Origin of the sequence: Pseudoalteromonas sp. TB41 (assembly GCF_000497975.1) — a bacterium.
Lineage (GTDB): Bacteria > Pseudomonadota > Gammaproteobacteria > Enterobacterales > Alteromonadaceae > Pseudoalteromonas > Pseudoalteromonas tetraodonis.
Genome location: NZ_AUTH01000086.1, coordinates 1 through 54519, shown reverse-complemented (window position 1 = coordinate 54519; position 54519 = coordinate 1). Strand labels below are relative to the sequence as shown.

Genomic DNA, 54519 nt, shown 5'->3' with positions numbered 1-54519 from the left:
TAATGCCAGTCAGTTAAGAACTGACTGGCATTTTCTTTTATAGGGGTACTTATTCGGCTTCTTTCTTATCACCCTTGGATAATGCCTATCTGGTAATCTATCGGGTAAAATAAACAATCTAAGTGTTGTCAGTAACTCATCGTAATGAATAGGCAACTTACTTGCACTATGTATTGGCGTAAACATAAAGAAAGCGATAACCTGTCGCATAGATTGGCTAAAGCTTAGCTGTGTAGGCAAAATATCCTCATCTTTAGTTGCATCAAGCATGATGATACGTATTAAATTGTAAGCGAGTAATAACCCCCATAACTCTTGACGTACCATGTCTGGTTTCTTACTACGTAACGTGTGTTTGCTATGATTCAATCCCTGCTTTATTTCTCTAAACGCCAGCTCAATTTCCCAGCGTTGAGTATAAACCTCTGTTAATTCTTCATATGGAAATCGTAAAGGGTCAATGAGAGAGCTGAGTACACGATAGCTTTTTCCATCCACTTTATAGGTGGTTAATCTTGCCATCATGGTCTCTGGTAATGACTCAAATTTCTTTCTGGCTTGAGGACTTGTGGACAAAATCACTATTTTATCATTGTCATTTATACTATGTTCAACTTGATACTGTAAATCCTTCCTCGCGGGTAACATCCAGTGAGTGTTATCTCCTTGGTTTTGCCATTGATACAACAGTCCTAATGAGTAATAGCCGCGGTCAAACAAGGTAAGAGAATTATCTGGTACGGCTGGTAATAGTCGTTGAGCTAAGCTCATTTCACCTATGCGACGGGAGTCAAAGCTGCTATCTAACAGTAAATGGCTAGATACTTCCATAAGGCTACACATTCGTACTTGTGGGTAGCTTACTTCTCCATGTTGATTACTGTCACTGCCAAATGCTTCTCTGTTTTCTTGATTATCATGAGTTCGAAAACTAACGCCATCTACAGCGAGTAAATTAAGTCCGCACCATTGTTCAAAAGACTGGGTGGAAAAGGTTTTGTGTGCAAGTAATTGAAATGTATGTTGGACTGACTCATAGCCTAACCTTTGCCGACCTTGAACTAGCGCACTTGGCGCTACTAGTTTGTTTTTTCCGGGTAAAGAGATGTCGAGTCTATTAGCGATATCCCAAACGGTTTCGTTTCGGAATAAACTCATTCCAATTACAGACCACATAACAGCTTCTAGCGGTAATCGCCTTTTACGCACAGTAGCAACACCTGCATGTTTAAATGCTTGCTCAAGAATATCAGGGTCAAGAACCTGTTTAAGTTTATCTAGTGTATGTACATCATTTAAAAATGAAGACATGTTATCGAAGTGCTGAATGAGAGACATAAAAAAATCCGATATTATTTCTAATATCGGATTTTGAAGCCATGGAAAGATCAGTCAAGTGATCATAAAAATATTCTTAACTGATCTGCATTAAGCTTAGGCTGGGTTTTTTTATGGCTGCTTAATAGGTATTCATGGGATTTGGTTTTACTTTTTTCACTATTCATATTATTAATAATCGGTATAACTAGTTGCCTAACTGGATGGATTTTAATCTATGCACAAAAGCTTTATAATCGGCAGATAGAATACTATAAGTATTGGGTTATGGTGTGTTTAGTAAACACCACCGAATACTTTAACGTCACCAAGAGGGCAATACTGTGCTACAAGAATATCGTAAACACGTAGAAGAACGTGCCGCGTTAGGTATCGTACCAGCGCCATTAGATGCTCAGCAGACGGCTGATCTTATTGAGCTAATTAAAACGCCACCGGCAGGTGAAGAAGAGTTCATCCTAGAACTACTGATCAACCGCGTACCACCAGGTGTTGATGATGCAGCCTACATTAAAGCAGGATTTTTAGCGGCTGTTGCTAAAGGTGAAGCTGTTTCTCCGTTGATTTCTAAAGAAAAAGCAGCTGAGTTACTAGGTACTATGCTCGGTGGCTACAATATTGCGCCAATGGTTGAACTACTTGATGACGAAGCGTTAGCGCCAATTGTAGTAAAAGGCCTTTCGAACACATTATTAATGTTTGATGCGTTCTACGATGTAGAAGAAAAAGCAAAAGCAGGTAATGCATACGCCAAGCAAATTATAGAGTCTTGGGCTGCTGCAGAATGGTTTATCAATAAGCCAGCCGTTGCTGAAAAAATCTCTGTTACGGTATTTAAAGTCACTGGCGAGACAAACACAGATGATTTATCACCAGCACCAGATGCATGGTCACGTCCTGATATTCCACTTCATGCATTAGCTATGCTTAAAAATGAGCGTGATGGTATTAACCCTGACAAAGACGGTGAAGTAGGTCCAATCACTCAGCTTGAAGAATTAAAAACTAAAGGCTTACCACTTGCTTACGTAGGTGACGTTGTTGGTACAGGCTCTTCGCGTAAGTCTGCAACAAACTCTGTGCTTTGGTTTATGGGGGATGATATCCCATTCGTACCAAACAAGCGCGTGGGTGGTGTATGTTTAGGTAACAAGATTGCGCCTATTTTTTTCAATACAATGGAAGACTCGGGTGCGTTACCAATCGAATTAAATGTTGATGAATTCAACATGGGTGACCAAATCGACATCTACCCTTATGAAGGTGTTGTGAAACGTCATGGTACTGATGATGTGATCTCTACATTTGAACTTAAATCAGAGGTAATTTTAGACGAAGTTCGTGCTGGTGGTCGTATTCCATTGATCATTGGTCGTGGTCTTACAGACAAAGCACGTACATCATTAGGTTTAGGCGCAACTGACGTATTTAAAGTACCAGCAATGACTGAAGTATCAGACAAAGGCTTTACGCTTGCGCAAAAAATGGTTGGTAAAGCATGTAACGTTGCCGGTATTCGCCCAGGCCAATACTGTGAACCTAAAATGACCACGGTTGGCTCGCAAGATACAACAGGTCCTATGACGCGTGATGAGCTTAAAGACTTAGCCTGTTTAGGTTTCTCTGCAGATTTAACAATGCAGTCTTTTTGTCATACATCCGCTTACCCTAAGCCAATCGATGTAAACACGCACCATACGCTTCCTGATTTTATTATGAATCGTGGCGGTGTATCGCTTCGCCCTGGTGACGGTGTAATTCACTCATGGTTAAACCGTATGTTATTACCAGATACCGTAGGTACGGGTGGTGATTCACATACACGTTTCCCATTAGGTATTTCATTCCCAGCAGGTTCGGGGGCGGTAGCGTTCGCAGCTGCAACGGGTGTAATGCCACTAGATATGCCTGAATCAATTTTGGTTCGTTTTAAAGGTGAAATGCAACCGGGTATCACTTTACGTGACCTTGTACATGCTATCCCTTATTTTGGTATCAAAGAAGGCCTATTAACGGTTGAGAAGAAAGGTAAAATCAACGAATTCTCTGGTCGCATACTAGAAATTGAAGGGGTTGAGCACTTAACGGTTGAGCAAGCGTTTGAGCTATCCGATGCATCTGCAGAGCGTTCAGCTGCTGGCTGTACTGTTAAGCTTTCTAAAGAGTCTATCAGCGAATACCTTGAGTCTAATATTGTTATGCTTAAGTGGATGATTTCTGAAGGTTACGGCGATGTACGTACGATTGAACGTCGTGTTACTGCAATGCAAGACTGGTTAGCAAACCCAGAGCTAATGGAAGCTGATAAAGACGCAGAGTACAAACACGTACTTGAAATCGACCTTGCTGAGATTAAAGAGCCAGTACTGTGTGCGCCAAATGATCCTGATGATGCACGCCTACTTTCTGATGTGACAGGCGAGAAAATCGATGAAGTATTTATCGGTTCTTGTATGACTAATATTGGTCACTTCCGTGCTGCAGGTAAATTACTCGATGGCTTTAAAGGGCGTATTCCAACACAGCTTTGGGTTGCTCCACCAACGAAAATGGATAAAGACCAACTTACAGACGAAGGTTACTACGGTATTTTTGGTCGTGTTGGTGCACGTATTGAAACGCCAGGGTGTTCACTGTGTATGGGTAACCAAGCACGTGTTGCGGACAAAGCAACGGTTGTGTCTACTTCTACACGTAACTTCCCTAACCGTTTAGGTACAGGGGCAAACGTATTCTTAGCATCAGCAGAGCTGGCAGCAGTAGCAGCAATTTTAGGCAAATTACCTACACCTACTGAGTACCAAGAATACGCAGCGAAGATCAATGCAACGGCAGCAGATACCTACCGTTACTTGAACTTTCACCGTATGCCTCAGTACACTAAAAAGGCAGACAACGTAATTATTCAGCAAGCTGTATAATTTATAGAGTGTGTTTAAAAAACTCGCTTCGGCGGGTTTTTTATTGTCCAAATAAAATATTAGATAGATAATGCTTAATTCGCTGCATGATTGTATTAACTTTCGTTAAATATCGTCATTGATATGGTTAATAAAGCAAAAAATCCTCTCTACATGCATTAAAATCCTCGACAATATTATCATTATTATAAGCAGGATTTTATGACCGCATTAAACAACCAGAATTTACTGCAACTTCGTTTTATTAACCAAGCCAATATTGATTTGGTTAAGCCTTCTTTTGATAACTTACCTGCAAATCCTTATGCAGATGGTGCGTTTCGTAAACGCCGTTATTCAGTGGTTAAATTACAAAATGGTGAGCTTAATCTTCAAGCGACCAAAGCGTTTGTGCAAGACGATTCAATTAATACCTTTCAAGGTAATGTTGAGCGTACTTACGAAAACTTAGAGCAAAGCTTGCTTGAGTCTGAGGGTATGAAAAGCATTGTTAGCGAATTTGCAGCGATCACCGGCATTGACGCAGAGCGTGATATTGAAATTCACCAATTTAGAATGCTTGCCATTGATAGCGATACGCCAGCAGCTCCAGAAGGTGTGCATCAAGATGGGTTTGACCATGTGTGTGTATGTGGTGTTTCTCATGAAAATTTAGAAGGTGGTGAGCTATTGGTTTATGAAAACCAACAAGCTGAACCGTGTTTTAAAATGGAAATAAAAGACGGCATGTTTGCACTAATTAATGACCGTCAGGTATGGCATAACGCCACGCCAATGAACAAAATTGATGCTAACAAACCAGGTTACCTGGATTGCTTTGTACTAACTGCTTAAGAGAAATAAAATGAATTTAATGCAATTGCGCGCGCAATTTCCTGCTTTAATGCAAACTGTTGATGGCAAGTCACCGGTGTTTTTAGATGGGCCAGGTGGCTCACAAGTACCTCAGTCGGTACTCAATGCCATGACCGCTTATTTAGGGCATTACAATTCAAACTTGGGCGGTGCGTTTTTCTCAAGTGACAAAACGGTTGAGCTGATGGCGAATGCGCGTCAAGCGGCGGCTGATTTGTTAAATGCGCCCAGTGCACAAAATATTGTGTTTGGCCCTAATATGACTAGCCTAACATTTAGCTTTAGCCGAGCAATTTCACGCAATTGGCAAGCAGGTGATGAAATTATAGTGACCAATGCTGATCATTTTTCAAATGTATCGTCTTGGCAGCAAGCCGCTGAAGATAAAGGCGCAGTGGTTAACACAGCGCTAATTAACGAAGCCGATTGTAGTTTAGATATGGCGCATTTTGAAAGCTTATTAAACGCTAACACTAAATTGGTTGCGGTTACGTATGCATCAAATACCACTGGCTCTATTAACGATATTAAACGTATTATAGAGCTTGCTCATAATGTGGGTGCGTTGGTGTATGTTGATGCGGTGCATTATGCGCCACATGAACTGATTGATGTACAAGCGTTAGATTGCGACTTTTTAGCTTGTTCTGCATATAAGTTTTTTGGCCCGCACTTAGGCATGGTTTATGGTAAAACTGAGCACTTAGAAGGGTTTACACCTTATAAAGTAGAGCCAGCAAAAGATGTTGCACCAGGTCGCTGGGAAACCGGCACACAAAGTTTTGAGGCACTTGCAGGCTTTATTGCGGCGGTTGATTACATAGCGGCGATTAGCGAACTTGATGACAGTCACTCACGCCGAGAAAAATTACGTGTTGCGTTTGCTAAAACAAAACAACATGAAATGGCATTGAGTGAATACTTTTTAACGCGTCTAGTTAACTACCCAAAAATTAAGTTGTTTGGTATAGACGATTTAGAGCGTTTGAGTGAGCGTACCCCTACGTTCGCACTGACCTTTGAAGGGTTAGAGCCTCGCCAAATGTCTGAATTTTTGGGTAAACACCATGTATGTGTATGGGATGGTAATTTTTACGCCCAAGGTTTATGCAAACAACTGGGTGTGCTTGATAAGGGCGGCGTAGTACGCATTGGTTGTATGCACTACAACACCATTGAAGAGATGGACACTTTGTTTGACTTGTTTGATGAGCTGATTTGAAGCTGTCAGCTATAAGCCGTCAGCTTTCAGTTTAATGCAAATACTTGACAGTAGTCAGCAGTTAGTTAATTTCTGACCGCTGACCGCTGACCGCTGACCGCTGACCGCTTTAGCTTTGTGGCGTTCCATAAATTTGCTCTGCTCGATTAAACAAAACCCATGAGGTTAAAATATACTTATCGTTTGATACTGGCTTATTGCCTCTATGTGTATGGGTAAAGTAGCCTGGGGCAACCACCATACTGCCTTTTTTAGGGGCTATTTTACGATTTTGATAATAAAACTCGGTTTCTCCGCCTTCTTCAACATCATTTAAATAAAACATAAATAACAACACCCGATGCAGTGCTTCATTATGCTGTAGCTGCGGATACACCTCACTGTGCCAATACGGATAACCGCCTTTATTTACTTCGTATTTTTGCGCTTGAATATTACCGAGTCTAAAAATTTGCTGTACCAATAAGGGGAGTTGTGGTTTACCTACCTCGTCATAGTTGGCGTGAGTTAAATCAACCGGTTGTCCTGTTTTTGGGTGATATACCTTTAAACCAAATGCCCCAATCATCATAAAAATATGTTCTTCAATGTAGTTGAAAACATACTGTGCAGTGGTTTGTTGAATATGTTTTAATTGTTCTGCGTATTCAGGATGATTGTTTAAGTATAAGTCGTGGCTATCTTTTTTATTAAGATCAACACCGCCCGATGTCATCCCTTGTTTAATATGCGGGCTTTGAGAAAAGGTAGTGATAAAGTTATCGCAAAATTCATTACTGAGCGCGTTGTCATACACGCGGATAAAGTCCGTCATGAGTTACCTGTTTAATTATTATTGGATTATTATGTTTACTGAAAAAGTGATGCCGCGTTTTAGCGAAACGGATGCACTCGGACACATCAACAATACCGTACTCCCCGTATGGTTTGAAGCGGCCCGAGTACCTATTTTTAAATTTTTTACGCCAGATCTAAATCCACACAACTGGAAGTTAATCATTGCTAAAGTTGAAGTGTCGTTTGTTGGCGAACTATTTTATGCCCATGAGGTGACAATTAACACCAGCATAGAGCAAATTGGCAATAGTTCATTTGTGATCCGCCAAGAAGCATGGCAGCAAGATAAGTGCTGCGCCATTGGTAAAACGGTGATGGTACGTTATGACTTTGTTAGTAAAACAAAGCAACCACTTTCGACTGATGAAAAAGCCGCATTAACACAGCACCTTGTAGCAGTTAGTTAATCGCAGCTTAACTATGACAAGCTGGATGTTTAGTTAAATATTGCCCCAAGGCAATGACTTGTTTTTCTGAAAAGCGCAGCCCAAGCTTTGTTCGTCGCCAAAGTATATCTGCGCTGGTTCTTGCCCATTCATGGTTTACTAAGTAATCAACTTCTTGCGCATACAGACCATGACCAAAGTGATAACCTAAATCGCCGATTGCTTGGCTGTTCCCCAGTAATTGATAACTAAGCGTGCCATAGCTGCGAACCATACGTTTTAAGGTGTCGATTGCCAGCCAAGGGTAGCTACTTTCTAACTGAGCGATAAGGTATGTTTGGTTACTAAAGTCGCCGCCTGGTAAAGGGGCATCTTTCGTCCACGAGCCACTCATCTTTGGGTAAAAAGGCACTAATTTATTGACGGCATTTTCTGCAAGCTTTCGATAGGTAGTAATTTTACCGCCAAACACACTTAATAAAGCGGCATGATCGGTGTCGTTGCTTAATATCAGCTTGTAATCACGGGTCACCGCTTGAGCATCTGTTGATTTGTCATCTAATAGTGGCCGCACCCCACTAAAGCTGTGCACAATATCGGCCGCGCTTATTGTGTTTTTAAAGTAATGGTTAGTGATACTGATAAGATACTGTATTTCTTGCTCACTAATTTTTACATCAGCAATATCGCCGGTGTACTCTTCATCAGTGGTGCCAATCAGTGAGTAATCTTGCTCATAAGGAATGACAAATACAATGCGGTTATCTTCATTTTGTAAAATATAGGCAACTGGCTCATCGTGGAGTCGGGGCACTACAATATGACTGCCTTTCACAAGGCGAATAGTGTGCGGTGTGGGCTGGGTAAATACATCTTCAAATAATGACGCGACCCATGGGCCTGCGGCATTTACAACACTTTTTGCCTTTATATTTAGGTGCTGCTTGCTGGCTTGTTGCTCTAAAATCACATCCCAATAATCTGCGTTACGCGTTGCTTTAATGCAGCGCGTGCGTGTTGCAATGGTAGCGCCTAAATTATGAGCCGCTTGGGCGTTTAAAATCACTAAACGTGCGTCATCAACCCAGCCGTCTGCGTATTCAAAGCCTTGGGTAATGCTGCTGTTAAGAACGCTATCGCTGTTAAACTCAATCGCCTTTGAAGCGGGTAAAGTATTACGCTTGGCTAGGTGGTCGTAAATAAATAACCCCACACGAATCATCCATGGCGAACGTAAATGTGCTTGGTGCGGCAGTCGAAAAGACAGTGGCCACATAATATGCGGCGCTTTTTTTAATAGCACTTCACGTTCACGTAATGCCTCTCTTACCAATCTAAATTGATAATTCTCTAAATAGCGTAGCCCGCCATGAATAAGCTTACTGCTATTAGAGGAAGTGGCTGAGGCTAAATCGTTTTGCTCACACAATAATACTTTTAAACCGCGACCACTGGCATCGGCAGCAATGCCAGCGCCGTTAATACCGCCGCCAATAATGAGTAAGTCATATTCGTTGTCGTGTGCGCTCATAGATTTTACTCACTCTCGCCGTCATTGCTATTAGAAAGTCTAACTTGTGCAATGCAATGTAGCCACTTTGCGTATAAATCGTTGCGCTCTTCACTGCTCATGGTTGGTTCAAAGCGACGATCGCTTTTCCACATGCTGGCAAGCTGCGCAGTTGATTCATACACCCCAGTTTGCAAACCGGCTAAGTAAGCAACCCCTAACGAAGTGGTTTCGGTTAGAGTGGGGCGCTCAACGCTTGCGCCTAAAATATTGGCTAAAAACGCCATTGCCCAATTATTGTTTGCCATGCCGCCATCAACTCTTAGAATACTAGGTCGGAGTCCGTCACCTTCCATAGCTTTTTGTAAATCTTTGGTTTGATAACCCACCGACTGCAAGGCAGCTGCAACAATAGTGCTAATGCCTGAGTCTCGGGTTAGGCCCAAAATTGCGCCTCGGGCATTTGCATCCCAATAGGGCGCACCTAAGCCTGTAAACGAGGGAACCAAGAATACCCCATGATCCAAGGGAACATCTTTGACGAGGGCTTCACTTTCACCTGCGTTTTCTAATAACTTTAAGCCCTCTACTATCCACTGCATGGTGGCACCAGCCATAAAAATACTGCCTTCAATCGCATAGGTGGGTTTGCCGTTGAGCCGATACGCAAGAGTGGTTAATAAACGATTATTTGATTTTAGTGCTTTATCACCAGTGTTAAGCATTAAAAAGCAGCCCGTTCCGTAAGTACTTTTTGCCATTCCTTCTTCAAAACAAGCTTGACCAATTAAGGCGGCTTGTTGATCGCCTGCTATACCGCAAATTGGAATTTCACCACCAAATAGCTCGCTTGCAGTCACCCCAAAGTCAGCCGCTGAGTCCATTACCTCAGGTAGCATCGACGCTGGAATATTAAATAAAGCCAGTAACTCTTCATCCCAGCATTGCTGATGAATGTTAAACAGTAATGTACGAGAGGCATTGGTAGCATCGGTTTTGTGAGCTTTACCGTTAGTGAGTTGCCATAGCAAGTAGGTATCTATCGTACCAAATGCTAGTTCACCTGCGTGTGCTTGCTCTTTAGCGCCTTTGACGTTATCTAAAATCCAACGAATTTTGGTTGCAGAAAAGTAAGGATCGAGTACTAAACCGGTTTTATCATTCACCATTTGTGTATGCCCAGCATGACGTAAATTATCGCAATAGTCACTGGTACGTCGGTCTTGCCACACAATCGCATTGTAGATAGATTGCCCGGTTTTTTTATTCCACACTAAGGTGGTTTCTCGTTGGTTAGCAATGCCAATGGCAATAATGTCGGCGGCAGTGACTTGTTGCTGCGATAATACGTTTTTAACGCTGCTTAATACGGTTTGCCAAATATCTACAGGGTCATGTTCAACCCAACCATTTTTCACAAAGTGTTGAGGGAAGGTTTGTTGAGCCGTGTCAAAAACCTCGGCATCTTTAGTGTATAAAATAGCTCGAGAGCTTGTCGTTCCTTGGTCAATCGAGAGTATGTATTTAGACATAAAAAATAGTGTTGTTTAATTTAGATAAAGACAGCTTGTCTTTAAGCTAAACGAATAGCAATGCTTTTGCACCATAATGGTTAAAATTATAGATGAGCGAAAGGTAGGAGAGGGAGGTGAACACTCAATTCTGGCGCCTACAATTTAATAGGCGCCAAATAACAACAATTAATTAGCATCCGTTAATTGTTGATGTAGCCAATCTTTTAATACCATTCTGTCGTGTTTTAACTGCTGCATGGCTTCGTCATCTATGGGTGAGTCTTGTAGCTCAAGTACTCGAATTTCTTTATCGATTTCATTGTATTGTTTTGCTTTGGTTGCAAAGTTTTCATCGTTTGCATTAAGTTTTGCAATAGTTTGCGTGTAATCAGGAAAATCTTTAGTTAATGAATGGTCTTCGCCTAACATAGGTTACTCCTTAAATGGCTGTTGCATAATACACGTCACGTTATATAAAAATGATCAGTGACTTGGGGTGTCCCCATACAACAGAGCTTGGGCTGATCTAAAATAAATCAACCGTTATTGGTTGTTAGTGTGTCTATTTATGTTTGCTGGGCTGCAAAACACTGACACCTGCAAAGGCTTCAGTTAGAATATGCCTGCGACAGGCCCTAATTACTTTGAGTACTTTATTACATGCTTTTAATGATCGATAACTATGACTCGTTCACCTATAACTTGGTACAGTATTTTCAGCGCTTAGATCAAGACGTGTTGGTAAAACGTAACGACCAAATAACGCTGAGTGAGATCAAACAGTTAAACCCAGATCATATTGTGATTTCTCCAGGACCTAAAAACCCGACTGAAGCGGGAGTGTCGTTATCTGTGGTAGAGCAGTTTAAAGGAGTTTATCCTATATTAGGTATTTGTTTGGGGCACCAAACCATTGCTCAAGTGCTAGGTGGTAAAGTAGTGCGAGCTAAACAGGTTATGCATGGAAAAACATCGCCTATTTATCATCAGCACCAAGGCATGTTTAAAGGCCTACCTAATCCACTTACGGTGTGCCGCTACCATTCATTAATTGTTGAAGCGCACTCATTGCCAAAGGAGTTAGAAGTAACAGCATGGACTCAAAGCATCGCTGGGCAGCGTGATGAAATTATGGGATTATTACATAACGAGCTCGCACTTGAAGGTGTGCAATTTCACCCTGAAGCGATTTTGACCGAGCAGGGCTTAGCTTTACTTGATAACTTTTTAACGCGCTTCTAGGCTTATACCTGCAAGCTATTTACTTTTTGCCCTAAGATAGAGCTTATGACCGACATATTGCAGCAACAGCGTATTGTTAATGTGCTAAACCAACGAGCGCATGATTTGCTACTGGGTCATAGTTTTGCCAATCAGCAAATTGGCTTTATTCATACCTTAGATCTTAATGACGGCAAACCCGTTAAAAAACGCACCTTATTAGAAGTAGAAGTAGCTGCGCAGCAAAAGCGCCAACAAAAAAGCTCTTCACATCAAAAGTTACAGGCTAAAACCAGTCAAAAACTCCATACCGTTATTGAAAGCGTGATTGCTAAACGTCTTGAAGACATCGATTTTGTGATTAAAGACACCATTGGCATAGAAGATAACGTGTGCGCCATACTCGATATACTGGCTACTCGCGCCGCCTCGGTTGGCCGTCTAGAGCCGCTAATTAACGATTTAAGTTGGTTGGGGCGAGAGCTGGTTACCTTAGTTAATTTACCTTTTTATCGTAAGCAACGCAGTAAAGGCACCTCAGTCAAAGTAGATACCCCAGCGTTGGCATTACGTTATTTGGGCTTAGACAACCTGCAACTGGTAGTGCCTACTTTTGCAGTGCGTCATTGGATGCCACATAGCACAGAACCATTCACGTTATTAAAACGCAGGTTAAAAGACAACACCATGTCGTGTGCCATTGCAGCGCAAACGCTTGCCCAGCTTAACGGGGTAAACCCAATGCATGCGTTTACATTGGGCATGTTACTGAATGTAGGGCAAATTGCTTTAGTGCGCTTATACCTAAAAGTGTTTGATCAGGTATGGCAGCGCAAAGTACTGCGTGCTCGTGAAGAAGGTGATAAAAACCTACACACCGCGCTATTAGAGCTAAAACCAGATCCGTTATTTTTAACAACACTGCTACACGAAAAATCACTGCTTGTCAGCGCCAAGGTCATAGAAACCATGTCGTTCAAATATTTGCCCTTTAACAGTGTTATGCAGCAGTTAGTGAATGGGGTTGAAAAGGGCGATAGTTTATTGCCATTATCGCAAGTGATTTTAAAGGCTCGCTGTTATTCTCAATATTTAAATTTAAAAGAGCACCAGCTGATTGAAGACGATGAATTACAAAGCTGGTTTAGCTATTATCAGTTCACTAAAAAAGAGTTAGATACCCTAAAAACAGGTAATTTTACTAATTTGGCACTTCAAATTGATTAAATCTGTTAATTTTTTTGCGACTATTCATTCACTTTAATTCTACTTATTCATGTGCAGTTGATTTATAAGCGCCATGCTTTTTTCGTTGTAGAGGCGCTCACTAAGGTAAATGCACATCATAATTAGCTCTCAAATAGTTATTCACTATCTATGAAATAATATCTTAAGCCCTTTATTTTAAAGGGGTACATGAAAGTTTTTGAAGAGACATCCCCCTAAATTTCTGAAATAATGAGCGCCTGAAAATTGAACCACAACGTAGTTTCAGGCAAATATACAGTTATTAATTTTTGCCGGCACATTTGGTTATTAACAATAATCACACCCCTATTCTACTGCTTTGTGATGCACACAATTAAGAGGAAATAAAATGACAGTCAATCGCGAATTATTTGATCACGTAATGGTTCCTAACTACGCACCTTCAAGCGTAATTCCTGTTCGAGGCGAAGGCTCTCGTGTATGGGATCAACAAGGACGAGAGTTTATCGACTTTGCTGGTGGTATTGCCGTTAACTGTCTTGGCCATTGCCATCCTGCATTAGTGGGCGCATTAAAAGAGCAAGGCGAAAAAATTTGGCATTTATCAAATGTAATGACCAACGAGCCGGCACTTCGCTTAGCTAAAAAAATGGTTGATGCGACATTTGCTGAAAAAGTTTACTTTGCAAACTCAGGCGCAGAAGCAAACGAAGCGGCACTTAAGTTAGCGCGCCGTTTTGCGCTTGATAAATTTGGCGCAGAAAAATCGCAAATCATCGCCTTTAATAAAGGTTTCCATGGCCGTACATTCTTCACCGTTACTGTAGGCGGTCAAGCAGCCTATTCAGATGGTTTTGGTCCTAAGCCAGGCGACATTGTTCATTGTGATTACAATGACCTTGCCGCATTTGAAGCACTGATCAGCGATAACACCTGTGCGGTAATGATGGAGCCAATTCAAGGTGAAGGCGGTATCATTTCGCCAACTGACGAATTTGCACAGGGCGTTCGCGATTTATGTACTAAACACAACGCACTGCTTATTTTTGATGAAGTACAATCAGGTGTTGGCCGTACAGGTGAGCTATACGCATACCAAGGTTTAAACGTAGTGCCTGATATTTTAACCTCAGCAAAAGCTCTCGGTGGCGGTTTCCCAATTGGCGCTATGCTAACAACCACTGATATTGCACAGCATCTTAAAGTGGGTACACATGGTTCTACTTACGGTGGTAACCCATTAGCGTGTGCAGTTGCAGAAGCTGCATTTGATACTGTAAATAACCCAGAAGTTTTAGCGGGCGTTAAAGCAAAGTCGGCGTTATTTACTGAGCTATTAAATGCCATTAACGACAAGTACAACGTATTTAGTGAAATTCGTGGCCAAGGTTTATTAATTGGTGCTGTGGTAAACGAGCAATACAAAGGCCGTGCAAAAGAGTTTTTAGTTGCCGGTACTGAGCATGGCTTAATGTCATTGGTTGCTGGTGCTGATGTGGTTCGTTTCACACCTTCTTTAGTAATACCAGAAGCGGATATTCGCGAAGGTATGGCACGCTTTGAAAAAGCAGTAGCCCACGTTGTAAATGCGTAATTGCTAATTCAACTTCTTTAGGGGCAAACGTAGTTTGCCTTGCAGTTCCTATTTACCGTTATATATAAGGGAGTAAGCGGATTCATGATGATCCTTCGCCCAATCCAAAAAAGTGATTATGCAGCTTTAGTAACCATCGCCGACGAGTCGGGACATGGCTTTACTTCTTTGCCTAATAATGAAGAGTTATTACAAAAGAAGATAGCGCATTCAGTTAACTCATTTACAAAAACGACATCACAACCAGGTGATGAGGGTTACTTATTTGTTCTTGAAGATACTGAAACTGGTGAAGTAGTCGGTACTTCAGGTATTGAAGCCGCAGTTGGCTTAGATGACGCATTTTATCATTATCATTTGAGTAAAGTGATTCACTCTTCGCGCACGCTAGATGTGTATAAAGCGGTAGATATTCTCACCCTTTGTAATGACTACACTGGGGCGACAGAGCTGTGCACACTGTTTTTAAAAAACGGCTATCGTAAAAATTGTAACGGTAAGCTGCTTTCAAAAGCACGTTTTATGTTTATAAAACAGCATCAACAACGCTTTGCACAAACCGTTATTGCAGAAATGCGCGGTGTATCTGACGAAAACGGTAGTAGCCCATTTTGGCAGTGGCTTGAAGAGCACTTTTTCTCTATGGACTTCCCAACGGCAGATTATCTGACGGGAATAGGGCAAAAAGTATTTATTGCTGAGCTTATGCCTAAATACCCAATTTACGTCAACTTATTGAGTAAAGACGCGCAAGCGGTTATAGGTCAAGTGCATGACAATACGCGCCCTGCAATTCAACTATTAAAAAGTGAAGGTTTTACTTTTAATGGTTACGTTGACATTTTTGATGCGGGCCCAACCGTTGAAGCAAAAGTAGATAACATTGCGACAATTCGTAATGCACAAAACTTTAGTGTTGAAATTGGCGAAATGACAGGCGATACCATGGTGTTGTTAGCCAATGACAAGCTTGAAGACTTTAGAGCAACCGTTGTTCCTATGACATTTGATTCGCGATCAAACAGCCTAGTGCTTACGCAAGAACTTGCTGATGCATTACATTTGAAATCGGGCGATTTTGTTACGGCTACCCCAGTTTAATTTAGGAGAAAGTATATGACTCATCCTGCACAATTTATTAATGGTCAATGGTCACCAGGCCAAGGCACCGAATTTAACTCAGTTAACCCTGCAAATAACGATGTTATATGGCAGGCATCAGCTGCAAGCGCTGAGCAAGTAGATAGCGCCGTAGCCTCTGCACGTGAAGCATTTTATAGCTGGGCTGATAAAAGCTTTGCGCAGCGCTTAGAAATTGTAAAAACCTTTGCTGCAACGTTAAAAGAGCATAGCGAAGAGTTGGCTGTGGCAATAGCTCAAGAAACAGGTAAGCCACTTTGGGAAACGCGTACTGAAGCGGGTGCCATGGTCGGAAAAATTGCCATTGCTGAAAAAGCATTTTTAGAGCGTACCGGCGACGTTGAAAACGCGATGCCGCAAGGCCGTGCGATGATCCGCCATAAGCCACACGGTGTTGTTGCTGTATTTGGTCCTTATAACTTCCCTGGGCATTTACCAAATGGCCACATTGTACCTGCACTTTTAGCTGGTAATACCGTGGTATTTAAACCCTCTGAACTAACACCTATGGTGGCTGAGCTAACCCTTAAACTATGGGAAAAAGCCGGTTTACCAGCAGGGGTTATTAACCTTGTACAAGGTGAAGTTGAAACAGGTAAAGCACTGGCGTCACACAAAGGCATTGATGGTTTATTCTTTACTGGGTCTTCTCGTACGGGTCATATTTTACATGAGCAGTTCGCAGGTCAACCAGGTAAGATTTTAGCGCTTGAAATGGGTGGTAATAATCCGCTAATCGTTAAAGATGCAGAAGATACGCTTGCTGTTGTGCACGATATTGTGCAATCTGCGTTTATCTCAAGCGGCCAACGCTGTACGTGTGCGCGTAAATTGTTTTTACCAACAGGTGCTAAAGGCGATGAAATTTTAGCACGCCTAATTACAGCCACTAAAGCAATCAAAGTTGGTAATTATGACGATGCTGACCAACCATTTATGGGCTCTATGATTTCAACGGCCGCTGCCGCTGGAATGGTTAAAGCACAAGATGAGTTAAAGGCCATGGGTGGCGAAGTGCTGGTTGAACTTGAGCACACAGCAAACACTGGTTTTGTTACACCGGGTATTATTGAGTGTACAAATATCAATGACTTCCCAGATGAAGAGCATTTTGGTCCGCTTCTAAAAGTATTCCGTTTTGATGACTTTGACCAAGCAATTGATAAAGCAAACGACACGAGCTTTGGTTTATCAGCAGGCTTACTCAGTGATAACCAAGCCGATTACGATCATTTCTTACGTCGTATCCGTGCGGGTATTGTTAACTGGAACCGTCCTATTACCGGTGCATCAAGTGCAGCGCCGTTTGGCGGTATTGGTGCCTCAGGTAACCACAGAGCAAGCGCTTATTATGCCGCTGACTACTGTGCATACCCTGTTGCGTCTGTGGAACTTGAAAAAGTAACCATGCCAGCAACACTAAGCCCAGGTTTAAAAATCGATTAATCGATTTTTTAAACTAGTAATAAATCACTAAAAAAGCAGCTTCGGCTGCTTTTTTTGTACTGCAATCTCACAAAGCTAGCAATTATCAGTGCTTTCTGCTTAAATTAAGCAACCAGTATTTTTGAGGTAAGTAGACAATGGTTTTAAACAGGCAAGGGTACGATGACTTAATAATGTACCTAACTCAGAACTTAGCGTTGTTTGAAAAACCAGGTGAAATAAAGCCAGGTGCACCAACGGTTATTGAGTTAATTGAAGATGTAATTGCCGAAAATGTCATACGCATTTGTCAACAACACCCCGATCTATCTACAGAGCAGCGTAGTCAAATTGTACGCGAAGTTGATGGCATTGTTTACGACTTACAAGAAGTACTCAGCAGTGTGACTTCTCACACCGTCACAGTCGAACAGCATGCTTTTATTGATGAGTTTGCAGGGCTAGTCAAAAACTTATTTGATAACGCTATTAGTTAATATTTCCCCCTTTAAAACCACGCTTTATTCGCTATTTAATTTTAAATGCGCGCGAGTGTCTGCGTGTAATGAATATAAATTATTGAGATAAAACAATGCAAGCAAATGTAAAATGGGTTGAAGGTAATACTTACATCGGTCGCTCTAACAGCAATCATAATGTCGTGTTTGATGCGGGCAGTGACGGAGCCGCACCTAGCCCAATGGAAATGGTATTGATGTCGGTTGGTGGTTGTTCATCGGTTGATGTGGTGAGTATTTTAAAAAAAACTAAGCAAGAGTTCTCATCAGTAGATGTGCAGTTAACCGCTGAACGAGCAGAAACAGCCCCGCGCGTGTTCACCAAAATTAATTTACACTTTGTTGTAACCGGTAATAATGTGTCTGAAAAGCACCTAGAAAGAGCGGTTTCGCTTTCGGCAGAAAAGTATTGTTCAGTTGCATTAATGCTTGATAAAACAGTAGAAATTACCCACAGCCATGAAGTTGTTCAAGATCAGGGAAAATAACGCTTTTTCCGTGAGTAAAATTCGTATAAAATCCGCGAACTTTTCATTCTGCAGGTGCAGATTTCACTAATTTATAGGTTGGTTTATATGAACAAACCCTTCGATAAACTTAAACTTCATGGCTTTAATAATTTAACTAAAAGCCTAAGCTTTAGTATTTACGATATTTGCTATGCAAAAACAGAGCAACAACGTAAAGAATATATAGAATATATCGATGAGCAGTATAGTGCAGATAGACTAACCGACATTTTAGGTGATGTGGTTGATATTATTGGTGCCAATATTTTAAATATTGCACGTCAAGATTACGAGCCACAAGGTGCCAGCGTAACTATTTTAGTTTCAGAAGAGCCGGTAGAAGAGCAGCAAAATTATGATGCTGACGAAGCACCAGGGCCGTTACCTGACTCAGTGGTTGCACACCTTGATAAAAGCCACATTTGTGTTCACACGTACCCTGAAGCACACCCTGATGATGGTATTTGTACTTTCCGTGCTGATATTGAAGTATCAACCTGTGGCATTATTTCGCCACTTAAAGCGTTAAACTTCTTAATCCATAGCCTTGAGTCAGATGTAGTTACAATTGACTACCGTGTACGTGGCTTTACCCGCGATATTAACGGCGTTAAACATTACATTGACCATGCAATTAACTCGATTCAAAACTTCATGACAGAAGATACTAAAGAAGCGTACCAAATGATGGACGTGAACGTGTATCAAGAAAATCTGTTCCATACCAAAATGATGTTAAAAGAAACCGACTTAAATACGTATTTATTTGGTTTATCTACTGATGATTTGTCAGATGACGAAGAAGAAGAGATTCGCTCAAAACTAACACGTGAAATGCAAGAAATATTCTATGGTCGTAATCTGCCAGATACAGAATAATAACAACGCATTAAATAAAAAATGGCGCTCATTGAGCGCCATTTTTGTATGTCTGAGAAAGCTCAAGTAAATGAGCTGGGCTTTTGTAATAAATACTTACTTAGCTAAGCATGCTGTACAGTAACGCACACACGGCTAACGAACCGACCGCCAGTACAAATAAGGTACTTAAACGGTTACGGTATTTTTGTAAGCTAGGTACTTTGTAAACCGCAATCATTGGCATAATGAATAAAATCATCGCAATGATTGGGCCCGATAACTGATCCATCATATCTAGTATGCTTGGGTTTTTAACCGCGCAGAACCAAATAGCAAAAAACATCAGTACCGCACCCACTTTGTCAGCCACTTTAGGGCTCATGCTTGAGTGTTTAGTTACTAATCCGGTAAAGCTTTCGCGCGCCCCTAAAAAGTGACCTAAAAACGACGACATAATAGCAATAAAGGCAACCAAAGGTCCCAGCGTTGCAATGAATGAGTTTTCTGTAATATTAGCTAAGTAAGACAAAACAGAAACGTTTGCCGCTTTAGCTTCTGCCATTTGTTCACCGGTAAGTGATAGCACACATGAGAACACAAATAACAAAACAAAGGTGATCAGTAATAAGCTAGTACGTTTTAGAATCGCCTCTGACTTAGACGTTGCTAGGTCACCGTAGTGGCTGCGTTGTTTATTAACAAAGCTTGAAATAGCCGCTGCATGGCTAAACGAAAATACAATAATAGGAATTGATAACCAAAGTGTTTTACTAAAGCTACCAAGTTCAGGCAAGCTTGTATCCGGCATTTGCCAGCTTGGGATTAAATACAGCGATAAAAAGAATAATATACCCACTAACGGATACACTAAAATAGCAAAGGCGCGCAGCATTAAGCGCTCACCGCCCATCATTAAGCCAATCATAACAGCCACCAATACACCCGAAAGCACAACGCGAGAGGGCGACTCCATCCCTAGCTGATTGACCATAAAGCTGTCTACCGTGTTGGTTAAACCCACACCATAAATAAGCAAAATAGGAAAAATTGATAAAAAGTATAACAAAGAGATCAGTCGACCCGCGTTTACGCCAAAGTGCTCTTCTACCACATCGGTAAAATCAGCCTCTTTATTTTTCGACGATAATACAAACCGCGCCAAGCCACGGTGCGCTAAAAAGGTCATCGGAAAGGCTAAACACGCCATAATAATCAACGGCCAAAAACCACCAATACCAATGTTAATCGGTAAAAATAAAATACCCGCACCCACTGCGGTGCCAAAAAGACTGAGTGTCCACTGCGTATCATGCAGATTCCATTTTGATTTAGACGTGTGTGCGTCTTGTGTTGGTGCATTTGAAAGCGTTGCACCTTGAGATGTTGTCATGTGTGTGTATCCATTATTTATCATAATAATTGCGCCGAAGAATATAGTTTTTAGGCACTCATTTCATGTGTTTTTATGTCTTGGATATAAATTTGTTGTAGCGTATTAGTTACTGACTGTCACGAATATGAAACAGTGTTTAAAAGCTGCGCAATTAGTGCAGGATTATGCTGCGAAATGCGTGAATAACACGCAATAATGATCATGAATTGGAATGAGTTATTTAGTACAGTGCATTGCAAAGAAAATTTTTCTTACAATGCACTATGTCTAACTCCAGCAGCTACTCTACTGCAGACAGTGCTTTTTGAGCTATTTTATTGACCATTTGTAATGTTTTCTCAAATACCCATTTAATAAACTCAGCTGATAACTCCTTTATCTTTGTTCGTGCATATCCTGCAAATGCAAGCATGCATGCAAGCAAACCATTTATTGGGCCTGTTAAGTCTACGGTGTGAAAATTGTTGTTTGCTAAGATCATCGCAATTTTGTCGTATAAGCTTAAGCCGTTTGAAACCCCAGACTGCAGCGCATTCAGCGCTCCAAGCTTTGCTTGGCGTAATAGAGTCATTAAAGCCTCACTTAAACGGTTCATCCAATAAATAGAAGGTTGGACTTGGCTTGCGTGGGTAATGTCTAAGGTAACACGTTTAAATGGGTTAAATGTTACCCTCTTATTGATGCTATCCCAAGACTGCTTTTGTGAATTTCGGGTGTAGTACCTCATCAAGTGGTGCCAAGGCACAATTATTTGGTTGTTGTCCATTTTGTATTCAGGAGCGTTGTATGGAGCTTGCATGAATGGCCAAAAAGGGACCATTGGTACTACATCGCCACCATTTACACAGCGGAATATATTTTTTGGTTCAAGAGTATTAGTCGTACTTAATGCGAAATTAGTTAAGCCTACCTTTGGAGCTCCAAAAGTATATAACTTAACGTCTGAACTAAAACGTCGTTTTGCCCAATCAGCTACTAATGAGGCAACTGCGCCGCCCAGACTATGACCAACACAGTGAACTGTAGCATTAGGCTTTAATTCACGTAATAGAGGGGCTAATTGTAATTTCAAAGTTTCAAACAAAGTGTTAAACCCTGCGTGTACACTATGCCCTCCATCACACACACTTATATTAGCTCTACAGTCAGTAGATGCATCGTATATTGATGCAGTTCCGCGTATGGCAAGTACTAAATCGTTTTTAAATGGGTTCATGCGACCAGCTGGAGAGGTGCCTTTGCCAACTAATACAAAACCCGTCTGATGACCTGTTGCATGGGCCATTGCTCCGCCTGAAACTCCTTTTATCGGACCGTTGGATAAATCAAAGGAAAAAATATTTTCTAAATAGTTTGATGCAATAACTGTGTATCGACCTCTTCGGTCTGGTTTTTTTATATCATAAGAAATTTTAGCAAGTTCAGCGCATAAAATGGGTGATAATGTTGCCACGGTAAATCCTTTTAATCTTGTTTTTCCCAACGAGCAATACTTTTAATGAAGTGCTCATCCAATGAATCTTCAGGGTTTATAAGGTGATGTTTGGTTTCATCATTTGTTAAATCGGCATTTAAATTTTTAAGAAGTCTTTTAAATTCTTTAGGTGTTTTTAGTCCATGCTGAAACCCAATCCACAGATTAAAAATCTTGCCATCTTTTTCTAAGTCTATAATTATTCTAACTACAGGCTCATGAAAAATACTACCAGGTTTGCGAGAGGTTAAAGATTTTTCTGGGAAAGAGAAATAGCCTTCGCTATTAGTATATACACTGTCTAGCTCTTCATCATCATAGGTCAAGCTACGTTCAACGAGCTGATTTGCTAGTGGAATCCCATTGTTTGAAAGTTGGCCTGTTACTTCTGGGCAAAGCTCAACTTTATATTTAATTAGACCAAGCATTCGACATCCCTTGTTGATAATTAATAATCCATATTTTGATGATTATCCATAAACAGAATAAAACATCAATGTATTTCCTGTACGATTTAATTTGTCCAACGACAAATACTTGAAATATTATGCTCGCCGCTTGGTGCTTCTGAATCAATGATTTGATGTTTTATTTCTTCAGCGCTTAAATCTGCATTTAAATTATTTAGTCTTTTTTGTAATTCAATTGGGGTTTTAAGTCCATGTTGAATTCCAAACCATAAAGTATGCTGATGACTTTCAAAGTGAGTCACTATTACTACTCTGATCATTGACTCATAAAATATATTGCCAGGCTTACGTGATTTAATTGATTTAGCGGGAAATGAGTAAAAACCGAGTTTATCCGTATAGGCTTCATCTATCTCCTCATTTTCTAAGGTTAAGCCTCTTTGGATAAGTTGGTTTGCTACTGGTTTACCGTTTAGCATAAGTTGTCCTTTAACTTCCGGACATAGCTCTACTATATAGCGAATTAATCCGAGCATTTATTATTCCTTGTATAAAATCCATGTATTTATCTTTATCTATAAATAATGTGAAACGTTGATATACGATATTATTCAATCTAAGAACAAAAATTATCATGGATAGCACTGACTGTTCAAATCGACAAATATAAGGTATACACTGGCAAGGTAACGTATTGATAAGGATATTAAGTTGTTACAAGTTAAAACACTCCCCATTACAGCCACGCGTTGGTTTTCCCTTTTATTGTGCGCAATTACCGCTGCAACAATTACCGTATTTTTAAGCAAAATCGGTTTTGTACAAAAAGCATATTCAAGTTTGGGCGCTATTTTAAATGCTAATCCGGTTTTGCATTACAGCAGCGCATTTTTAGCTGGTATTGGCATAAAACTGTTGCTGGATAAGTTCTACATTTCTCACGCTAAACGCAGTATTGGATTTAACTGGCGATATCCGCCCGTGACAATGAGTGTATTGTTTGGAGTATTTTTCATTGTTAGTTATGTGTATGTAACTTATTCCAATGAAATTTTAGCTCAATTAGCTGCTCATGCATTTGTAAGTTTCAAGTTTCTGTCACTGAGTTTTTTAGCTGTTTTTTAAATTAAACTACGAGTGAAGAGCAGGGCTTGCAACTTACCGCTTAAAGCTAAATTGCGCTGGGTTTAGCTTCGCTCTACCCAGCCTACGGTGTATAAATTGTTATCGAACTGCTCGCGACTCTAAGCCCGTAACCCGCAGCCATTAGGTACTTGTTGGGTTTCGTTCCACTCAACCCAATCTACGGTGTTTAAATTGCCATTGAGCTGCTCGCGACTCTAAGCCCGTAGCTCGCAACTCTTAGCTTTTATTCTTCCACCGCACTCACTACAAAATACGGGTTCAAATATTCATCTTTGGTGTTATATAACAGCGGGCTGCCATTAAGTTGAGTGACTTTAGCGCCGGCTATTTCAGCGATGGCGTGGCCTGCGCCGGTATCCCATTCACAAGTTGGGCCTAAGCGCGGGTATATGTCGGCGCTGCCTTCGGCGACTAAACACAGTTTCAGTGAGCTACCTTTTGACACCATTTCAACCTCATCAAAGCGTTTTACAAATTCAGCTAAATCAGGGGAAGGGTGCGAGCGGCTACCTACAACACGAATAAGGCCTTTGTTAGGCTTGGTGGTAACTTTAAGCTCGATGCGCTCATCGCCTTTATCTTTAAAAGCACCAATGGCTTCAGCGGCTATGTACGATACACCCAGTGCAGGGGCATCAACCACGGCTAAAACCGGTTTGCCATTTTCGATTAGGGCAATATTAACGGTAAACTCGCCGTTCTTTTTTATAAATTCTTTGGTGCCATCGATTGGGTCAACCAGCCAGTAGCTTTTCCATGTTTGGCGTACATCCCAACCAATATCGGCACTTTCTTCACTAAGCACAGGAATATCGGGGGTGAGCTCTTTTAGTCCTGCACTAATGATTTTATGAGCTGCTAAGTCGGCGTCGGTTACAGGGCTTTCATCGGCTTTGTACTCAACGTTAAAGTCTTTATTGTAAATACCCATAATCGCGCTTCCCGCTTTGCGGGCGAGAATAAGGGTTTCTTCTAGCAGTTCAGTCTGATTCATTACATGGGCCTATAGTATATGCTGATGTTTTAGATACGTTATCAGCTGAGCTACCGATTGGTCTAGGGTGTTTTTACTGGTATCTAAAATTATTTCAGGATTAACCGGCGGCTGGTAAGTTGAATCAATCCCAGTAAAGTGTTTAATTTCACCGGCGCGCGCCTTTTTATATAAGCCTTTTGGATCGCGGCTTTCGCACACCTCAAGAGGGGTGTCGATAAAAACTTCGATAAATTCACCCTCATCTACTAATTCACGAACCATGTCACGCTCAGCTTTAAAAGGAGATATAAACGCAGTAAGGACTAACAAACCAGCGTCAACCATTAGCTTGGCGGTTTCGCCTACGCGGCGGATATTTTCAACGCGATCGGCATCGCTAAAGCCTAAATCTTTACATAAACCATGGCGTACATTGTCGCCATCAAGTAGGTACGTGTGCGCGCCTTGCTGATTGAGTGCCGCTTCTAAAGCATTCGCAACGGTGCTTTTACCTGAGCCAGAAAAACCAGTAAACCATATAATAGCGCTCTTATGCTTTTTTTGTTCGCTGCGCTGTACTTTAGTGATGGCGTAATTATGCCAAACAATATTGTTATCCATTTGCTGTGTCTCTTTATGCTATAAGCGCGGGCATTAAAACGGAAATACCAGCGGGATCAAAGTTAGTACGGTAATTGAATAAATAATAGAAAGGGGTAGCCCCATCATTACATAGTCTTTTAGTCGGTAGTTACCCGCGCTATAAACCATTAAGTTAGTTTGATAACCAAAAGGTGAAATAAAGCTGGCTGAGGCACCAAATGCAACCGCCATAATAAACGGCAAAGGTTCTACGTTAAAGCCAATAGCCAATGAGTAGGCAACCGGAAACGACAGTGCCGCTGCGGCGTTATTAGTGATCAATTCGGTAAATAACACCGTCATTAAAAAGATTGCGATAAACGCGCCATAAGGGCCAAAGTCGCCAAGCACTACAAACATGGCGTCTGATATTTGCCCAGCAAGGCCGGTGCCTATCATCAGCTTAGCTAAACCTATGGCACTGCCTACTACGGCAAGTAACTCAATAGGAAAGCGACGCTTTATTTCGCTCAGCTTAATAGTACCACACAGCATTAGGCCAATAAGTAACACTAACAAGCCTTTAACCAGCGGTACTGCACCTAAAATACTTAATCCCAGCACACCCGCAAAGCTTAACAACACAATATTTGATTGCTTTGCACCGAGGTGGGTTTGTAAATCAAGCCCTGAAATATACACAAATTCGCGTTTTAAGTTAGTTAAATCATAAAAGCTTTTACCAGGGGCGAGGATTAATGAGTCACCCGCTTGTAAGCGCACTTGCCCAAGCCCGCCTTGTAAGCGGTCATGACCACGGCGAATAGCAATAACGGCCGCATGAAATTGCTCTCTAAAGCGGGCTTCTTTTACCGTTTTGCCAATTAATTTAGACGACTGACTAACGACAACTTCAACGAGGTGTTCTATGTCTTTTTCGTGTTTGTCGTGCACCACTTTTAAGCCGTCAAAGCGAGTGAGCAAAGGTACCGACTTTATATCGCCTACAAACAGCAGTATGTCGTCTTGTTGAATAATATGTTGGGGGGTCACGGCGCAAATGCGATTGCCATCGCGAATAATTTCAGCCAAAAACAAGTCTTTTAAATCGCGTAAACCGTTTTCTTCTACGGTGCGGTTTATTAGTTTAGAGCCGGTTTGTACTTTCCCTTCTAAATAAAAAGGCACCACCTCTTGGCTATTTTTGCCGTTGTCGGGCAGGCATTTTAGCATCACTAAAATAGTGATTAAGCCCACACTGAGTGCGCCTAAACCCACTAAGGTAAAATCAAAAAAGCCTAATGGCGCCATCCCCGCATCTACTGCAAAGCCATTTACGATTAAGTTAGTAGAGGTACCGATGAGTGTAATAGTACCGCCTAAAATTGCGGTGTACGACAAGGGTAGCAACAGCTTTGAAGGGGAGTGGTTTGGGTTATCTTTTATGGCGGTAATTAAGGAGGCAACCACCGCGGTATTGTTAGTAAAGGAAGACAAAAACGCTGTAGAAAGCCCAAGCTTGGTCACTGATTTAACTAAACTGCCACTGGATAACGATTTAGCTAAGCGTTGAATAAGCGTGGTTTTTTCTATCGCTATCGACACTAAAATTAATAACACTAAGGTAATTAATGATGGGTTAGTATAATTAACCAGCATGCTTTCTAAGTCAATTAACCCCGCTAGGTAGCTGGTGCCTATGGCACTGACAAATAACCACGCAGGGTTAATACGGGTGCCAAATAGGCACCCGACTAAAAGCAACATAATGCCTGTTAAAATGAGCTGTTCTACCATGCTTTAAATATTCCTAACAGGCGGTTATTAAACGTTATAGCTTTGAAATATCAAGCGCTTGCCAATGTGGAAAGTGTTTGCGTACGAGGGCATTAAACTCAACTTCAAAGTCGCTAAATTGTCCCGCATTTTCTTCACTTTGTAGTACCTGTTCTATCATTCCTGCTGCAACCGTTAAGTTTGATAAACGGTCAATAAGAATAAACGAACCTGTTTCGTGATTGTGATGGTACTGATCCGCTAAAATAGTCTCGGTGAGCTCCAGTGTCACAATCGCAATTTCGTTTAATTGTAATGAATCTGCGCTGCCATGCTCTAGGGTGTTTACATCAATAGTGTGGTCTATTTTTGTGACCATAGCCGAGGTGTTTTTGCTGCCTAGTTTTAAGTTATAGCTTTTACCTAGTACTAATGGCGATTCGTGCATCCATACAATTTTAGCCTGTAATTGGTTGGTTACTTGCGCTTGCGAATTCGCAGGCACAATAACGTCCCCTCGGCTAATATCTATTTCAGTATTAAGAGTAACCGTGATTGCTTGGCCTGCTTCGGCGGTGTCGAGGTTGCCATCAAAAGTAACAATCTCTTTAATATTGGATGTTTTACCTGAAGGCAGTACTTTTATCTCATCGCCAACGCGTAATTTACCTGAGGTCAGCGTGCCTTGAAAACCACGGAAGTTTAAATTAGGACGTACCACATACTGCACCGGAAGGCGCGCTTCAAAACCAGTGTCGATTTCAGCTGCTGGTGAGTCTTCTAACAGCTCAAGCAATGGTTTGTCGGTGTAATAAGGAGTGTGTGCAGAGCGAGTTACTACATTATCGCCTTTAAGCGCCGACATAGGCACAAACTTAATGTTTGATACGTTAAGTTGCTCGGCAAATTTTAAATAATCGGCTTTAATTTTTTCATAAACGGTTTCGTCAAAATCAACAATATCCATTTTGTTAACCGCAACCACAAACTGTTTGATGCCTAATGAGTCACAAATAAAGCTATGGCGCTTAGTTTGTACCTGCACGCCATAACGTGCATCCACTAAAATAATGGCAACATCACTGGTTGATGCACCCGTTACCATGTTACGGGTGTACTGCTCATGCCCAGGGGTGTCGGCAATAATAAACTTACGCTTAGCGGTTGAGAAATAACGGTACGCTACGTCAATTGTTATGCCTTGCTCACGCTCAGCTTGTAGGCCATCAACTAACAATGCTAAATCAAGTTCTTCACCGGCATTACCTACTTTTTCGTTATCTTTATGAAGTGCAGCTAGCTGATCTTCATAAATTTGGTGACTATCGTGCAGTAGGCGGCCAATTAGGGTTGATTTACCATCATCCACGCTGCCACACGTTAGCATACGTAATAAGCTTTTATCTTGTTGACGTGCTAGGTAAGCGTCTATACCAATTTCTTTTACTTCGTTAAATGTATCGTTATTTAGGTTAGACATTAGAAATACCCCTCACGTTTTTTCTTCTCCATAGAGCCTGCTGAATCATGATCAATCACCCGACCTTCACGTTCAGATGACGACGATAGCAACATTTCTTCAATAATTTCTGTTAGGCTGCTTGCCGTTGATTCAACCGCGCCAGTGAGTGGATAACAGCCTAAGGTTCTAAAGCGAACCGACTTCATTTGTGGTACTTCACCTTCATTAAGCGGCATGCGATCGTCATCTACCATGATTAAGGTACCGTCGCGTTCTACTACAGGGCGCTCTTTAGCAAGGTACAGTGGCACCATTTCGATATTTTCTTGATAAATGTATTGCCAAATATCTAGTTCAGTCCAGTTAGATAGTGGGAATACTCGAATACTCTCACCTGGATTCACTTGGCTGTTATAGGTATTCCAAAGCTCAGGACGTTGGTTTTTAGGATCCCAGCGATGGTGTTTATCACGAAATGAATACACGCGCTCTTTAGCCCGTGATTTTTCCTCATCACGGCGTGCGCCACCAAATGCTGCATCAAAACCGTACTTGTTGAGCGCTTGCTTTAATCCTTGGGTTTTCATGATATCGGTATGTTTACCCGAACCATGGGTGAATGGGCCTACACCCATTTCGATGCCTTCAGGGTTTTTGTGTACGATTAAATCAAAGCCATACTCTTTGGCTAAACGGTCGCGAAACTCAATCATTTCACGAAACTTCCAGTTGGTGTCTACGTGTAATAACGGAAACGGAATTTTTGCAGGGTAAAATGCTTTACGAGCTAAATGCAAAAGTACCGATGAGTCTTTACCGATTGAGTAAAGCATAACTGGGTTCTCAAACTCAGCGGCGACTTCGCGCATGATTTTGATACTTTCAGCTTCAAGTTGCTGAAGGTGAGTTAAAGCCATTGTTGGTCGTCCTACTAAAATGATTAAATTAAAATCTGTTAAACTACGCTACGTCTGTCAGCGGTTGAGCAAAGCTACTGATCTGTGCTTTTTCGCCAAACCAGTGTAATTCTTGATGCAGCGAAGCTACTTCACCAATAATCAGTAAAGCGGGTGAAATAATTTGATGTTGCTCAATGAGCTGCGCTAATTGGTCTAACTGTCCTGTGACAACACGTTGATTTTTGCGTGTGCCGTTTTCAATTATGGCCACTGGTGTTGTTGCTGCTCGCCCATGTTTTAATAGCTCGGCTTGAATATGCGGCGATTTAATCACCCCCATATAAATAGCCAGTGTTTGGTTTTTTTGTGCAAGCGACTGCCAATTAAGTTCTTGTCCTTCTTTTTTGCAGTGTCCGGTAACAAACTGAATAGCCTGAGCATGGTCGCGATGCGTTAAAGGAATACCTGCGTAGGCACTACATCCCGCGGCTGCCGTTATACCTGGCACTATTTGGTAATTTACGTTATTGGCTGCCAGTACTTGGACTTCTTCGCCACCACGGCCATAAATAAATGGGTCGCCCCCTTTAATTCGGCACACTTTTTTACCTTGTTGTGCTAAATCAACCAACATCTTATTTGTATCTTCTTGAGCTACGCTGTGATCGCCTAAGCGCTTACCCACACAGATTAAATCGGCATCGCGACGCACTAATTCCATGATCTCATCGGATACCAAGTAATCATATACCACCACATCGGCTTGTTGCATTAGTTGCAGCGCTTTTAGTGTGAGTAGCTCTGGATCGCCTGGGCCTGCACCGACTACGTATACTTCGCCTTCTGGTTCAACTTTGGCATCTAGCATTTGCTCTAGTTGTTGCTCAGCGCCATGGGTATCACCGGTTTGGACTTTGCTTACTACTGATGAATCAAACACGCCTTCCCAAAATTGGCGACGATCAGCAAAATGTTTAAAGCGTTGCTTTACTTTATGGCGAAAGCCACCGACCAAGTTAGCGAGTGGGCCGATATGCTGCGGAATAAGTGTTTCGAGCTTTTCACGTAAGCGCCTTGCTAAAACCGGCGCGGTACCTGCACTTGAAATCGCAATGGTAATTGGGTTGCGATCAACAATAGAGGGGAAAATAAAGGTACATTTAGGTTGATCATCCACCACGTTCACAAACACATTACGCGCATTGGCGAGTTCAAATACGGTGTTGTTTACTTCATCGTTGTCGGTGGCGGCAATAATCAAAATTTTGCCATCAAGATGCGACTCTTCAAAATAGGCATCAATTAATGTTACTTCATTATTATGCGCATGTTCTTTTAATTCTTCGCAAAACCAAGGGGCAACTAGCGTTACATCGGCACGTGCTTTTAAAAACGCACGGCATTTTCGCAAGGCAACCTCTCCACCGCCAACAACCAATACGGGTTTGTTGTCGAGTTTGGTAAAGATAGGTAAATATTGCACTGAATAACGCCCCTAAAAAATAATAAAGTGTTTAACTGAGAAGCAGAATATAGTGGCTATTGATAAGTAAAAAATAATTAAATCTTAGTTGATATTCTTAAAAGTTATATGAATCATGTTTTTTAGGTCTAAATCGTATTTAGTAAGGGGTAGAGTGACATTTAGTATAAAAAACGCGCTTATAGTGTTTGGTTATGAGCTATAGCAAGTTTAAGCTATGATGCTCTTATATAGTTTAAGGTCACACAATTTCATAGGCATAAAATGACAAACAATACTCAAAACGCCACGCTAGCCGTTAGCTTAATGGACTTAACCAGTTTAAACACTGATGATAGTCAAGCCAGTATTAACGCATTAGTAAACAGTATAAACCCTAAGCTAGGCACGCCTGCTGCGCTTTGTGTGTTTAGTGAATTTGTTGATGACGCTAAAATAGCACTTGCTAATCGCTTATTGAGCCATGTAAAGGTGGCCACCGTAACTAACTTTCCCTCTGGTGATGCGCCACTCAATGAAGTACTCAATGAAACCCTGATAGCCATAGAGCGGGGGGCCGATGAAATTGACCTAGTTATTCCTTATAAAGCGCTTTTAAAAGGTGAAGCCGATATCGTGCTGGAATACGTTAGTGAAAGTAAAAAGGTATGTGGCAGCCGTGCTAAGCTCAAAGTGATCATTGAAACTGGCGAGCTAAAAACAGCAGCATTTATTACTCAAGCAACCGAGCTTGCCATTCAAGGCGGAGCTGATTTTGTAAAAACCAGTACAGGAAAAGTAGCAGTAAATGCCACGCTTGAAGCAACTGAAATAATGCTTAAAGCCATCAAAAAATCATCAAAGCGAGTTGGTTTTAAGGCTGCTGGTGGAGTCAAGACCGCAGTAGATGCAAATGCTTATTTGCAACTAGCAACCGAGATTATGGGGCATGATTATTTAGCACCAGAAACATTTAGGTTTGGCGCTTCATCGCTGTTAAATGACGTTTATAAGGTGTTGAATGAAGCGCAGCAGTGATGCCGAAAAACAACAATTAGAGCACGATGCGGCCAAGTTGTTTTTGCGATGTTATGAACAGCAAATGGGAATTCATATGCGCCATATTTGGCACAATGAACCAAATAGACCCGATGTAAGCTGTTATCAAGAAAATCAGAAACTCGATATAGAGGTGGCGCATTTATACGCCAGTGAAACGGAAGCCATGGCCGTGTTAGGCCGGCCACTGTCGATACAAATGCAGCGTGATTTAGCCGACATGGCGCAACAACCAAGCGAACACCGGTTGCAATCAGCGTTGGAGCGCTTATTAAAACAAAAAGCGACTAAGCGTTATTATTCAAAGCGTACGTGGTTGTTAATTCGTAACGCTAGTACTATTTGGCATAAGAGCGACTTTGAAGCGGCAGTCAAAAAAGTATGTTTTCCAAATACCCATCAATTTGAACAAATATGGTTACTGTGTGATTTTTATCGCGGTGAGTTATTACGAGTAGATTAAAAGCGGCTATAGAGTAGCCGCTTTTTTATTGCTTAATTAAAAATCAAAGATGCTGATTAGTTAAACTTAAACATGTTGCCTAAGCTTTCTAGCCCTGACTGTTGAGTTTTTGCTAAACATTTTGAGTCATCTAAAGATTTCTTTGTTGTTTCATCGGCAAGGCCCGTTACTTTCAAGCTCTTCTCTTGTTGATACTCGCGCAGTGCTAATACAGTTTGACGGTCGTACTTAACGTCTTCAGTTTCAAACTCTTCATAATTAGGTTGGTTTTTTAAATACCCTAAGCAAACCAAGTTCATACGAGACATAGCCAAGTCCATTTTTTCGTAATGTGGCATTCTATGATTCGGCACATCGACAGCGACGGCAGCAGGTGCTGCTTTTTTACTAGTTACTTTTGGCGGCGGTGGCGCTGTATAGCCTGCTGCAAGCGTGTTGTTTTGGTTATAACGATAGTAGGTATCTGGAATTTTAGTTTCTAAAAATTCAACGGCTTTAATTATTACTTCTCGTAGTGCCTTTTCTTTTGGAGTGTCTGACCAACCACTAAGGCTTCCTCCAACGAGTGCGCCACCAAAGTTAGTCGCTGCGCTGGTAAAATCAAAATCTTTGCTACCACCCTCAACGCTAGTAGCGGCCAGAATACGTGAAGTGCGCGTATCAATTAAGCGTAAATCAATAGCCATGTGCGATCCAGAAAAGCCAGCTGAAACAGAACTAAACACATCACCAATAAAGCCGCCTGAACCAACACTTGCCCCTGAACTGTCATCATCAAATTCAGTAACCGCTGCAACGACGACAATCTCAGCGCCTTCAATTTCGCCATACGCAGCACCCGATTGTGCACTCACTCTGCCTGATACAGCTAAATCTTGCTCTGAAAGTACAGCGTCTAGTGCTTGGCGCTCCAATACAATAAAGCGATTAGTGCCAACAAGTGCGGTGGTAAGTTGATCTGCCATACCTTCACCAATTTCTTTTCGCCACCATCTAGAGTTATTCGACTTATCAGTGAAACGCGCCACGGCGATACGTGCTTTAGGGCCATTGTATTGCTGTTTGCTTACTTCATTAATGTCAGGCGAGTTTTGATTTGAAGTAACGTTTGTTGAGGTGCTTTGGCATGCGCTTAAGCTGGTTATTAATGCTGTGGCAAGTAGCGTTTTTTGTATGGATGAGAGCATAGGATTTTCCTTAATTTATGTGCTTAATTACATTTGTAGTTATTTTTTTAGCAATGGCTAATTAAGGTTAATTTAAATAAATCAGTAGCTTAAAAATAGTACTCAGGCGAAAGCTTTGAGTACACACGCGAAGCTAATTACTTTTACATGTTTGCGCTTCTCTGTATTGTTTTGGTGTAAGTGAATATTTGGCTTTGAAACAACGGGCAAAGTAACTTTGAGAGCTAAAGCCGGTGTTATCTGCAACTAAACCTATGGTTAAGTCGCTATCAGTTAATAATTTTGCTGCATATTCTAAGCGGGTATTGCGAATGTAATCGCTGGGTGTAATGTCAAAAAGTGCTTTCATTTTTAATTGCAGTGCACGAGGGCTCAAACACATTGCACTGGCAAACTCTTCCACGCTAAACAGTTCATTTTGGTAATTTTCACGCAAGATTGTTTTTAAGCGTTCTGTAAACGTGTAATCTTTATTCTGCTCTATTTGTACATCTAAGGTCACAGCATGTGCTTGGGCTGATAACTGTTTTATTAGGTGCTTATTTAACGCATCACGAATGCCTAATAAGCCATGAACCCGACTTTTTAATAATGATGCTTCAAAGGGTTTACACAGGTAGTCATCGGCCAGCAAATCAAGCCCCTTTATTCGACTGCGATTGTCTGCTTTGGCAGAGAGTAATAAAACAGGGATATGATTAATAGAGATATCTGAGCGAATGGCACTGAGAAGTTGATATCCATCCATCGTAGGCATCATTACGTCACTGAGCACTATATCGGGCATTTGAGTTTGGCACAGCACTAGCCCTTCTTCTCCATTATTAGCGGTGAAGCAGGTGTAGTTATCACTAAATAATGAAACCAGTAACTCACGCATTTCCTCGTTATCTTCAACAATGAGTAGTTTTTTGTTGTTTTCTACCAGCATAGTTTGAGAGGACGCTAGTTGTTTATCCGTTAATAAGTTATCTGATTCACACAATGGCAACGTGACTGTAAAACAACTTCCTTTGTTTATTTTACTGGCTAATGAAATTTGCCCGTCGTATTGCTCTACAAGCTGCTTAACCAGAGCGAGACCTATACCACTGCCTGTTTGGTTGTGTGTTGCAATACGAGTAAAGCGTTCAAAAATAAGCGCTTGCTGGTGCTCTTCAATACCAATACCAGTATCAGATACCGTTATAACAACATTATTGTTTGTGTTAGAAAGCGTTAGATTAACGGTTCCATCTGATGGGGTGTATTTAAGTGCATTGGTCAATAAATTATCAATAATAGATAAAGTATGTTTAGTTTCTAAATTTATGTAACTAGGCTGTTGCGTCGTGTCTTTAAAGGAAAAATTAATATTTTTTTGGGCAAACAAAATAGCAAAGTCGTCTACTATTTGCGCTACAAAAGGGCTTAAAGAATAAGCGGATACATACTCTGTAGCCGAACTTGGACGCTGACTTAACTGTAATAACTCATTGATTAAATTAAGAAGGCGGTGCCCGTTGCGCTTAATTATAGAAACTTGTTGTTGTGCTTGAGCACCAAGTTGTTGCTGTTGTAAGTTTTCTACTGGCGCTAAAATTAAGCTCAATGGCGTTTTAAGTTCATGACTGATGTTATCTAAAAATTGGGTCTTTAGTTGATTGAGCTTTCTTTCTTGTTGAATGAGTTGCTCTGCGGTTTTAGCTCGATAGCGTGACGCTAAAATTAACCATGTAATAATCAAAACTATTATAAAATAAGCCGCATAGGCTAATTGCGTTTGCCACCAAGGAGGCGTCACTGTCAGCTTTAGCATAGTGTGAACTTTGCTCCATTGCCCGTATTGATCTTTTACTTTTAATTGTAATTGATAGTTACCTGCACTTAGCTGTGAATAGTTAACTTGTCGTTGGCTTGCATCGGTATAGATAAATTGCTTATCTAAACCATTTAGCTTGTAAGCATACTGGTATTGATTAGCCGATGAAGCGTTATTAATGGCGGCATATTTAAAGCCAATGACCCCTTGGCTGGTTGGAAAAGAGAGTTTTTTAGTATGGTTTATTAGTTTTGCGGGCTGTTTTTTATCTGTTAAGTAGTTTTTTGTTTCACTTGCTTGGTTGTAAATTAATAGCTCAGTTAATACCGGGGTTGGTGCTGAAGTACTCAGTTGCAGTTTACTAGGGTAAAACTGATTAAAGCCATTGATTCCGCCAAAAAATAGCTCGCCATCAGGTGCTTGAAAAGCAGCACCTAAAATAAACGAATTATGCTGCACGCCGTCACGAGGTAAAAAATGCTGCATAGCTTGATTCGTGGGATTATAGCGAGTCAGTCCTTGGTTACTGCTTAGCCATAAGTAGCCTTTACTATCATCTTTAATGGCAAAAATATTATCGTTTAGTAATCCATCATGTTCGGTAATGTAAGAGATTTTTTGTGTTTTTTTATCAAGGCGGTTTAAACCACCAAAGGTACCCACCCATAAAGTATCGTTATTTTGTAGGTGCAAAGAGGTGACCATATTATGGCTTAAACCAGTTTGCGATACCTGATTGGCGGGGTAATGAGTAAATGATTCATCTTCCATGCTTAGATAATCTAAACCTGCACGCGTCCCGACCCATAATCCGTTTGTATTTTGATCAAAAAGCAGAGTAAACACGGTATTGTTAGCAAGACTATTAGTCGAGTTGTCGTGCTTGTAATGTTGAACCTCTAAGGTGTCGGGATTAAAGCGTGTTAAACCTTGATTGCTACCTAGCCATAAATTTCCTTTAGGATCGCTCGTTATCGCATAAACACGATCGCTGCTAAGCTGATGGCTTTGCATTGTATAGGTAATAAAATTATCTTCAGTTGGTTTATATTGCAGTAATCCGCCGCCATAAGTGCCAATCCAAAGTCGCTGCTTGTTATCTTCATGCAGGCTAAAGACATTATTATTGGTTAGGCCGCTTTGTAATTTTGAGTTAACTTTATAGTGCTTAAAACCTGTGTCGGTTTGTTTGTTTAAACCGTCACGAGTACCAACCCATAATTGGCCTTGTGTATCTTTGAGTAGAGCGCGAACAAAATTATGACTAATGGTATTGTCATCATCGCTCAAGTGCTGTTGATGCGAAAATTGATTTTGCTTTTTATCATAACGTTGTAACCCATAGCCATCTGTACCAATCCAAATGATACCGAACCGATCTTGATAAAGTGACAATAAGTAATCATTAGCAAGCCCATTTAGTTGCTGCTTATTGTGCGGTATGTGCTGAAAATTATTTTTAGATGTACTTTGCTCTGTTTTGTAAAATAAACCTTTACCATAACTTGTTAGCCACAAGGTATCGGTGTCGTCAACTAAGATATCGGTGATCCATACACCTGCAAACTGAGCAAACTCTAGAAAAGCCTCTGTTTTAGGGTTAAATAGGCTAAGCCCTTGTTTGCTTGCTACTAATAGCTGCCCTTGTGCATTTAATTGCAGCCGCCATAAATTTTTATGACTTCCTGCAATGTGATTAAAGGTTTTATGCTTTGGGTTAAACTTAATTAATCCTTCGTTGGTTGCTAACCAGACATTTTGTTGTGTATCTATAACAATATCTTGTATGACTGTATTAGCTTGCTCGGGGCTATTATAGCTAAGCGACTCTACTTCATTCTTGACTATATTTAGACGCGTTAACTTTCCATGCTCATGGCCTAACCAAATATTATTTAGGCTATCTGAAGCCAATGACCAAATGCGGTTATCAGTAATAGCCAACTCAGTGTGCGTATTAAAAACCTTAAATTGGCCGGTTTGAGTATCAAGTAAATTTAAACCATTACTGGCGGTAGAAAACCAAATAGCATGTTGATCGGCAGCCAGACAATCGGTGACCCAGTTTCCTGAAATGCTAGCCTCAGTAGGGTGAGACTTAAAGCGTTTAAACTCATAACCATCAAAGCGATTAAGACCGCCTTGTGTCGAAAACCAGTGAAACCCTTGCTTGTCAGTGATACTGCAAGTAATCGAATTTTGCGATAACCCCTGTTCACTAGAATATGTATCTAAGTGAATAGCGCGCGCGACGAGTGCACTGTGAAATAAGCATAAAACGCTTAGAATCACGATTTTGTAAAGTGTATGAAGTAAATGCACCCGCTTCCTTGTGCTATTAATATTCCTAAAAGTGAAACAATCATAAACTGCTTTTTTATTAATGTTAAGTTTGATTTTGAGTGTGGCCAATGAGATTTTAAGTTATGGGTATCTTTTTACTCTTGTGTTAATGGATTGCGTAAGTATAATAGGCATCCACTTTGCAGGGGCGTAGTTCCAATTGGTAGAACAGCGGTCTCCAAAACCGACGGTTGGGAGTTCGAATCTCTCCGCCCCTGCCAATTTTTACAAAGTGAATAAAGTCTAGAACTAAAAATCGGTTTGAGTAAGCTTGTTTTTAAGTTTAGATTTTAATGGATTAACCCTGTCGACGTGCAGGGTTGTTGTGTCTGTAGTTAAGGTAATAATATTATGAGCACGAATATAGAAACACCATCAAGTGGGATGGAGTCAGTAAAGTGGTTAGTAGCAATTGCGCTACTTGCAGGCGCAGTCGTTGGTAATCATATGTTTGCAGATCAGTCTGTATTACTACGTGCTATTGGCGTTGTGGTTGCAATAGCGGCGGGTTTAGCTATTGCTTCGCAAACTTTTAAGGGACGTACATTCCTTGCTTTTGCTAAAGAAGCGCGTATTGAAGTACGCAAAGTAATTTGGCCAACGCGTCAAGAAACAACGCACACGACATTAATCGTAATGGTTGCAACAGTGATTATGGCACTTATCCTTTGGGGATTAGATGGCATTTTATTCCGCGCTGTAGGCTTTTTAACTGGATTGGAGATCTGATCCCATGTCGGATGAGAATAACGAAAAGAAACTACGTTGGTACGTAGTACAAGCTTTCTCAGGTTATGAGAAGCGTGTTGCTCAAACATTATTAGAGCACATTAAAATCAAAGGCCTAGAAGATAGCTTTGGTGAAGTATTAGTTCCTACTGAAGAAGTAGTTGAGATGCGTGCTGGTCAAAAGCGTAAGTCTGAGCGTAAATTCTTCCCAGGTTACGTACTAGTACAAATGGATATGAACGATGCAAGCTGGCACTTAGTAAATAGCACTGAACGTGTTATGGGCTTTATTGGTGGCACATCAGACCGTCCTGCACCAATTAGTTCTAAAGAAGCTGATCGCATTCTTAATCGCCTACAAGAAAACGCTGAAGCGCCTAAACCAGCAACATTATTTGAACCAGGTGAAGTGGTTCGTGTTACTGATGGTCCATTTGCTGACTTTAGTGGTGTGGTTGAAGAAGTTGACTACGAAAAGAGCCGCGTAAAAGTATCGGTACTTATTTTTGGTCGTTCTACGCCAGTTGAACTTGAGTTTGGTCAAGTTGAACAAGATAAGTAATTGATTTAAAGCGTTGTGTTAAAAGTTTCTTAATTTTTGGCACGAAGCTTGAAAAAGGCCGCTGATTAACTTATAATCAGCGGCCTTTTTGTATTCAGGGAAAACGTTTGTTTAACTGTTTACTAAAAAGTGAGAAACCAATTTTTAAACTGGGAAGCCGCTAGAGTACGCGTCCTCGCGCGCACAAGGCTAAGACCCACCTAATGAGGTATTTATAATGGCTAAGAAAGTTGAAGCTCTAATCAAGCTACAAGTTGCTGCTGGTATGGCTAACCCTAGTCCTCCAGTAGGTCCAGCACTAGGTCAACACGGTGTAAACATCATGGAATTCTGTAAAGCGTTCAACGCACGTACAGAATCTATCGAAAAAGGCGCTCCAGTTCCTGTAGTGATCTCTGTTTACGGCGACCGTTCATTTACGTTCGACATGAAAACGCCACCGGCTGCTTACTTACTTAAGAAAGCTGCAGGTATCAAATCTGGTTCAGGCCGTCCTAACACTGAAAAAGTAGGCACAGTAACTCGTGCTCAACTTGAAGAAATCGTTGAGACAAAGAAACCAGACCTTACAGCTTCTGATTTAGAAGCTGCGGTTCGCACTATCGCAGGTTCTGCGCGTGCGATGGGCTTGAACGTAGAGGACTAAGATAATGGCTAAATTAACTAAACGTATGCGTACTATCCGCGAAAAAGTGGAAGTAACTAAAGATTACGAAATTAACGAAGCAGTTGCTCTTTTAAAAGAATTAGCGACAGCTAAATTCGTAGAAAGTGTTGACGTTGCTGTTAACCTTGGTATCGATGCTCGTAAATCTGATCAAAACGTTCGTGGTGCGACTGTACTACCTAACGGTACTGGTCGTGACGTTCGTGTTGCTGTATTCACTCAAGGCGCTAATGCAGAAGCTGCAAAAGAAGCCGGTGCTGAATTAGTAGGCATGGAAGATCTTGCTGAACTAGTTAAGAAAGGCGAGATGAATTTTGACGTTGTTGTTGCATCACCAGACGCTATGCGTGTTGTTGGTCAACTAGGTCAAATCTTAGGCCCACGTGGTCTAATGCCAAACCCTAAAACTGGTACTGTAACACCTAACGTTGCAGAAGCAGTTAAAAATGCGAAAGCAGGTCAAGTGCGTTACCGCAATGACAAAAATGGTATCATCCATACTACGATTGGTAAGGTTGATTTCACTGCTGAGCAGTTACAACAAAACCTTGAAGCTCTAATTGTTGCGCTTAAGAAGGCTAAACCTTCTCAAGCTAAAGGTGTTTACTTGAAGAAAGTAACTATCTCTACAACAATGGGCGCAGGTGTTTCTGTTGACCAAAGCACTTTAAGCACAGTTGTTGCTTAATTGAGTGTTTACATGGCGTGAAATTTGTACTATAATTTTGCGCCATTTTGTTGATTAATTTAGTTAATCGCAAAGTAAAGAATTCGGGTTGAAGTCCATAATTTCGAAGCGCCTTTGGGCAACGCGATAAATTGGGCTTCCGTCCAAGACCGTAGGCGGCTTCGGCCTTAATATTACCTACGTAGACGGTGTGAATCCCCAGATAGATTTTTCCTAATCTTCTGGCTCTCGCCGTAAAAAGCATCTCCATCTTTATTGATGGGGAAGAGTAAAACAGGGAAGCCGATAAACGGTAACCCATTAAACCAGGAGTAACACCCATGGCTTTAAATCTTCAAGGCAAAAAAGCAATTGTTGCTGAAGTCAACGAAGCAGCCAATGGTGCTCTTTCTGCAGTTGTTGCAGATTCTCGTGGTGTAACAGTTGGTGCAATCACTGCCCTTCGTAAAGAAGCTCGTGCAAATGGTGTTTGGATGAAAGTTGTCCGTAACACTTTAGCAAAACGTGCTTTTGAAGGTACAGAGTTTGAGTGCCTTTCTGACTCATTAGTTGGTCCAAGCTTAATCGCTTTCTCATCAGAGCACCCAGGTGCTGCTGCGCGTATCTTCTCAGATTTCGCGAAAAAGAATGAGCATTTCGAACTTAAGATGGCCGCTTTTGAAGGTAATGTAGTAGACGCAGCTATGCTTGCAACTCTACCTACATACGACGAAGCTGTTGCACGCTTAATGAGCGCTATGAAAGAAGCGTCTGCTGGCAAATTGTGTAAAACAATTGAAGCAGTACGTGTACAGAAAGAAGAGCAAGCTGCTTAATTTTAAGTTGTTTAATCCCTTTCGGTGTAAATTTATTTGGACCTTAGAGTCCGTTAATTATTAGGAAATTTGTAATGTCTGTAACTAAAGACCAAATCCTTGACGCAATTGCTGAAATGTCAGTAATGGACGTTGTTGCTCTAGTTGAAGCAATGGAAGAAAAATTCGGCGTAACTGCTGCAGCTGCTATGGTAGCAGGTCCTGCTGCTGAAGCTGCTGAAGAGAAAACAGAATTTGACGTAATCCTTACTGGCGCTGGCGCTAATAAAGTTGCGGCAATCAAAGCTGTTCGTGGCGCAACTGGTCTTGGCTTAAAAGAAGCTAAAGCACTTGTTGAAGCTGCTCCAACTCCAGTTAAAGAAGGTATTTCTAAGGAAGAAGCTGAAGCTCTTGCTAAAGAACTTACTGAAGCTGGTGCTGAAGTTGAGGTTAAGTAATCTAGCTTTTGCTAGGTTCGCTGCCTGAGAAATCAGGCAAGGGCTGGTGATTATTTAATCACCGGCCTTTTTGCGCTATAGAGCGACTATTCTTATAGCGCAAATAAAATCTGATTTATTCTTTAATTTCAACGCTTTATAGTTTGCTAGTGTTGAGGTGGGATTAAGTTGGAACAACAGTTAAATGTTGTACATCTTGGCATAGATGCCAGTTAAGTCTGTTCTTACAAGAACAGGTCGGGTCAAAGATCAGCAAGCTGAGGAACCCCATGGCTTACTCTTATTCTGAAAAGAAACGTATCCGTAAGGATTTTGGTAAACGTCCACAAGTTTTGGATATACCTTTCTTACTGTCGACGCAGTTAGAATCGTTTAAAAAATTCTTAGTCCCGGACGCTGATGGCGATCATGGTTTGGAAGCTGCCTTCCGTTCTGTGTTCCCAATTAAAAGCTACTCGGGAAATTCTGAGCTTCAATACGTAAGTTATCGTATTGGTGAGCCAGTATTCGATGTAAAAGAATGTCAAATTCGCGGTGTGACTTATTCTGCTCCACTTCGCGTGAAACTGCGTCTTGTAGTAATGGACAAAGAAGCTCCAGGCACAGTTAAAGACATTAAAGAGCAAGAAGTTTACATGGGCGAAATTCCGCTCATGACCGATACCGGTACTTTTGTAATCAATGGTACAGAGCGTGTTATCGTTTCTCAGCTACACCGTAGCCCTGGTGTATTCTTTGATAACGACCGCGGTAAAACTCACTCGTCAGGTAAAGTGCTTTATAACGCACGCGTAATTCCTTACCGTGGTTCATGGTTAGACTTCGAATTTGATGCAAAAGATAACTTATATGTACGTATTGACCGTCGTCGTAAATTACCGGCGTCTATCATCTTACGTGCACTTGAGTACACGAGTGAAGAAATCCTAGATATCTTCTTCGATACTACTGCGTTTGAAATTGCTGACGGTAAAGTTCTTATGGAACTTGTACCTTCACGTTTACGTGGTGAAACTGCCGCTTTTGATATCAAGAGCGAAGACGGTGAAGTCCTTGTTGAAAGCGGTCGTCGTGTTACGGCTCGCCACATCAAGAGCATCGAGAAAAAAGGCATTAATCAATTAGAAGTACCACATGAGTACATCATTGGCCGTGTATTAGCGAAGAACTATGTTGATGAGTCAACAGGTGAAATCATCGCGACTGCAAATGACGAGCTAACGCTTGAAATGATGGCTGAATTGGTTAAAGCAGGTCACACTACTATTGATACATTATATATCAATGAAGTGGACAGCGGCGCTTACATGTCAAATACATTAAACATTGACTCATCAAGCAACCGTTTAGAAGCACTAGTAGAAATTTATCGCATGATGCGCCCAGGCGAGCCACCGACGAAAGACGCGGCTGAAGCCTTATTTGAGAACTTATTCTTCTCAGAAGAACGCTATGACTTATCAACAGTAGGTCGTATGAAGTTCAATAGCCGTGTTGGTTACGATTCAGACACAGGCCCTGGCACATTAAGCAAAGAAGACATCGTAGCGGTTATGAAAGTATTGATTGCTATTCGTAACGGTGTTGGCGATGTTGATGATATAGACCACTTAGGCAACCGTCGTATACGTAGTGTTGGCGAAATGGCTGAGAACCAATTCCGTGTAGGTTTAGTACGTGTAGAACGTGCTGTACGTGAGCGTTTAAGCTTAGGTGACCTAGACGCGATCATGCCACAAGATCTTATTAATGCTAAGCCTATTTCGGCAGCAGTTAAAGAGTTCTTCGGCTCGTCTCAGTTATCACAGTTTATGGACCAAAATAACCCGCTATCAGAAGTAACGCACAAGCGTCGTATTTCTGCATTAGGTCCGGGCGGTCTAACTCGTGAGCGTGCTGGCTTTGAAGTACGTGACGTTCACGTAACTCACTACGGTCGTGTATGTCCAATCGAGACTCCTGAGGGTCCAAACATCGGTCTAATTAACTCATTGTCTACGTATGCACGTACCAATGACTACGGTTTCTTAGAAACACCTTACCGCAAAGTGGTAGACGGTGTAGTAACTGATGAAGTTGATTACCTATCAGCCATTGAAGAAGGTCAGTTTGTTATCGCACAGGCGAACTCAAACTTAACTGAAACCAATGAGTTTGTAGATGAACTTATTCCATGTCGTCACAAAGGTGAATCAACCTTTATGGGTCGCATGGACCAACAATATATGGATGTATCACCACAACAGGTGATCTCTGTAGCGGCCGCACTTATCCCGTTCCTAGAACACGATGATGCTAACCGTGCATTGATGGGTTCAAACATGCAACGTCAAGCAGTACCAACATTGAAAGCGGACAAACCGTTAGTAGGTACTGGTATTGAGTTAACACTAGCGAAAGACTCTGGTGTAACGATTGTTGCAAAACGTGGTGGTGAAGTAATGTATGCCGACGCAAGTCGCATCGTTGTTAATGTACATGAAGAAGAACGCATTCCTGGTGAAGCGGGCATCGACATCTACAACTTAACCAAGTACACACGTTCTAACCAAAATACATGTATTAACCAAAAACCAACATGCATGGTTGGTGAACCGGTTACTCGTGGCGATGTGTTAGCAGATGGTCCTTCGACTGACTTAGGTGACTTAGCCCTTGGTCAAAACCTTCGCGTGGCATTCATGCCATGGAACGGTTACAACTTCGAGGATTCAATCTTACTATCAGAGCGCGTAGTTGAAGAAGATCGTCTAACGACTATTCATATTCAAGAACTACAGTGTATTGCCCGTGATACTAAATTAGGCTCAGAAGAGATCACAGCAGATATACCGAACGTGGGTGAATCTGCACTAGGCAAGCTTGATGAATCAGGTGTTGTATATATTGGTGCTGAAGTTAAAGGCGGCGATATCCTAGTAGGTAAAGTGACTCCGAAAGGCGAAACGCAATTAACACCAGAAGAAAAGCTACTACGTGCTATCTTCGGTGAAAAAGCGTCTGACGTTAAAGACAGCTCTTTACGTGTACCAAACTCTGTAACTGGTACTGTAATCGACGTACAAGTTTTCACCCGTGATGGTGTTGAAAAAGATAAACGTGCGTTAGAAGTTGAAGACATGCAGCTTCGCGAAGCGAAAAAAGACTTCAACGAAGAGTTCCGTATTCTAGAAGCCGGTGTTTTAGACCGTGCACGCAAGTTACTTGTGGCAGCTGGTTTCGATGAAGACAACTTAGCGTCACTGAATGCTGAAAAGTTACTAACTCAAAGCCTTGCTGAAGAAGACAAGCAAGCTGAACTTGAGCAACTAGCTGCACAGTACGATGAGCTTAAAGCTGAATACGATAAGAAGTTTGAAAACAAACGTCGTAAAATTACCCAAGGTGATGACTTAGCACCAGGCGTACTTAAGATTGTTAAAGTATACCTAGCTGTTAAACGTCGTATCCAACCGGGTGATAAAATGGCGGGTCGTCACGGTAACAAAGGTGTTATCTCGACTATCGTACCAGTAGAAGATATGCCATACGATGACAAAGGTCGTACGGTAGATATCGTACTAAATCCACTAGGTGTACCATCACGTATGAACATCGGTCAGATCCTTGAAACACATATGGGTCTAGCTGCACGTGGTATTGGTGAGCGCTTAGAAGAAATGATGAAAGAGCAACGCGAGCTTCATGAGCTACGCGAATTCATTAAACAAGCTTATGAGATCGGTGAGTCTCGTCAGGTTGTGGATATTGCTAGTTTCTCTGATGACGAAATTCGTCGTTTAGCTGAAAACTTGAAAGGTGGTTTACCGATTGCTACTCCTGCATTTGATGGCGCGAAAGAAAGCGAAATCAAAGACATGCTAGAGCTAGGCGGCTACCCTAGAAGTGGCCAGGTTACACTTTATGATGGCCGTACTGGCGATCAGTTTGAACGTCAAGTAACTGTAGGTTACATGTACATGCTTAAACTTAACCACTTGGTTGACGATAAGATGCACGCACGTTCTACTGGTTCTTACAGCCTTGTTACTCAGCAGCCGCTGGGTGGTAAAGCACAGTTCGGTGGCCAGCGTTTTGGTGAGATGGAAGTATGGGCACTTGAAGCTTACGGTGCTGCTTACACGCTACAAGAAATGCTAACAGTGAAATCGGATGACGTGAACGGTCGTACTAAGATGTATAAAAACATCGTTGATGGTAACCATAAAATGGAACCAGGTATGCCAGAATCGTTCAACGTATTGTTGAAAGAAATCCGCTCACTGGGTATCAACATCGAGTTGGAAGAAAATTAAGCCAATTAGATGCTGCAGTTAGCGCTGCAGCATCTGTTATGGCTGAATAGAATGTAGGGACGAGAACATCCGTCCTCAAGATTAACTCCGACAGGAGAGCTAAGGTGAAAGACTTACTTAAGTTTCTGAAGCAACAAAATAAGACCGAAGAATTCGATGCAATTCGCATTGGTCTTGCTTCACCAGACATGGTTCGCTCATGGTCATACGGTGAAGTAAAGAAACCTGAGACTATTAACTACCGTACTTTCAAGCCTGAGCGCGATGGCTTATTCTGTGCCCGTATTTTCGGCCCAGTGAAAGATTATGAGTGTTTATGTGGTAAATATAAACGCCTTAAACACCGTGGTGTGATCTGTGAAAAGTGTGGCGTTGAAGTAACACTCACTAAAGTGCGTCGTGACCGTATGGGTCATATAGAACTGGCAAGTCCAGTTGCGCATATATGGTTTTTAAAATCATTACCGTCACGTATCGGCTTAATGCTTGATATGACGCTTCGTGATATTGAACGTGTTCTTTACTTCGAATCATTCGTAGTAACTGAGCCTGGCATGACAACGCTTGAGCGTGGTCAGCTATTAGGTGAAGAAGAATACCTAGATGCACTTGAAGAGCACGGTGATGAATTTGAAGCGAAGATGGGTGCTGAAGCAGTATTAGACTTACTGCGTGAACTCGATCTTGCTCAATTAATTGCAGAAATGCGTGAAGAGTTACCAACAATTAACTCTGAAACTAAGCGTAAAAAGATCACTAAACGTCTTAAGTTAATGGAATCGTTCCACCAATCAGGTAATAACCCTGAGTGGATGATCATGACAGTACTTCCAGTATTGCCACCTGACTTACGTCCATTAGTACCACTAGACGGTGGTCGTTTTGCGACATCTGATCTAAATGACCTTTACCGTCGCGTTATTAACCGTAATAACCGTCTTAAGCGTCTACTAGATTTAGCTGCACCAGATATTATCGTACGCAACGAAAAACGTATGTTACAAGAAGCGGTCGATGCGCTACTTGATAACGGTCGTCGTGGTCGTGCTATTACAGGTTCTAACAAACGTCCTCTTAAATCGCTTGCTGATATGATCAAAGGTAAGCAAGGTCGTTTCCGTCAGAACTTACTTGGTAAGCGTGTAGATTACTCTGGCCGTTCTGTAATCACGGTTGGTCCTACACTTAAGCTTCATCAGTGTGGTCTTCCTAAGAAGATGGCATTAGAGCTTTTCAAACCATTCATCTATGGCAAATTAGAGCGTCGTGGCATGGCTACGACAATCAAAGCTGCTAAAAAGATGGTTGAACGTGAAGTAGCGGAAGTATGGGATGTACTAGACGAAGTAATTCGTGAACATCCAGTATTACTTAACCGTGCACCAACACTTCACCGTTTGGGTATCCAAGCGTTTGAACCTGTGCTTATCGAAGGTAAAGCGATTCATTTGCACCCATTAGTATGTGCGGCGTACAACGCCGATTTCGATGGTGACCAAATGGCGGTACACGTACCGCTAACAATTGAAGCGCAACTTGAAGCTCGCGCGTTAATGATGTCTACAAACAACATCTTATCGCCTGCTAATGGTGAGCCAATCATCGTTCCTTCACAGGACGTTGTATTAGGTCTTTATTACATGACGCGTGATCGTATTAACGCAAAAGGCGAAGGCGCCGTATTTAAAGATCCTAAAGAAGCAGAAAAAGCATACCGTAGTGGTAGTGCCGACCTTCACGCTATCGTGAAAGTACGTATTAGCCAATCAGTTAAAAACGAAGAAGGTGTTGTTGAAGACACTGTAACCGTAATTGATACTACTGTTGGTCGTGCGATTCTGTCTTTAATTTTACCAAAAGGCATGCCGTATGAGTCAATCAACCAAGCCCTAGGTAAAAAGCAGATTTCTGGCTTAATTAATGAGTGTTACCGTCGTCTTGGTCTAAAAGACACAGTTATGTTTGCTGACCAAATCATGTACACCGGTTTCCACTATGCAATGAAGTCTGGTGTTTCAATTGGTATCGATGACTTAGTTATCCCACCAGTTAAAGCAGCAATCATTGAATCAGCTGAAGCTGAAGTAACTGAAATCAACCAACAATTCCAATCAGGTCTTGTAACGGCTGGTGAAAAGTACAACAAAGTTATCGATATCTGGTCACGTGTAAATGAAAACTTATCACGTGAAATGATGGCCAACTTGTCAAAAGACACGGTTATCAATGCAAAAGGTGAAGAAGTAGAGCAACCGTCATTTAACTCAGTGTTTATGATGGCCGACTCAGGTGCTCGTGGTAGTGCCGCTCAGATCCGTCAGCTAGCAGGTATGCGTGGCCTAATGGCACGTCCAGATGGTTCAATCATCGAGACGCCAATCACGGCTAACTTCCGTGAAGGTCTAAACGTACTTCAGTACTTCATCTCAACGCACGGTGCGCGTAAAGGTCTTGCCGATACAGCACTGAAAACAGCGAACTCGGGTTACCTAACGCGTCGTCTAGTAGACGTTGCACAAGATTTGGTAATCAACGAAGACGATTGTGGCACAGAAGATGGCTTAACAATGAAACCGCTAATTGAAGGTGGTGACGTTGTAGAAGCACTTCGCGAACGTGTACTAGGTCGTGTTGTCGCTGAAGATGTTGTAATACCAGGTACTAATACAGTACTTGTTGAACGTAACATCATGCTTGACGAAAAACTGTGTGACCTTTTAGAAGAGCACTCAGTTGATGAAGTTCGCGTACGTTCAGTTATCACTTGTGATAACGACTTTGGTGTATGTGCTAAGTGTTATGGTCGTGACCTTGCACGTGGTCATATCATCAACGCGGGTGAATCAGTAGGTGTTATCGCAGCTCAATCAATCGGTGAGCCGGGTACACAGCTTACGATGCGTACCTTCCACATCGGTGGTGCGGCATCAAGAGCGTCTGCTGAAAATAATGTACAAGTTAAAACAAACGGTACATTAAAACTTCACAACGCTAAATATGTATTAAATACAGACGGTAAGATTGTTATTACCTCTCGTTCTACCGAGATCACTATCATTGATAGCTATGGTCGTGAGAAAGAGCGTTATAAAGTACCTTACGGTGCGGTATTAACAGTGCAAGACAATGCAGAAGTTCAAGGTAACGACATCGTTGCTACTTGGGACCCGCATAGTCACCCAATCGTTCTTGAGCATAAATCAAAAGTATCGTTCAGCGATATCGATGATTCAAACACTGAAGCACAGACTGACGAACTAACGGGTTTAACTCGTGTAGTTGTTAAAGATCTTGCTAAAGCGAATGCGAAAGAGCCAAAGCTTATCATTGAAAGTGATGAGCGTGGCTTGCAAGAAACGCGTCTTCCTTCATTCACTACGATTGAAGTAACAGACGGCGCGACTGCAAACCCAGGTGACGTGTTAGCACGTATTCCGCAAGAAGGTTCGAAAACTCGTGATATCACGGGTGGTCTACCACGCGTAGCCGACTTATTTGAAGCACGTAAGCCGAAAGATCCAGCTATCTTAGCTGAAATCACCGGTACGATTAGCTTCGGTAAAGAGACTAAAGGTAAGAAACGTTTAGTTATTACACCAGCTGAAGGCGATCATTACGAAGAAATGATTCCTAAGTGGCGTCAACTTAACGTGTTTGAAGGTGAACAAGTGTCTAAAGGTGAAGTTATCGCCGATGGTCCAGAATCACCGCATGACATCTTACGCCTACGTGGTGTGACTCATGTTGCTAATTACATTGTTAACGAAGTGCAAGAGGTTTACCGTTTGCAGGGCGTTAAGATCAATGATAAGCACATTGAAACTATTATTCGTCAAATGCTACGTAAATGTATCATTCTAGACGGTGGTGATACTGAGTTCTTAGCCGGTGAGCAAATTGAAGTGGCACGCGTTAATATCGCAAACCGCGACCTTGAAGCTCAAGGTAAGATCCCAGCTAAGTTTGAAATCCAGTTAATGGGTATCACAAAAGCATCACTAGCGACAGAATCTTTCATCTCAGCAGCCTCGTTCCAGGAGACAACTCGTGTCCTAACAGAAGCCGCTGTAAATGGTAAGAGCGATGAACTACGCGGTCTGAAAGAAAACGTAATTGTGGGTCGATTGATCCCAGCCGGTACCGGTTTTGCGTATCATCAAGAGCGTATGGCTCGTCGTAAGCAAAAAGACGTTGTTGAAGAGCAAACGGTAAGTGCGGAAGAGGCAACTCAAGCACTCACTGATGCTTTAAACGCGGATTTATCTGGAAATCAATAAACCGAATCTAATCAATAGATTAGAGTTTTACAAGGCAGTTATCTACTGCCTTGTGAGCGGTTTAGGTTGACAGGTCAATCTTTGCTCATTAAAATTCCGCCACCCATTTACTTGCACGTTTAAAACATGCTGGTAAAACAAGGGCGGATTTTTTATTTTTTTCAGTAGTAATTTTAATTTCAGGAGCTATTTAAATGGCAACTATTAACCAGCTAGTGCGTAAGCCACGTCGTAGCAAGGTTACTAAAAGTAACTCAGCTGCGCTTAAAGCGTGTCCGCAAAAGCGTGGTGTATGTACTCGCGTATATACAACTACACCTAAGAAACCAAACTCGGCGTTACGTAAAGTAGCTCGTGTACGTTTAACTAACGGTTTCGAAGTAACTTCATACATCGGTGGTGAAGGTCATAACCTTCAAGAGCACAGTGTAATCCTAATCCGTGGTGGTCGTGTTAAAGATTTACCAGGTGTGCGTTTTCACACTGTACGTGGTGCACTTGACTGTGCAGGCGTTAGCGACCGTCGTCAAGCTCGTTCTAAATACGGTGCAAAACGCCCTAAAGGCTAATTGTTTTCCGTTAGTAAGGCCAAGCACTAAATATTATTAATTATTGTTTTGGGTGATTGACTCGAAAGAGCAAACCTGAATAAACCGGAGATACAAAATGCCTAGAAGACGCGTAATAGGTCAACGTAAAATTCTTCCAGATCCTAAGTTCGGATCGGAACTTCTTGCTAAGTTCGTTAACATCGTAATGTTAGACGGCAAGAAATCTACTGCTGAAAAAATCGTTTATGGTGCGCTAGACGTGGCTGCTGAGAAATCAGGCAAGTCGCACCTAGAAATCTTTGAAACTGCACTTGATAACATCCGTCCACAGGTAGAGGTTAAATCTCGCCGTGTTGGTGGTTCAACTTATCAAGTACCAGTTGAAGTACGTCCAGTACGTCGCAACGCATTAGGTATGCGTTGGTTAGTAGACGCTGCACGTAAGCGTGGCGAAAAATCTATGGGCTTACGTTTAGCTCAAGAAATCGTTGACGCTGCTGACAACAAAGGCACTGCGGTTAAGAAACGTGAAGACGTTCACCGTATGGCTGAAGCGAATAAAGCATTCGCTCATTACCGTTGGTAATCTGTCCTTAACCTTTAAGAGGATTTTATGGCACGTACAACTCCACTTGAGCGTTACCGCAATATCGGTATTTGTGCTCACGTAGATGCAGGCAAAACCACCACAACAGAACGTGTTCTGTTCTACACAGGTCTTTCTCATAAGATCGGTGAAGTACATGATGGCGCCGCAACTATGGATTGGATGGAGCAGGAACAAGAGCGTGGTATCACAATCACTTCTGCTGCAACAACGTGTTTCTGGAAAGGGATGGACGCGCAATTTGACGACCATCGCATCAATATCATTGATACCCCAGGACACGTAGATTTCACTATCGAAGTAGAGCGTTCTTTACGTGTACTAGATGGTGCGGTAGTTGTTCTTTGTGCTTCATCTGGTGTACAGCCGCAAACTGAGACAGTTTGGCGTCAAGCGAACAAATACGAAGTTCCGAGAATGATCTTCGTAAATAAAATGGATCGCACAGGCGCTGACTTCTTAACGGTTGTCGGCCAGGTGAAATCTCGTCTTGGAGCAACGCCTGTTCCAGTCCAGTTGCCAATTGGCGCTGAAGACGACTTTAAAGGTGTTATTGACCTTATTAAAATGAAAGCTATTAACTGGAATGATGAAGACCAGGGTATGACTTTCTCTTATGAGGCAATACCGGCAGAACTTCAGGATTTAGCTGAAGAATGGCGCTCTCATTTAGTTGAAAGCGCTGCTGAAGCCTCTGAAGAACTAATGGATAAATACTTAGAAGGTGAAGAGTTAAGCGAAGCAGAAATTAAAAATGCTTTGCGTCAACGCACATTAGCGAACGAAATTGTTCCCATGACCTGTGGTAGTGCATTTAAAAACAAAGGCGTTCAAGCTGTGCTTGATTGCGTTGTTGAATACATGCCATCACCCACACAAGTGAAACAAATCCAAGGTATCCTCGAAGATGGTACCGAGGAAGAGCGTCCTGCTGATGATAAAGCGCCGTTTGCTGCACTTGCTTTTAAGATTGCAACAGACCCGTTTGTTGGCACCTTGACCTTTTTCCGTGTTTACTCTGGTACTGTTAAACAGGGTGACGCGGTATATAACCCAGTAAAAAGTAAGCGTGAGCGTCTTGGTCGTATCGTTCAGATGCATTCAAACTCACGTGAAGAGATCAAAGAAGTCTACGCAGGCGACATCGCGGCGGCTATTGGTCTCAAAGACGTAACAACAGGCGAGACACTGTGTGATCCGAATTCTATTATTACGCTAGAGCGTATGGAATTCCCAGAACCAGTTATCTCTGTTGCGGTTGAGCCTCGCACAATCGCTGACCAGGATAAAATGGGTATCGCGCTAGGTAAACTAGCGGCAGAAGATCCATCTTTCCGCGTACAAACTGACGAAGAATCAGGCCAGACGATTATCTCTGGCATGGGTGAACTTCACCTTGATATCATTGTCGACCGTATGAAACGTGAATTCAGTGTTGAATGTAACGTTGGTAAGCCGCAGGTTGCATACCGAGAAGCTATTCGTTCAACTGTTGAAGTTGAAGGGAAGTTTATACGTCAATCAGGTGGTCGTGGTCAATATGGTCACGTCTGGCTTAAACTTGAACCGATGGATATTTCGGATGATGAAGCCCCAATTTACGAGTTCGTTAACGAAACCGTAGGTGGGTCAGTTCCGAAAGAATACATCCCTGCGGTAGACAAAGGTATCCAAGAGCAAATGGCTCAAGGTGTACTGGCAGGCTACCCATTACTTGGCGTGAAAGCGACTTTATATGATGGTTCATTCCATGATGTAGATTCGAATGAAATGGCATTTAAAATAGCAGGTTCACTCGCTATGAAGCAAGGTGCGCTAGATGCAAACCCTGCTTTATTAGAGCCAGTAATGAAGGTTGAAGTACTCACTCCTGAAGCAAACATGGGTGATGTAGTTGGCGACCTAAACCGTCGTCGCGGCATGATCGAAGGCATGGAAGATGCACTTGGTGGACTTAAGCAAATTAATGCTCAGGTTCCGTTATCTGAAATGTTTGGTTATGCGACTGCTTTACGATCTGCAACACAGGGCCGTGCCTCATACTCTATGGAGTTTTTGAAGTACGCTGAAGCCTCTAAACAGGTTGCAGATACAATAATTTCAGCTCGCGCTGTTATATGATTTTAGCTTGTCTGGCTCAATACTGAGTCAGGCTTTAATTTCTTTATTAGGAATTTTTTAAGATGGCAAAAGAAAAGTTTGAACGCGTAAAACCGCACGTAAACGTTGGTACAATCGGCCACGTTGACCACGGTAAAACTACACTAACTGCAGCAATCACTAACGTACTTGCAAAAGTATACGGCGGTGTTGCTAAAGATTTCGCATCAATCGATAACGCTCCAGAAGAGCGCGAGCGTGGTATCACAATCTCAACTTCACACGTTGAGTACGATACGCCTACTCGTCACTACGCACACGTAGATTGTCCTGGTCACGCCGATTATGTTAAAAACATGATCACTGGTGCTGCTCAAATGGACGGCGCTATCTTAGTAGTTGCTGCGACTGACGGTCCTATGCCACAAACTCGTGAGCACATCCTACTTTCTCGCCAAGTTGGCGTTCCTTACATCGTTGTATTCATGAACAAATGTGACATGGTTGATGATGAAGAGCTACTTGAGCTAGTAGAAATGGAAGTTCGTGAACTTCTTTCTGAATACGACTTCCCAGGTGATGACTTACCACTAATTCAAGGTTCTGCACTTAAAGCACTTGAAGGCGAAGAGCAATGGGAAGCTAAAATCGTAGAGCTTGCAGAAGCACTAGATACTTACATTCCAGAGCCAGAGCGTGACATCGATAAGCCATTCATCATGCCTATCGAAGACGTTTTCTCAATCCAAGGTCGTGGTACTGTTGTAACTGGCCGTGTTGAAGCTGGTATCATCAACGTGAACGACGAAGTTGAAATCGTTGGTATCAAAGAGACGACTAAGTCTACTTGTACTGGTGTTGAGATGTTCCGTAAGCTTCTTGACGAAGGTCGTGCTGGTGAGAACATTGGTGCACTTTTACGTGGTACTAAGCGTGAAGACGTTGAACGTGGTCAAGTACTAGCTAAGCCTGGTTCAATCAAGCCACACACTACATTCACTTCAGAAGTATACGTACTTTCGAAAGATGAAGGTGGTCGTCATACTCCATTCTTCAAAGGTTACCGTCCACAGTTCTACTTCCGTACAACTGACGTAACAGGTGACGTACAGTTACCAGAAGGCGTAGAAATGGTAATGCCTGGTGATAACGTTAAGATGACTGTAACGCTAATCGCGCCAATCGCGATGGACGAAGGTCTTCGTTTCGCTATCCGTGAAGGTGGCCGTACTGTAGGTGCTGGTGTTGTAGCAACTATCGTAGAGTAATAATTAACGTTTAAGTTAATTGTTAGAAAA

Annotated in this window: 44 protein-coding genes and 1 tRNA gene; 28 read left to right on the top strand and 17 right to left on the bottom strand. The window is 41.8% G+C overall.

Annotated elements, in window-relative coordinates:
• Nucleotides 1-9 precede the first annotated feature (9 nt).
• Nucleotides 10-1338 carry an IS4 family transposase gene (locus L641_RS0114220; RefSeq protein WP_024601195.1) on the bottom strand — a complete coding sequence of 443 codons (1329 nt, stop codon included), beginning with the start codon at nt 1336-1338 and terminating at the stop codon, nt 10-12.
• Between the two features lie 323 nt (nt 1339-1661).
• Between L641_RS0114220 and acnB the strand changes: the two genes are divergently transcribed.
• The 3 genes from acnB (at nt 1662) to L641_RS0114200 (ending at nt 6336) form a co-directional block, all read left to right on the top strand.
• Nucleotides 1662-4259, top strand: coding sequence for a bifunctional aconitate hydratase 2/2-methylisocitrate dehydratase (acnB, locus tag L641_RS0114210; protein WP_013463816.1), 2598 nt, complete (start codon nt 1662-1664; stop codon nt 4257-4259).
• Between the two features lie 201 nt (nt 4260-4460).
• Nucleotides 4461-5093, top strand: a complete 633-nt coding sequence (locus tag L641_RS0114205) for a 2OG-Fe dioxygenase family protein (protein WP_013463817.1) — start codon at nt 4461-4463, stop codon at nt 5091-5093.
• 10 nt (nt 5094-5103) lie between these two features.
• Nucleotides 5104-6336, top strand: a complete 1233-nt coding sequence (locus L641_RS0114200; RefSeq protein ID WP_024602233.1) for a cysteine desulfurase-like protein — start codon at nt 5104-5106, stop codon at nt 6334-6336.
• Nucleotides 6337-6445: 109 nt separating this feature from the next.
• Here the strand turns inward: L641_RS0114200 and L641_RS0114195 are convergent, their stop codons facing one another.
• Nucleotides 6446-7150 (bottom strand): 2OG-Fe(II) oxygenase, encoded by a 705-nt coding sequence (locus L641_RS0114195; protein ID WP_024602232.1) that lies wholly within the window; start codon nt 7148-7150, stop codon nt 6446-6448.
• Between the two features lie 31 nt (nt 7151-7181).
• Here L641_RS0114195 and L641_RS0114190 point away from each other — a divergent pair, with 31 nt between their 5' ends.
• Nucleotides 7182-7580 carry a thioesterase family protein gene (locus tag L641_RS0114190; RefSeq protein WP_024602231.1) on the top strand — a complete coding sequence of 133 codons (399 nt, stop codon included), beginning with the start codon at nt 7182-7184 and terminating at the stop codon, nt 7578-7580.
• Between the two features lie 7 nt (nt 7581-7587).
• On the opposite strand, the gene glpD is transcribed toward L641_RS0114190, so the two are convergent.
• From glpD to L641_RS0114175, 3 genes are all read right to left on the bottom strand, one after another.
• Nucleotides 7588-9090, bottom strand: coding sequence for a glycerol-3-phosphate dehydrogenase (gene glpD, locus L641_RS0114185; protein WP_024602230.1), 1503 nt, complete (start codon nt 9088-9090; stop codon nt 7588-7590).
• 5 nt (nt 9091-9095) lie between these two features.
• Entirely contained in the window at nt 9096-10601 is a 1506-nt protein-coding gene (gene glpK / locus L641_RS0114180) for a glycerol kinase GlpK (RefSeq protein ID WP_024602229.1), read from the bottom strand.
• Nucleotides 10602-10769: 168 nt separating this feature from the next.
• Nucleotides 10770-11012 (bottom strand): YdcH family protein, encoded by a 243-nt coding sequence (locus L641_RS0114175; protein ID WP_013463823.1) that lies wholly within the window; start codon nt 11010-11012, stop codon nt 10770-10772.
• Nucleotides 11013-11243: 231 nt separating this feature from the next.
• Here L641_RS0114175 and L641_RS0114170 point away from each other — a divergent pair, with 231 nt between their 5' ends.
• The 8 genes from L641_RS0114170 (at nt 11244) to speD (ending at nt 19078) form a co-directional block, all read left to right on the top strand.
• Nucleotides 11244-11825, top strand: coding sequence for an aminodeoxychorismate/anthranilate synthase component II (locus tag L641_RS0114170; RefSeq protein WP_013463824.1), 582 nt, complete (start codon nt 11244-11246; stop codon nt 11823-11825).
• Between the two features lie 45 nt (nt 11826-11870).
• Complete coding sequence (locus tag L641_RS0114165; RefSeq protein ID WP_016900057.1) at nt 11871-13031, top strand: HDOD domain-containing protein; 1161 nt, start codon at nt 11871-11873, stop codon at nt 13029-13031.
• A 370-nt stretch (nt 13032-13401) separates the two neighbouring features.
• Nucleotides 13402-14607, top strand: coding sequence for an aspartate aminotransferase family protein (locus tag L641_RS0114160; protein WP_024602228.1), 1206 nt, complete (start codon nt 13402-13404; stop codon nt 14605-14607).
• Between the two features lie 84 nt (nt 14608-14691).
• Complete coding sequence (gene astA, locus L641_RS0114155) at nt 14692-15708, top strand: arginine N-succinyltransferase (RefSeq protein ID WP_013463827.1); 1017 nt, start codon at nt 14692-14694, stop codon at nt 15706-15708.
• Nucleotides 15709-15723: 15 nt separating this feature from the next.
• A complete protein-coding gene (gene astD, locus L641_RS0114150; protein ID WP_024602227.1) occupies nt 15724-17193 on the top strand; it encodes a succinylglutamate-semialdehyde dehydrogenase in 1470 nt (489 codons plus the stop codon).
• A 137-nt stretch (nt 17194-17330) separates the two neighbouring features.
• Nucleotides 17331-17669, top strand: a complete 339-nt coding sequence (locus L641_RS0114145) for a DUF3802 family protein (RefSeq protein WP_013463829.1) — start codon at nt 17331-17333, stop codon at nt 17667-17669.
• A gap of 95 nt (nt 17670-17764) precedes the next feature.
• Complete coding sequence (locus L641_RS0114140) at nt 17765-18178, top strand: OsmC family protein (RefSeq protein ID WP_013463830.1); 414 nt, start codon at nt 17765-17767, stop codon at nt 18176-18178.
• 87 nt (nt 18179-18265) lie between these two features.
• Nucleotides 18266-19078 (top strand): adenosylmethionine decarboxylase, encoded by an 813-nt coding sequence (gene speD / locus L641_RS0114135; RefSeq protein WP_013463831.1) that lies wholly within the window; start codon nt 18266-18268, stop codon nt 19076-19078.
• A gap of 100 nt (nt 19079-19178) precedes the next feature.
• On the opposite strand, the gene L641_RS0114125 is transcribed toward speD, so the two are convergent.
• The 4 genes from L641_RS0114125 to L641_RS22630 all read right to left on the bottom strand — a co-directional run bounded on the left by L641_RS0114125 (nt 19179) and on the right by L641_RS22630 (nt 22873).
• Nucleotides 19179-20450 (bottom strand): aromatic amino acid transport family protein, encoded by a 1272-nt coding sequence (locus tag L641_RS0114125; RefSeq protein ID WP_024602226.1) that lies wholly within the window; start codon nt 20448-20450, stop codon nt 19179-19181.
• Nucleotides 20451-20733: 283 nt separating this feature from the next.
• A complete protein-coding gene (locus L641_RS0114120; protein WP_024602225.1) occupies nt 20734-21906 on the bottom strand; it encodes a lipase family protein in 1173 nt (390 codons plus the stop codon).
• Nucleotides 21907-21917: 11 nt separating this feature from the next.
• The gene (locus L641_RS0114115; protein WP_024602224.1) at nt 21918-22355 is read right to left on the bottom strand and encodes a DUF6795 domain-containing protein; all 438 of its coding nucleotides are present in this window, start codon (nt 22353-22355) and stop codon (nt 21918-21920) included.
• An 86-nt stretch (nt 22356-22441) separates the two neighbouring features.
• Complete coding sequence (locus tag L641_RS22630) at nt 22442-22873, bottom strand: DUF6795 domain-containing protein (protein ID WP_024602223.1); 432 nt, start codon at nt 22871-22873, stop codon at nt 22442-22444.
• Between the two features lie 175 nt (nt 22874-23048).
• Between L641_RS22630 and L641_RS0114105 the strand changes: the two genes are divergently transcribed.
• A complete protein-coding gene (locus tag L641_RS0114105) occupies nt 23049-23462 on the top strand; it encodes a hypothetical protein (protein ID WP_024602222.1) in 414 nt (137 codons plus the stop codon).
• A gap of 244 nt (nt 23463-23706) precedes the next feature.
• Here the strand turns inward: L641_RS0114105 and cysQ are convergent, their stop codons facing one another.
• The 6 genes from cysQ to cysG are packed head-to-tail and all read right to left on the bottom strand — an operon-like array spanning nt 23707 to nt 30661.
• Entirely contained in the window at nt 23707-24477 is a 771-nt protein-coding gene (gene cysQ / locus L641_RS0114100; protein ID WP_024602221.1) for a 3'(2'),5'-bisphosphate nucleotidase CysQ, read from the bottom strand.
• A 9-nt stretch (nt 24478-24486) separates the two neighbouring features.
• Nucleotides 24487-25080 carry an adenylyl-sulfate kinase gene (cysC, locus tag L641_RS0114095; protein ID WP_024602220.1) on the bottom strand — a complete coding sequence of 198 codons (594 nt, stop codon included), beginning with the start codon at nt 25078-25080 and terminating at the stop codon, nt 24487-24489.
• A 33-nt stretch (nt 25081-25113) separates the two neighbouring features.
• Nucleotides 25114-26838 carry an SLC13 family permease gene (locus tag L641_RS0114090; RefSeq protein ID WP_024602219.1) on the bottom strand — a complete coding sequence of 575 codons (1725 nt, stop codon included), beginning with the start codon at nt 26836-26838 and terminating at the stop codon, nt 25114-25116.
• Between the two features lie 34 nt (nt 26839-26872).
• Complete coding sequence (cysN, locus tag L641_RS0114085) at nt 26873-28297, bottom strand: sulfate adenylyltransferase subunit CysN (protein ID WP_024602218.1); 1425 nt, start codon at nt 28295-28297, stop codon at nt 26873-26875.
• Nucleotides 28297-29196 (bottom strand): sulfate adenylyltransferase subunit CysD, encoded by a 900-nt coding sequence (cysD, locus tag L641_RS0114080; RefSeq protein WP_013463837.1) that lies wholly within the window; start codon nt 29194-29196, stop codon nt 28297-28299. The genes cysN and cysD overlap by 1 nt, the downstream gene beginning before the upstream one ends.
• 43 nt (nt 29197-29239) lie before the next feature.
• Nucleotides 29240-30661: a siroheme synthase CysG gene (gene cysG, locus L641_RS0114075; protein ID WP_016900055.1), complete on the bottom strand. Its 1422-nt coding sequence runs from the start codon at nt 30659-30661 to the stop codon at nt 29240-29242.
• 264 nt (nt 30662-30925) lie between these two features.
• Between cysG and deoC the strand changes: the two genes are divergently transcribed.
• Together deoC and L641_RS0114065 are read left to right on the top strand one after the other, a co-directional pair.
• Nucleotides 30926-31678, top strand: coding sequence for a deoxyribose-phosphate aldolase (deoC, locus tag L641_RS0114070; RefSeq protein ID WP_024602217.1), 753 nt, complete (start codon nt 30926-30928; stop codon nt 31676-31678).
• Nucleotides 31662-32162 (top strand): hypothetical protein, encoded by a 501-nt coding sequence (locus tag L641_RS0114065; protein ID WP_024602216.1) that lies wholly within the window; start codon nt 31662-31664, stop codon nt 32160-32162. The genes deoC and L641_RS0114065 overlap by 17 nt, the downstream gene beginning before the upstream one ends.
• Before the next feature lie 56 nt (nt 32163-32218).
• Here L641_RS0114065 and L641_RS0114060 read toward each other — a convergent pair whose 3' ends face one another.
• Nucleotides 32219-33349 carry a CsgG/HfaB family protein gene (locus tag L641_RS0114060; RefSeq protein ID WP_013463841.1) on the bottom strand — a complete coding sequence of 377 codons (1131 nt, stop codon included), beginning with the start codon at nt 33347-33349 and terminating at the stop codon, nt 32219-32221.
• A 133-nt stretch (nt 33350-33482) separates the two neighbouring features.
• Nucleotides 33483-37472: a hybrid sensor histidine kinase/response regulator transcription factor gene (locus L641_RS0114055; RefSeq protein WP_024602215.1), complete on the bottom strand. Its 3990-nt coding sequence runs from the start codon at nt 37470-37472 to the stop codon at nt 33483-33485.
• 165 nt (nt 37473-37637) lie between these two features.
• Here L641_RS0114055 and L641_RS0114050 point away from each other — a divergent pair.
• From L641_RS0114050 to tuf, 13 genes are all read left to right on the top strand, one after another.
• Nucleotides 37638-37714: transfer RNA gene (locus L641_RS0114050), tRNA-Trp, on the top strand.
• A gap of 130 nt (nt 37715-37844) precedes the next feature.
• The gene (gene secE, locus L641_RS0114045; RefSeq protein WP_013463843.1) at nt 37845-38222 is read left to right on the top strand and encodes a preprotein translocase subunit SecE; all 378 of its coding nucleotides are present in this window, start codon (nt 37845-37847) and stop codon (nt 38220-38222) included.
• 4 nt (nt 38223-38226) lie between these two features.
• Nucleotides 38227-38784 carry a transcription termination/antitermination protein NusG gene (gene nusG, locus L641_RS0114040; protein ID WP_013463844.1) on the top strand — a complete coding sequence of 186 codons (558 nt, stop codon included), beginning with the start codon at nt 38227-38229 and terminating at the stop codon, nt 38782-38784.
• Nucleotides 38785-39001: 217 nt separating this feature from the next.
• Nucleotides 39002-39430, top strand: a complete 429-nt coding sequence (gene rplK / locus L641_RS0114035; protein WP_008108462.1) for a 50S ribosomal protein L11 — start codon at nt 39002-39004, stop codon at nt 39428-39430.
• 4 nt (nt 39431-39434) lie between these two features.
• Nucleotides 39435-40139 (top strand): 50S ribosomal protein L1, encoded by a 705-nt coding sequence (gene rplA / locus L641_RS0114030; protein ID WP_013463845.1) that lies wholly within the window; start codon nt 39435-39437, stop codon nt 40137-40139.
• A gap of 320 nt (nt 40140-40459) precedes the next feature.
• Nucleotides 40460-40954 carry a 50S ribosomal protein L10 gene (gene rplJ, locus L641_RS0114025; RefSeq protein WP_013463846.1) on the top strand — a complete coding sequence of 165 codons (495 nt, stop codon included), beginning with the start codon at nt 40460-40462 and terminating at the stop codon, nt 40952-40954.
• A gap of 74 nt (nt 40955-41028) precedes the next feature.
• Nucleotides 41029-41391 carry a 50S ribosomal protein L7/L12 gene (gene rplL, locus L641_RS0114020; protein WP_013463847.1) on the top strand — a complete coding sequence of 121 codons (363 nt, stop codon included), beginning with the start codon at nt 41029-41031 and terminating at the stop codon, nt 41389-41391.
• A gap of 269 nt (nt 41392-41660) precedes the next feature.
• Nucleotides 41661-45686, top strand: coding sequence for a DNA-directed RNA polymerase subunit beta (rpoB, locus tag L641_RS0114015; RefSeq protein ID WP_024602214.1), 4026 nt, complete (start codon nt 41661-41663; stop codon nt 45684-45686).
• 104 nt (nt 45687-45790) lie between these two features.
• Nucleotides 45791-49963: a DNA-directed RNA polymerase subunit beta' gene (gene rpoC, locus L641_RS0114010; RefSeq protein WP_024602213.1), complete on the top strand. Its 4173-nt coding sequence runs from the start codon at nt 45791-45793 to the stop codon at nt 49961-49963.
• A gap of 194 nt (nt 49964-50157) precedes the next feature.
• Entirely contained in the window at nt 50158-50532 is a 375-nt protein-coding gene (gene rpsL / locus L641_RS0114005; protein WP_002958885.1) for a 30S ribosomal protein S12, read from the top strand.
• A gap of 97 nt (nt 50533-50629) precedes the next feature.
• Entirely contained in the window at nt 50630-51100 is a 471-nt protein-coding gene (gene rpsG / locus L641_RS0114000; protein ID WP_010392135.1) for a 30S ribosomal protein S7, read from the top strand.
• A gap of 27 nt (nt 51101-51127) precedes the next feature.
• Complete coding sequence (gene fusA, locus L641_RS0113995) at nt 51128-53242, top strand: elongation factor G (RefSeq protein WP_013463850.1); 2115 nt, start codon at nt 51128-51130, stop codon at nt 53240-53242.
• Nucleotides 53243-53304: 62 nt separating this feature from the next.
• Nucleotides 53305-54489 carry an elongation factor Tu gene (gene tuf, locus L641_RS0113990; RefSeq protein WP_013463851.1) on the top strand — a complete coding sequence of 395 codons (1185 nt, stop codon included), beginning with the start codon at nt 53305-53307 and terminating at the stop codon, nt 54487-54489.
• Nucleotides 54490-54519 lie beyond the last annotated feature (30 nt).

Bases quoted from the DNA above. Each gene is read 5' to 3' on its own strand.
- rplJ (WP_013463846.1), top strand. From the start codon at position 40,460: ATGGCTTTAAATCTTCAAGGCAAAAAAGCAATTGTTGCTGAAGTCAAC.
- cysC (WP_024602220.1), bottom strand. From the start codon at position 25,080: ATGGATAACAATATTGTTTGGCATAATTACGCCATCACTAAAGTACAG.
- nusG (WP_013463844.1), top strand. From the start codon at position 38,227: ATGTCGGATGAGAATAACGAAAAGAAACTACGTTGGTACGTAGTACAA.
- rpsL (WP_002958885.1), top strand. From the start codon at position 50,158: ATGGCAACTATTAACCAGCTAGTGCGTAAGCCACGTCGTAGCAAGGTT.
- cysQ (WP_024602221.1), bottom strand. From the start codon at position 24,477: ATGAATCAGACTGAACTGCTAGAAGAAACCCTTATTCTCGCCCGCAAA.
- speD (WP_013463831.1), top strand. From the start codon at position 18,266: ATGAACAAACCCTTCGATAAACTTAAACTTCATGGCTTTAATAATTTA.
- L641_RS0114195 (WP_024602232.1), bottom strand. From the start codon at position 7,150: ATGACGGACTTTATCCGCGTGTATGACAACGCGCTCAGTAATGAATTT.
- L641_RS0114170 (WP_013463824.1), top strand. From the start codon at position 11,244: ATGCTTTTAATGATCGATAACTATGACTCGTTCACCTATAACTTGGTA.
- rplL (WP_013463847.1), top strand. From the start codon at position 41,029: ATGTCTGTAACTAAAGACCAAATCCTTGACGCAATTGCTGAAATGTCA.
- glpK (WP_024602229.1), bottom strand. From the start codon at position 10,601: ATGTCTAAATACATACTCTCGATTGACCAAGGAACGACAAGCTCTCGA.
- L641_RS0114200 (WP_024602233.1), top strand. From the start codon at position 5,104: ATGAATTTAATGCAATTGCGCGCGCAATTTCCTGCTTTAATGCAAACT.
- L641_RS0114090 (WP_024602219.1), bottom strand. From the start codon at position 26,838: ATGGTAGAACAGCTCATTTTAACAGGCATTATGTTGCTTTTAGTCGGG.
- rplK (WP_008108462.1), top strand. From the start codon at position 39,002: ATGGCTAAGAAAGTTGAAGCTCTAATCAAGCTACAAGTTGCTGCTGGT.
- tuf (WP_013463851.1), top strand. From the start codon at position 53,305: ATGGCAAAAGAAAAGTTTGAACGCGTAAAACCGCACGTAAACGTTGGT.
- L641_RS0114160 (WP_024602228.1), top strand. From the start codon at position 13,402: ATGACAGTCAATCGCGAATTATTTGATCACGTAATGGTTCCTAACTAC.
- L641_RS0114165 (WP_016900057.1), top strand. From the start codon at position 11,871: ATGACCGACATATTGCAGCAACAGCGTATTGTTAATGTGCTAAACCAA.
- L641_RS0114065 (WP_024602216.1), top strand. From the start codon at position 31,662: ATGAAGCGCAGCAGTGATGCCGAAAAACAACAATTAGAGCACGATGCG.
- secE (WP_013463843.1), top strand. From the start codon at position 37,845: ATGAGCACGAATATAGAAACACCATCAAGTGGGATGGAGTCAGTAAAG.
- rpoB (WP_024602214.1), top strand. From the start codon at position 41,661: ATGGCTTACTCTTATTCTGAAAAGAAACGTATCCGTAAGGATTTTGGT.
- L641_RS0114145 (WP_013463829.1), top strand. From the start codon at position 17,331: ATGGTTTTAAACAGGCAAGGGTACGATGACTTAATAATGTACCTAACT.
- rpsG (WP_010392135.1), top strand. From the start codon at position 50,630: ATGCCTAGAAGACGCGTAATAGGTCAACGTAAAATTCTTCCAGATCCT.
- cysD (WP_013463837.1), bottom strand. From the start codon at position 29,196: ATGGCTTTAACTCACCTTCAGCAACTTGAAGCTGAAAGTATCAAAATC.
- L641_RS0114115 (WP_024602224.1), bottom strand. From the start codon at position 22,355: ATGCTTGGTCTAATTAAATATAAAGTTGAGCTTTGCCCAGAAGTAACA.
- L641_RS0114220 (WP_024601195.1), bottom strand. From the start codon at position 1,338: ATGTCTCTCATTCAGCACTTCGATAACATGTCTTCATTTTTAAATGAT.
- L641_RS0114190 (WP_024602231.1), top strand. From the start codon at position 7,182: ATGTTTACTGAAAAAGTGATGCCGCGTTTTAGCGAAACGGATGCACTC.
- L641_RS0114060 (WP_013463841.1), bottom strand. From the start codon at position 33,349: ATGCTCTCATCCATACAAAAAACGCTACTTGCCACAGCATTAATAACC.
- astA (WP_013463827.1), top strand. From the start codon at position 14,692: ATGATGATCCTTCGCCCAATCCAAAAAAGTGATTATGCAGCTTTAGTA.
- L641_RS0114140 (WP_013463830.1), top strand. From the start codon at position 17,765: ATGCAAGCAAATGTAAAATGGGTTGAAGGTAATACTTACATCGGTCGC.
- rplA (WP_013463845.1), top strand. From the start codon at position 39,435: ATGGCTAAATTAACTAAACGTATGCGTACTATCCGCGAAAAAGTGGAA.
- glpD (WP_024602230.1), bottom strand. From the start codon at position 9,090: ATGAGCGCACACGACAACGAATATGACTTACTCATTATTGGCGGCGGT.
- fusA (WP_013463850.1), top strand. From the start codon at position 51,128: ATGGCACGTACAACTCCACTTGAGCGTTACCGCAATATCGGTATTTGT.
- cysN (WP_024602218.1), bottom strand. From the start codon at position 28,297: ATGTCTAACCTAAATAACGATACATTTAACGAAGTAAAAGAAATTGGT.
- deoC (WP_024602217.1), top strand. From the start codon at position 30,926: ATGACAAACAATACTCAAAACGCCACGCTAGCCGTTAGCTTAATGGAC.
- L641_RS22630 (WP_024602223.1), bottom strand. From the start codon at position 22,873: ATGCTCGGATTAATTCGCTATATAGTAGAGCTATGTCCGGAAGTTAAA.
- L641_RS0114205 (WP_013463817.1), top strand. From the start codon at position 4,461: ATGACCGCATTAAACAACCAGAATTTACTGCAACTTCGTTTTATTAAC.
- L641_RS0114175 (WP_013463823.1), bottom strand. From the start codon at position 11,012: ATGTTAGGCGAAGACCATTCATTAACTAAAGATTTTCCTGATTACACG.
- L641_RS0114125 (WP_024602226.1), bottom strand. From the start codon at position 20,450: ATGACAACATCTCAAGGTGCAACGCTTTCAAATGCACCAACACAAGAC.
- astD (WP_024602227.1), top strand. From the start codon at position 15,724: ATGACTCATCCTGCACAATTTATTAATGGTCAATGGTCACCAGGCCAA.